This is a genomic window from Streptomyces sp. RPT161, from assembly GCF_027533845.1.
GTDB lineage: Bacteria > Actinomycetota > Actinomycetes > Streptomycetales > Streptomycetaceae > Streptantibioticus_A > Streptantibioticus_A silvisoli_A.
In genome coordinates, this window is the sequence record NZ_JAPZVN010000011.1 from 55,742 (window position 1) to 111,743 (window position 56,002).

General features: G+C 70.2%; 52 protein-coding genes and 3 pseudogenes (2 of these 55 cut by a window edge). 22 read left to right on the forward strand and 33 right to left on the reverse strand.

The genetic code is table 11. The annotated features are described in order from the left end of the window. Together pcaG and O5O46_RS21655 are read left to right on the forward strand one after the other, a co-directional pair. Positions 1–438: pseudogene (gene pcaG / locus O5O46_RS21650) on the forward strand (protocatechuate 3,4-dioxygenase subunit alpha) (it extends 122 nt beyond the left edge of the window). 249 nt (positions 439–687) lie between these two features. Continuing rightward, positions 688–1,755, forward strand: a complete 1,068-nt coding sequence (locus O5O46_RS21655; RefSeq protein ID WP_269857178.1) for a chitinase — start codon at positions 688–690, stop codon at positions 1,753–1,755. Between the two features lie 65 nt (positions 1,756–1,820). Here the strand turns inward: O5O46_RS21655 and O5O46_RS21660 are convergent, their stop codons facing one another. The 6 genes from O5O46_RS21660 to O5O46_RS21685 all read right to left on the reverse strand — a co-directional run bounded on the left by O5O46_RS21660 (position 1,821) and on the right by O5O46_RS21685 (position 11,310). Beyond that, positions 1,821–2,606 (reverse strand): VOC family protein, encoded by a 786-nt coding sequence (locus tag O5O46_RS21660; RefSeq protein ID WP_269857179.1) that lies wholly within the window; start codon positions 2,604–2,606, stop codon positions 1,821–1,823. Between the two features lie 104 nt (positions 2,607–2,710). Further along, positions 2,711–3,241 carry a universal stress protein gene (locus O5O46_RS21665; RefSeq protein WP_269857180.1) on the reverse strand — a complete coding sequence of 177 codons (531 nt, stop codon included), beginning with the start codon at positions 3,239–3,241 and terminating at the stop codon, positions 2,711–2,713. Positions 3,242–3,410: 169 nt separating this feature from the next. Next, positions 3,411–4,826 carry a M1 family metallopeptidase gene (locus tag O5O46_RS21670; RefSeq protein WP_269857181.1) on the reverse strand — a complete coding sequence of 472 codons (1,416 nt, stop codon included), beginning with the start codon at positions 4,824–4,826 and terminating at the stop codon, positions 3,411–3,413. 78 nt (positions 4,827–4,904) lie between these two features. Continuing rightward, positions 4,905–8,834, reverse strand: a complete 3,930-nt coding sequence (locus O5O46_RS21675) for a Pls/PosA family non-ribosomal peptide synthetase (protein ID WP_443072590.1) — start codon at positions 8,832–8,834, stop codon at positions 4,905–4,907. Between the two features lie 498 nt (positions 8,835–9,332). Further along, positions 9,333–10,046, reverse strand: a complete 714-nt coding sequence (locus tag O5O46_RS21680) for an HAD family hydrolase (protein ID WP_269857182.1) — start codon at positions 10,044–10,046, stop codon at positions 9,333–9,335. Beyond that, complete coding sequence (locus tag O5O46_RS21685) at positions 10,024–11,310, reverse strand: MFS transporter (RefSeq protein ID WP_269857183.1); 1,287 nt, start codon at positions 11,308–11,310, stop codon at positions 10,024–10,026. Before O5O46_RS21685 ends, O5O46_RS21680 begins: the two co-directional genes overlap by 23 nt. A gap of 70 nt (positions 11,311–11,380) precedes the next feature. Here O5O46_RS21685 and O5O46_RS21690 point away from each other — a divergent pair, with 70 nt between their 5' ends. Further along, the gene (locus O5O46_RS21690) at positions 11,381–12,295 is read left to right on the forward strand and encodes a PfkB family carbohydrate kinase (RefSeq protein WP_269857184.1); all 915 of its coding nucleotides are present in this window, start codon (positions 11,381–11,383) and stop codon (positions 12,293–12,295) included. Between the two features lie 6 nt (positions 12,296–12,301). On the opposite strand, the gene O5O46_RS21695 is transcribed toward O5O46_RS21690, so the two are convergent. The 10 genes from O5O46_RS21695 to O5O46_RS21740 all read right to left on the reverse strand — a co-directional run bounded on the left by O5O46_RS21695 (position 12,302) and on the right by O5O46_RS21740 (position 21,411). After that, positions 12,302–12,814 (reverse strand): NUDIX domain-containing protein, encoded by a 513-nt coding sequence (locus O5O46_RS21695; RefSeq protein ID WP_269857185.1) that lies wholly within the window; start codon positions 12,812–12,814, stop codon positions 12,302–12,304. Positions 12,815–12,854: 40 nt separating this feature from the next. After that, the gene (locus tag O5O46_RS21700) at positions 12,855–14,087 is read right to left on the reverse strand and encodes a UbiD family decarboxylase (protein WP_269857186.1); all 1,233 of its coding nucleotides are present in this window, start codon (positions 14,085–14,087) and stop codon (positions 12,855–12,857) included. Then, entirely contained in the window at positions 14,084–14,665 is a 582-nt protein-coding gene (locus O5O46_RS21705) for a phosphoribosyltransferase (RefSeq protein WP_269857187.1), read from the reverse strand. Before O5O46_RS21705 ends, O5O46_RS21700 begins: the two co-directional genes overlap by 4 nt. Beyond that, positions 14,662–15,819: an IMP dehydrogenase gene (gene guaB, locus O5O46_RS21710; protein WP_269857188.1), complete on the reverse strand. Its 1,158-nt coding sequence runs from the start codon at positions 15,817–15,819 to the stop codon at positions 14,662–14,664. Before guaB ends, O5O46_RS21705 begins: the two co-directional genes overlap by 4 nt. Before the next feature lie 52 nt (positions 15,820–15,871). Beyond that, positions 15,872–16,495: a GTP cyclohydrolase I gene (gene folE / locus O5O46_RS21715; RefSeq protein WP_269857189.1), complete on the reverse strand. Its 624-nt coding sequence runs from the start codon at positions 16,493–16,495 to the stop codon at positions 15,872–15,874. After that, complete coding sequence (locus tag O5O46_RS21720; protein ID WP_333482418.1) at positions 16,495–17,124, reverse strand: 7-carboxy-7-deazaguanine synthase QueE; 630 nt, start codon at positions 17,122–17,124, stop codon at positions 16,495–16,497. The genes folE and O5O46_RS21720 overlap by 1 nt, the downstream gene beginning before the upstream one ends. Before the next feature lie 137 nt (positions 17,125–17,261). Beyond that, on the reverse strand, positions 17,262–17,639 hold the full coding sequence (locus tag O5O46_RS21725; protein ID WP_269857190.1) for a 6-pyruvoyl trahydropterin synthase family protein: 378 nt from the start codon (positions 17,637–17,639) through the stop codon (positions 17,262–17,264). 39 nt (positions 17,640–17,678) lie between these two features. Then, positions 17,679–18,896: an MFS transporter gene (locus O5O46_RS21730; protein ID WP_269857191.1), complete on the reverse strand. Its 1,218-nt coding sequence runs from the start codon at positions 18,894–18,896 to the stop codon at positions 17,679–17,681. Between the two features lie 91 nt (positions 18,897–18,987). Continuing rightward, positions 18,988–19,899: a formyltransferase family protein gene (locus O5O46_RS21735; RefSeq protein WP_269857192.1), complete on the reverse strand. Its 912-nt coding sequence runs from the start codon at positions 19,897–19,899 to the stop codon at positions 18,988–18,990. A 30-nt stretch (positions 19,900–19,929) separates the two neighbouring features. Continuing rightward, entirely contained in the window at positions 19,930–21,411 is a 1,482-nt protein-coding gene (locus O5O46_RS21740) for an FAD/NAD(P)-binding protein (protein ID WP_269857193.1), read from the reverse strand. A 257-nt stretch (positions 21,412–21,668) separates the two neighbouring features. Here O5O46_RS21740 and O5O46_RS21745 point away from each other — a divergent pair, with 257 nt between their 5' ends. From O5O46_RS21745 to O5O46_RS21760, 4 genes are read left to right on the forward strand one after another with little or no spacing between them, the layout of a single operon-like run. After that, the gene (locus tag O5O46_RS21745) at positions 21,669–22,181 is read left to right on the forward strand and encodes a hypothetical protein (protein ID WP_269857194.1); all 513 of its coding nucleotides are present in this window, start codon (positions 21,669–21,671) and stop codon (positions 22,179–22,181) included. A 32-nt stretch (positions 22,182–22,213) separates the two neighbouring features. Further along, positions 22,214–22,798: a hypothetical protein gene (locus O5O46_RS21750; protein ID WP_269857195.1), complete on the forward strand. Its 585-nt coding sequence runs from the start codon at positions 22,214–22,216 to the stop codon at positions 22,796–22,798. An 8-nt stretch (positions 22,799–22,806) separates the two neighbouring features. Next, positions 22,807–24,030 carry an MAB_1171c family putative transporter gene (locus O5O46_RS21755; protein WP_269857196.1) on the forward strand — a complete coding sequence of 408 codons (1,224 nt, stop codon included), beginning with the start codon at positions 22,807–22,809 and terminating at the stop codon, positions 24,028–24,030. Continuing rightward, positions 24,020–24,853 carry an isocitrate lyase/phosphoenolpyruvate mutase family protein gene (locus O5O46_RS21760; RefSeq protein ID WP_269857197.1) on the forward strand — a complete coding sequence of 278 codons (834 nt, stop codon included), beginning with the start codon at positions 24,020–24,022 and terminating at the stop codon, positions 24,851–24,853. The genes O5O46_RS21755 and O5O46_RS21760 overlap by 11 nt, the downstream gene beginning before the upstream one ends. 10 nt (positions 24,854–24,863) lie before the next feature. Here O5O46_RS21760 and O5O46_RS21765 read toward each other — a convergent pair whose 3' ends face one another. The 4 genes from O5O46_RS21765 to O5O46_RS21780 all read right to left on the reverse strand — a co-directional run bounded on the left by O5O46_RS21765 (position 24,864) and on the right by O5O46_RS21780 (position 28,435). Continuing rightward, a complete protein-coding gene (locus O5O46_RS21765; RefSeq protein ID WP_269857198.1) occupies positions 24,864–25,661 on the reverse strand; it encodes a class I SAM-dependent methyltransferase in 798 nt (265 codons plus the stop codon). Beyond that, positions 25,658–26,911 carry an MAB_1171c family putative transporter gene (locus tag O5O46_RS21770; protein WP_269857199.1) on the reverse strand — a complete coding sequence of 418 codons (1,254 nt, stop codon included), beginning with the start codon at positions 26,909–26,911 and terminating at the stop codon, positions 25,658–25,660. The genes O5O46_RS21765 and O5O46_RS21770 overlap by 4 nt, the downstream gene beginning before the upstream one ends. Before the next feature lie 5 nt (positions 26,912–26,916). Then, a complete protein-coding gene (locus tag O5O46_RS21775) occupies positions 26,917–27,417 on the reverse strand; it encodes a hypothetical protein (protein ID WP_269857200.1) in 501 nt (166 codons plus the stop codon). A 229-nt stretch (positions 27,418–27,646) separates the two neighbouring features. Further along, positions 27,647–28,435 (reverse strand): methyltransferase domain-containing protein, encoded by a 789-nt coding sequence (locus O5O46_RS21780; RefSeq protein ID WP_269857201.1) that lies wholly within the window; start codon positions 28,433–28,435, stop codon positions 27,647–27,649. Positions 28,436–28,660: 225 nt separating this feature from the next. Here O5O46_RS21780 and O5O46_RS21785 point away from each other — a divergent pair, with 225 nt between their 5' ends. Continuing rightward, entirely contained in the window at positions 28,661–30,763 is a 2,103-nt protein-coding gene (locus O5O46_RS21785; RefSeq protein WP_269857202.1) for a SpoIIE family protein phosphatase, read from the forward strand. Positions 30,764–30,972: 209 nt separating this feature from the next. Here O5O46_RS21785 and O5O46_RS21790 read toward each other — a convergent pair whose 3' ends face one another. Both O5O46_RS21790 and O5O46_RS21795 read right to left on the reverse strand, forming a co-directional pair. Beyond that, positions 30,973–31,539: a TetR/AcrR family transcriptional regulator gene (locus O5O46_RS21790; RefSeq protein ID WP_269857203.1), complete on the reverse strand. Its 567-nt coding sequence runs from the start codon at positions 31,537–31,539 to the stop codon at positions 30,973–30,975. Between the two features lie 5 nt (positions 31,540–31,544). Continuing rightward, complete coding sequence (locus O5O46_RS21795) at positions 31,545–32,969, reverse strand: amidase (RefSeq protein ID WP_269857204.1); 1,425 nt, start codon at positions 32,967–32,969, stop codon at positions 31,545–31,547. Between the two features lie 57 nt (positions 32,970–33,026). Here O5O46_RS21795 and O5O46_RS21800 point away from each other — a divergent pair, with 57 nt between their 5' ends. After that, positions 33,027–33,818 (forward strand): SDR family NAD(P)-dependent oxidoreductase, encoded by a 792-nt coding sequence (locus O5O46_RS21800; protein WP_269857205.1) that lies wholly within the window; start codon positions 33,027–33,029, stop codon positions 33,816–33,818. Between the two features lie 261 nt (positions 33,819–34,079). Here the strand turns inward: O5O46_RS21800 and O5O46_RS21805 are convergent, their stop codons facing one another. Then, complete coding sequence (locus O5O46_RS21805) at positions 34,080–35,063, reverse strand: NAD-dependent epimerase/dehydratase family protein (protein ID WP_269857206.1); 984 nt, start codon at positions 35,061–35,063, stop codon at positions 34,080–34,082. A 147-nt stretch (positions 35,064–35,210) separates the two neighbouring features. On the opposite strand from O5O46_RS21805, the gene O5O46_RS21810 reads away from it, so the two are divergent. Together O5O46_RS21810 and O5O46_RS21815 are read left to right on the forward strand one after the other, a co-directional pair. After that, complete coding sequence (locus O5O46_RS21810; protein ID WP_269857207.1) at positions 35,211–35,360, forward strand: hypothetical protein; 150 nt, start codon at positions 35,211–35,213, stop codon at positions 35,358–35,360. A 108-nt stretch (positions 35,361–35,468) separates the two neighbouring features. Further along, on the forward strand, positions 35,469–35,861 hold the full coding sequence (locus O5O46_RS21815; RefSeq protein WP_269857208.1) for a hypothetical protein: 393 nt from the start codon (positions 35,469–35,471) through the stop codon (positions 35,859–35,861). A gap of 59 nt (positions 35,862–35,920) precedes the next feature. On the opposite strand, the gene O5O46_RS21820 is transcribed toward O5O46_RS21815, so the two are convergent. Then, positions 35,921–36,877: a Ppx/GppA phosphatase family protein gene (locus O5O46_RS21820; RefSeq protein WP_269857209.1), complete on the reverse strand. Its 957-nt coding sequence runs from the start codon at positions 36,875–36,877 to the stop codon at positions 35,921–35,923. A 298-nt stretch (positions 36,878–37,175) separates the two neighbouring features. Continuing rightward, entirely contained in the window at positions 37,176–37,703 is a 528-nt protein-coding gene (locus tag O5O46_RS21825) for a TIGR00725 family protein (protein WP_269857210.1), read from the reverse strand. Positions 37,704–38,005: 302 nt separating this feature from the next. On the opposite strand from O5O46_RS21825, the gene O5O46_RS21830 reads away from it, so the two are divergent. Beyond that, positions 38,006–40,192: a beta-glucosidase family protein gene (locus O5O46_RS21830; RefSeq protein ID WP_269857211.1), complete on the forward strand. Its 2,187-nt coding sequence runs from the start codon at positions 38,006–38,008 to the stop codon at positions 40,190–40,192. A 129-nt stretch (positions 40,193–40,321) separates the two neighbouring features. Here the strand turns inward: O5O46_RS21830 and O5O46_RS21835 are convergent, their stop codons facing one another. Then, positions 40,322–40,450 carry a hypothetical protein gene (locus O5O46_RS21835; protein WP_269857212.1) on the reverse strand — a complete coding sequence of 43 codons (129 nt, stop codon included), beginning with the start codon at positions 40,448–40,450 and terminating at the stop codon, positions 40,322–40,324. A gap of 113 nt (positions 40,451–40,563) precedes the next feature. Here O5O46_RS21835 and O5O46_RS21840 point away from each other — a divergent pair, with 113 nt between their 5' ends. Then, the gene (locus O5O46_RS21840) at positions 40,564–40,842 is read left to right on the forward strand and encodes a hypothetical protein (RefSeq protein ID WP_269857213.1); all 279 of its coding nucleotides are present in this window, start codon (positions 40,564–40,566) and stop codon (positions 40,840–40,842) included. Here the strand turns inward: O5O46_RS21840 and O5O46_RS21845 are convergent. Continuing rightward, on the reverse strand, positions 40,815–41,828 hold the full coding sequence (locus O5O46_RS21845; protein ID WP_269857214.1) for a sialidase family protein: 1,014 nt from the start codon (positions 41,826–41,828) through the stop codon (positions 40,815–40,817). The genes O5O46_RS21840 and O5O46_RS21845 overlap by 28 nt on opposite strands. Before the next feature lie 693 nt (positions 41,829–42,521). Between O5O46_RS21845 and O5O46_RS21850 the strand changes: the two genes are divergently transcribed. Then, positions 42,522–42,797 carry an isoamylase early set domain-containing protein gene (locus tag O5O46_RS21850; protein WP_269857215.1) on the forward strand — a complete coding sequence of 92 codons (276 nt, stop codon included), beginning with the start codon at positions 42,522–42,524 and terminating at the stop codon, positions 42,795–42,797. 192 nt (positions 42,798–42,989) lie between these two features. After that, positions 42,990–43,739 carry a PrsW family glutamic-type intramembrane protease gene (locus O5O46_RS21855; protein ID WP_269857216.1) on the forward strand — a complete coding sequence of 250 codons (750 nt, stop codon included), beginning with the start codon at positions 42,990–42,992 and terminating at the stop codon, positions 43,737–43,739. A gap of 34 nt (positions 43,740–43,773) precedes the next feature. On the opposite strand, the gene O5O46_RS21860 is transcribed toward O5O46_RS21855, so the two are convergent. From O5O46_RS21860 to O5O46_RS21880, 5 genes are all read right to left on the reverse strand, one after another. After that, positions 43,774–44,016, reverse strand: coding sequence for an acyl carrier protein (locus O5O46_RS21860; RefSeq protein WP_269857217.1), 243 nt, complete (start codon positions 44,014–44,016; stop codon positions 43,774–43,776). A 429-nt stretch (positions 44,017–44,445) separates the two neighbouring features. Further along, positions 44,446–45,003 (reverse strand): hypothetical protein, encoded by a 558-nt coding sequence (locus tag O5O46_RS21865; RefSeq protein ID WP_269857218.1) that lies wholly within the window; start codon positions 45,001–45,003, stop codon positions 44,446–44,448. A 16-nt stretch (positions 45,004–45,019) separates the two neighbouring features. After that, positions 45,020–46,075, reverse strand: a complete 1,056-nt coding sequence (locus O5O46_RS21870; protein WP_269857219.1) for an RICIN domain-containing protein — start codon at positions 46,073–46,075, stop codon at positions 45,020–45,022. A gap of 368 nt (positions 46,076–46,443) precedes the next feature. After that, complete coding sequence (locus O5O46_RS21875) at positions 46,444–46,827, reverse strand: ArsR/SmtB family transcription factor (RefSeq protein ID WP_269857220.1); 384 nt, start codon at positions 46,825–46,827, stop codon at positions 46,444–46,446. 92 nt (positions 46,828–46,919) lie between these two features. Then, the gene (locus O5O46_RS21880) at positions 46,920–48,407 is read right to left on the reverse strand and encodes an LCP family protein (protein WP_443072591.1); all 1,488 of its coding nucleotides are present in this window, start codon (positions 48,405–48,407) and stop codon (positions 46,920–46,922) included. A gap of 685 nt (positions 48,408–49,092) precedes the next feature. On the opposite strand from O5O46_RS21880, the pseudogene O5O46_RS21885 reads away from it, so the two are divergent. From O5O46_RS21885 to O5O46_RS35620, 3 genes and pseudogenes are all read left to right on the forward strand, one after another. Then, a pseudogene (locus O5O46_RS21885) lies at positions 49,093–49,591 on the forward strand (ATP-binding cassette domain-containing protein); the annotation flags it as partial. Between the two features lie 149 nt (positions 49,592–49,740). After that, positions 49,741–50,154: pseudogene (locus tag O5O46_RS35615) on the forward strand (chorismate-binding protein); the annotation flags it as partial. 106 nt (positions 50,155–50,260) lie between these two features. Continuing rightward, positions 50,261–50,575, forward strand: coding sequence for a chorismate-binding protein (locus O5O46_RS35620; protein ID WP_443072599.1), 315 nt, complete (start codon positions 50,261–50,263; stop codon positions 50,573–50,575). A gap of 9 nt (positions 50,576–50,584) precedes the next feature. On the opposite strand, the gene O5O46_RS21895 is transcribed toward O5O46_RS35620, so the two are convergent. Next, positions 50,585–51,478 (reverse strand): NADP-dependent oxidoreductase, encoded by an 894-nt coding sequence (locus O5O46_RS21895; RefSeq protein WP_269857223.1) that lies wholly within the window; start codon positions 51,476–51,478, stop codon positions 50,585–50,587. Positions 51,479–51,549: 71 nt separating this feature from the next. On the opposite strand from O5O46_RS21895, the gene O5O46_RS21900 reads away from it, so the two are divergent. From O5O46_RS21900 to O5O46_RS21915, 4 genes are all read left to right on the forward strand, one after another. Continuing rightward, the gene (locus tag O5O46_RS21900) at positions 51,550–52,137 is read left to right on the forward strand and encodes a TetR/AcrR family transcriptional regulator (RefSeq protein ID WP_269857224.1); all 588 of its coding nucleotides are present in this window, start codon (positions 51,550–51,552) and stop codon (positions 52,135–52,137) included. A gap of 266 nt (positions 52,138–52,403) precedes the next feature. Beyond that, positions 52,404–53,114 carry a hypothetical protein gene (locus O5O46_RS21905; protein ID WP_269857225.1) on the forward strand — a complete coding sequence of 237 codons (711 nt, stop codon included), beginning with the start codon at positions 52,404–52,406 and terminating at the stop codon, positions 53,112–53,114. Between the two features lie 254 nt (positions 53,115–53,368). Continuing rightward, on the forward strand, positions 53,369–53,893 hold the full coding sequence (locus O5O46_RS21910) for an AAA family ATPase (RefSeq protein WP_269857226.1): 525 nt from the start codon (positions 53,369–53,371) through the stop codon (positions 53,891–53,893). Between the two features lie 331 nt (positions 53,894–54,224). Further along, a protein-coding gene (locus O5O46_RS21915) for an FHA domain-containing protein (RefSeq protein WP_269857227.1) crosses the window boundary here: on the forward strand, positions 54,225–56,002 show its 5' portion. Its footprint extends 562 nt past the window's final position; 1,778 of the gene's 2,340 nt are visible here — the first part of the coding sequence; its start codon is at positions 54,225–54,227; the stop codon falls past the right edge of the window.

Below are 56,002 nucleotides of genomic sequence, written 5' to 3' on the forward strand. Positions count from 1 at the left end.
GGTGCTCGACGGCCAGGGCGAACCGGTGGACGACGCCCTGCTGGAGTTCTGGCAGCCGGCCCCCGACGGCTCGCGCACCGGAGCGCCCGGCTCGCTGCGCCGGGAGGCGGTGGGCGGTGCGGCCGTCGGCCGGGACGGTGTGGCCTTCACCGGGTTCGGCCGGGTCGCCACCGGCGCGGACGGCGGCTACGTACTGCGCACCCTGCGGCCCGGCGGGGTGCCGTATCTGTCGGTGTGCGTTCTCGCCCGGGGACTGCTGCAACACCCTTCACCCGGGCGTACTTGACGCAGGCCGTCGATCCGCTGCTGTCCTCGCTGGACGCGGGGCGCCGCGCCACACTGATCGCGGTGCCGGAGCGCACCGGGGTCTACCGCTTCGACGTACGGCTGCGCGGCGACGGGGAGCACGAGGAGACGGTCTTCCTCTCCTTCGGGTAACCGGCCGAAGGGACAGGGGCGTTGGCGATTTTCTCGGTGTCGGCGTCTTGACGCGGGACATTGGTCCAGGCCAATTTATTGAGCGTGCGGTGACCGCGGTGTCCCACGGGGCACCCGCGCCGTATGCGCCCCCACGCACGCCAGGACGCCGCCCTCCCCATGGCCGCGGCGCCGCCATCACCCGCGCCGGGACGGTGTGCCCGACCACGCCGCCCGGCGCGGGCTCCACCCCCACATCCGGAGTCCGCCATGCCGCAACGCTCCTCCGCCCTGCCCATCAGGCCCCCAAGAGACAAGGGCAGGCGCCGCACCGCGGTGCTCGCCGCGGCCACCGCGCTCCTCGCGGGGTCCATGGCGCTCACCGCCAACACCGGCAGCGCCGCGGCGGCCACCACGCACCCGCGCCCGGCGGCCAGCGGTTTCGGCGGCTTCTCCCCGTACGCGGACCTGTCGCTCTACCCCCAGTACGACCTGGCGAACGGCGCCTCGACCGAGGGCACCAAGTACTTCAACCTCGCCTTCGTCACCGACGGCGGAAGCTGCGACCCCAAGTGGGGCGGCGTCACCGACCTGTCCGACCAGACCACCACCGCCAACATCGCCGCCCTGCGGTCCGCCGGAGGCGACGTTCGGGTGTCCTTCGGCGGCGCCAACGGCACCGAGCTGGCGACCAGTTGCTCCTCGGCCACCGACCTGGCCGCCGCGTACCAGAAGGTCATCGACCAGTACTCGCTCACCGACATCGACTTCGACGTCGAGGGCGCCTCGGTGGCTGACACCACGTCAGTGGACCGGCGCAACCAGGCGATCGCCATCCTGGAGCAGAACAACCCCGTCCTCCAGGTCTCCTACACCCTGCCGGTGCTGCCGAACGGACTGACCTCGGACGGTGTCAACATCCTCAACAGCGCCAAGAACAACGGCGCGACCATCGCCGCGGTGAACGTGATGGCCATGGACTACGGCTCGTCGTTCCCGACGGACATGGGGCAGAACGCCATCGACGCGGCAACCGCGACCCAGGCGCAGATCAAGTCCGTCTGGCCGGACCTCAGCGACGACCAGGCGTGGAACAAGGTGGCGGTCACCCCGATGATCGGACTCAACGACCTCACCAGCGAGACGTTCACCCTCGACAACGCCGCCAGCCTGGTCTCGTTCGCCCAGAGCAAGTACCTGGCCTGGCTGTCGTTCTGGTCCGCCACCCGCGACCAGCCCTGCCCGGGTGGCTCCACCGGCTACGCCCAGCCGACCTGCTCCTCCGTCGACCAGAGCCCCGGCGCGTACGGCCAGGCCATGAGCGGCTACACCGGCTGACCGCCCGGCACCGGCGCGAGGGGGCCGCGGCCCCCTCGCGCCGTAGACCGTGAAGCCGTGCGGCGTCAGGCCGAGGGCGGCATGGCGATCACACCGAACACCCCGCCCTGCGGATCGCGCACCACGGCCATCCGGCCCGCGGGGATCTCGTAGGGCTTCTGCAGCACCGCTCCACCGGCTTTGGTCAGCTGCTCGACCGTGGCATCGGTGTCGTTCACCGAGAAGTACGAAAGCCAGTGCGAGGGCGTGCCTTCAGGGAACTGGTCAAGTCCCTGCGCCCCGGCGACGGTTCGTCCTCCGGCGTGCATCGTGAAGTAGCCGGGCATCTCCTTGTACGGGGTGAACCTGACGCCGAGCATCCGCGAGTAGAAGTCCGAAGCGGCCTGCGGATCCTGCGAGTTGAGTTCGTTCCAGCACAGTGTGTTCGGCTCGTTGACGAGTTGGGCACCGAAGAAGTCCAGGGGCTGCCACAACCCGAACACACCACCGGTCGGGTCGACGCCGACCGCCAGTCGGCCGATGTTCGGCGGCACGTCCATCGGCCCCATGAAGACCTGCCCGCCGTTGGTCCCGGCCGCCGCTGCCGCCGCGTCGATGTCGTCCACCGACAGGTACGTGGTCCAGGCGGTCGGCGGTGCGGGCTGACCCTCCATCGCCATCGCCTTGCCGATCCCCGCCACGGCCCTGCCGCGCAAAGTACAGACCGTGTAGCCGCCCACCTCCTCCGGGCCGACCTCCCCTGACCAGCCGAAAAGCTCGCCGTAGAAGTCCAGCGCGGCCTGCTGGTCGCCCACCATCAGATCCACCCAGCACGGGCTCCCCACCGGGTACGGAGCTGTGACCTCGGACATGCCCTCGCCTCCACGTCTCGGCGGTCCGCCGTTCGGCACGGCGGACGATGTCCATCCCCTCGGCTCCACCCTTGCCGAGCCCCGCGTCGGCCGCCACTCGGGGGTCAACGCGCGGCGGTGGCCTGCCCCGCGCGGGCCAGCATGGTCATCGGGTCGCCGACGCGCAGCGCCCGCTCCAGGGTGTCGAGCAGTTCCGACGGCGGCACGGCCAGCACGCTGCACTTGGCGTGCGCCAGGCAGTAGCGGCTCACCGCACCGTGGAACAGCCGGCGCAGCCGACCGCGCCTACCGGTCCCCACCACCAGCAGGTCATCCGGCCGGTCGGCGAAGTGCACCAGTGCCTGACCGGCGTCGCCGCGCACCACCCGGCCGTGGATCCGCATCCCCTCCGGGTAGCCACCGAAGGCCTGCGCGAAGGCGGTGTCCAGCCGCTTGCACGCCGCGTTCTCCCACTCCCTCAGCAGCGGCGGGCAGGGACTGCGGCGGTACGCGACCTCGCCGCCCACCGGGGTCCAGGCGAGCACCGGCACCAGGAGGGCGTCCCGGCGGCGCGCCTCGTCCACCGCGCGGTGCAGCGCCGCCAGACTGCTCAGCGATCCACTCACCCCGACGATGACCCGCATGCCCTCGGCCATGACCGTTCGCTTCCCTTTTCCCGCTCCGTCCCAGGGGTCCCTGCTGCCCCGGGCGATCCGCCCCTCCAGTGGACGTCCGGCGCAACTGCGGCAATGACCGCCTTGACGAGCTCCGTACGGCCGCCGCGCACTCCTTGACGAGCCCTTGACGTCATCGAACCTGGTCTGGTCAGACGCGCTGCGGCAGGGGCGGCAGCCGCTTCTCGTACAGCCATGGCCGGAACAGGTCGTCCAGCTTCCGGTGACCGTGCCGCTCCGCCAGGGCGATGAACTCGCCGGTCGCGGCGTTGCCGTGGCGGTACTCGGCCGCCCAGGCCCGCAGTGTGGCGAAGAACGCCTCGTCGCCGATCGTGGTGCGCAGCGCGTGCAGGGTACAGGCGCCGCGGGAGTACACCCGGTCGTCGAAGATCCGGTCGGGTCCCGGGTCGCCGATCCGCAGCCGCTGGCCGTCGTCGGCGAGGTCGGCCCAGTTGCGCGCCGCGAGCCGGTCGGCGCTGGCGCCCCCCGAGTGCTCGGACCACAACCACTCGCAGTACGTGGCGAATCCCTCGTTGAGCCAGATGTGCCGCCACTCGACGAGGCTGACGCTGTTGCCGAACCAGTGGTGGGCCAGCTCGTGCGCGACCAGGTGTTCACTGCCGCGCCTGCCGTCCACGTGGTTCACGCCGAACAGCGAGAACGTCTGGTTCTCCACCGGCTCGTCGAGTTCGGCGTCGACCACCACCGACCCGTACACCTCGAACGGATACGGCCCGAACAGGTCCTGGAACAGCCGCATCATCTGCGGCTGCCGCCCGAAGTCATGGTCGAAGGCGGCGGCCAGCCGCATGGGGTACGCGTTGCGGATCGGTACCGGGCCGCCCTCCTGCGTGGTGAAGACGAAGCGGCCGATGTTGAGCGTGGCCAGGTAGCTGGCCATCGGCCCGGCGTGCTGGTACGTCCAGGTCGTCCCGGCCCCCGGCACCGCCGTACGGTCGGTCAACTCCCCGTTGGCGACGACCTGGTAGCTCTCGGGCACCGTCACCGCGATGCGGTACGCGGCCTTGTCGCCCGGCTGGTCGTTGCACGGGAACCACGAGGGCGCGCCCAGCGGCTGGCTGGCCACCAGCACACCGGTGGGCGAGCCGGTGGTGTAGTCCCAGCCGATCTCTCCGAACGGGGTGCGCAGTGGCTTGGGCCTGCCCGAGTAGCGCACCTCGCAGACGAAGCGCCGCCCCGCGGACAGCGGGCTGACCGGAGTGACGCGCAACTTGCCGCGGCGGTGCCGGAACTGGGCGGTGGCCCCGTCCACGCTCACCGCGGACACGGTGAGCGTGGACGACAGGTCGAGGCCGAAACCCTCGCCCGCCGCGTCCGCGGTCGCGGTCACCCGTGCGACGCCGTCCAACGTGCGGGTCGCCGGGCGGTACGTCAACCGCAGGTCGTACTCGGCGACATGGAAGCCCGGGTCGCCGTGGTTGGGGAAGTAGCGGCCCGGGGCCGCCGCACGCGCGTCATCCGGCCCCTCGTAGGCGTCCGCCGCGGCGCACGACACGGGAAGCGAGAGCGCACCGGCCACGAACGCCCGGCGAGTCCACGGACACACGGTTCAATCTCCTTGGGAATCCGGGGGGTTCCGGGCCCGCCGCGTCACGTCGACACGGCGGGCCCGGAACGAGGCGGTTCACGCCGAGGCGACCGGCTCGGCGTCCGACGTCCACGAGGACACCGGGTTGCCCAGCCAGCGGGTGCCCGAGGGCACCTGCTCACCGCGCATCACCAGGGACGACGGGCCGATCACGGTACCGTCGCCGACCGCGGAACCGGGCAGCACGATGGAGTGCGGACCCAGTGTCGCGCCTCGACCGAGCCGCACGCCGTCGACACGCATCAGCCGGTCGTGGAACAGGTGCGTCTGCAGCACACAGCCGCGGTTCACGCTCGCCCCATCACCCAGCCGCACCAGGTCCGTCTCCGGCAGCCAGTGGCTCTCGCACCACACTCCGCGCCCGATCCGCGCGCCCAGCGAACGCAGCCACATGTTCAGCAGCGGGGTGCCGACCAGGGAACCGGCCAGCCACGGCATCGCCAACTCCTCGACGAACACGTCGTACAGCTCGTTGCGCCACACGAACGAGGACCACAGCGGGTGCTCACCCTGCCGGAACCGGCCCACCAGCAGCCACTTGGCCGCCGTGGTGGTCACACACGCCACCGTGCCCGCCGCCAGCAGCAGCACCCCGGCCAGCGCCAGTGCCGCCGCCCAGCCGTCGAGGTCGACCAACTCCTGCAACGCGACGAACGACACGTCGCCCAGCACCGCGGTGCACAACAGCGGGATGAACCGGCACAGTTCCACCGCCGCCCGGGCCACCACCAGCCGCGTGGGCGGCGCGAAGGTGCGGCTGGGATCGGCGCCGTCCGCGTTGCGGGCGACGGTGAACCCGGGCCTGCCCAGCCAGGACGAGCCGGGCTCGGCATGTGCGGGCGCGTCGGAGAGCACCCCGACCAGCGACTCGTCGGGCAGTGACCGACCCGGACCGACGATGCCCGAGTTGCCGACGAACGAGCGCCGGCCCACGCTGGACGGCCCCAACCGCAGCCAGCCGCCGCGCACTTCGTACGGCGCCACCAGCGTGTCGTCCGCCAGGAACGCGCCGTCCTCGACCGTCATCAGCCCCGGCAGCGCCAGCACCGTGGACAGCTCGGCCCGGCGGCCCACCCGGGCGCCCAGCAGCCGCATCCACACCGGAGTGAACAAGCTGGCGTAGAGCGGGAAGAGGGAGCCGCGCGCCTGGTCCATCAGCCCCGAGGTGATCCAGGCGCACCAGGCAGCCTTGCCGTGCGCCGGATGGAAGCCGGGCTTCAGCGCCCGGCTCGCCAGCCGGACCAGCACGACTATCAGCCCCGCGTAGAAGGTCATCGTCATCGCGGTCAACACCGGTGCGGTCCACAGCAGATGGCCCAGCAGGGTGCCCAGCGACGCATCGCGCCCGGCGATCCAGTACAGCACCGCGAGCGCGGGAATCGTGGACACCAACGGCAGCACGTTGAAGCCCAACAACGCCGCGGCGTACGCCGGATACCACCGCTTGGAGTGCCCACCGCGCGGCTCGGGCCACTCGGCGCCCACCGGATCCGCGTCCCGCGCGGGCCTGGCCGGGCTGCCGACCCAGCGCTGCCGCGCCGGCACCACACCGTTCACCAGCGAACCGGGTGCGATCTCCGCGCCCTCGCCGACCGACGCCCCGGGCAGCAGCGTCGAGCGGACCGCCACCCGGGCGCCCGCGCCGACCTTCACCCCGCCGAGGTGCAGCACATCGCCGTCCAGCCACCAACCGGCCAGGTCGACCTCGGGCTCAACGGCGCAGCCGTCGCCGAGTTCGGCCATGCCGGTCACCGGCGGCATGGTGTGCAGATACACATCACGGCCGACCGTGCAGCCCAGCGCACGTGCGTACCGTGCGGCCCACGGCGTACCGATCAGCCCCGGCACACCGAACGTGGCCACCACGCGCTCGGCCGCCCACAGCCGCAGGTGTACGGCGCCGCCGCGCGGATGCGCGCCGGGCCGCAGACCACGGGTGAGCAGCCGGGCCGTTCCGGCGCCGATCGCCAGCCGGGCGGGCGCGCTGTACAACACCAGCCAGCCGCCGAGCACCACCCACCACGAGGTGTGCGGCGCCCACGGCAGCGGCCCCACCAGGTTGTCCAGCGTGGCCAACGCCAGCAGCCAGCGCATTCCGGTGATGGTGTACAGCACGGCCAGCACCAGGCACTGCACCACTCCGGCGCGCTTCGGTGTCGGCCGCACCTCGCGCTGGGCCCCGGACGACTCGCCGAACGAGTCCAGCCGCTCGGCCAGCGCCAGCAGCCCGGAGCAGTGGTAGACGTCCGCCACCGACACGTCCGGATACCGCTCGCGCAGCGTGGAGACCAGCTTCGCGGCGGCCAGGCTGGTGCCGCCGAGCGCGAAGAAGTCCGACTCCGCCGTGACCGGCAGGCCCAGCAGGTCCTGCCAGCGCGCCGCCAGCCAGCCCGCGGTGCCGTCGAGTTCCTCGTCCGCCCGCGGCTGCGTGTTCGGCAGCGGCCAGGGCAGCGCGTTGCGGTCCACCTTGCCCGAGGTACGGGTGGGCAGATCGTCCACCACGGCGAGCACCGGAACGAGTGACTGCGGTAGCTGGTCGAGGAGTTGACGCCGGGCGGCCGTGGTGTCAAGGCCGTCCCCGGCCGGCACCAGATAGCCCACCAGCACCTGGCCGCCGCCCGAGGTGCTCCGCACCGCCGCGGCGGCGGCCCTTACCCCGGGCAGCGACTGCAACGCGGCGTCGATCTCGCCGAGTTCGACCCGGCGTCCGGCGAGCTTGACCTGTTCGTCGGCGCGTCCGACGAACACCAGTCCTTCTGGCTCCGCCCGTACCAGGTCACCGCTTCGGTAGACGCGGCGGCCGGGCAGCGCGGGGTGGGCGCTGAACTTCTCGGCGTCCTTGGCCGCGTCGAGGTAGCGGGCGGTGCCGACGCCGGCGATCACCAACTCACCGGGCTCGCCCCAGGACACCGGTCGGCCCTCGGCGTCCACCACGGCGATCTCCCAGCCGTCCAGCGGCTTGCCGATGCGCACCGGCTCGCCCGGCACCATCCGGGTGGCGCAGGCGACGACCGTGGTCTCGGTCGGGCCGTAGGTGTTCCACATCTCGCGCTCGCCGCCGAGCCGGTCCACCAGTTCGGCCGGGCAGGCCTCGCCGCCCACGATCAACAACCGCACCCGGTCCAGTGATTCGACCGGCCACAGGGCGACCAGGGTCGGCACCGTCGACACGACGGTGATCGCCCGGTCCACCAGCCACGGCCCCAGATCGGTGCCCGCCCGGACCAGTGAACGCGGGGCGGGCACCAGGCAGGCGCCGTGCCGCCAGGCCAGCCACATCTCCTCGCAGGAGGCGTCGAACGCCACCGACAGTCCGGCCAGTACGCGGTCGCCGGGTCCCAGCGGCGCCCGCTGGAGGAACAGTCGGGCCTCGGCGTCCACGAAGGCCGCCGCCGACCGGTGGGTGACGGCAACTCCCTTGGGCTTTCCTGTGGTTCCGGAGGTGAAGATGATCCAGGCGTCATCCTCCGGCGACGGTCTGCGCCGCCTGCCGTACGGCGGCGCCTCGGGGCGGGCGAGCACGGAGAGTCCGGCACCGATGACGGCGGACACCGCCGCCTCGGACCAGATCATCTCGGCCCGCTCGTCGGGGTCGTCGGCGTCCACCGGTACGTAGGCCGCCCCCGCGTACAGCACGCCCAGCACGGCCACGTACAGGTCCGCGGTGCCCGAGGGCACGCGTATGCCGACCCGGTCACCCGCGCCGATGCCCTCCGCGCCCAACTTGTCGGCGAAGGCGGTGACTTCGGCCAGCAGCGTGCCGTAGTCGAGGACAACGCCCCCGGCGTCCAGGGCCGGAGCCGTGGGATGTGTCCGCGCGGACGACTCCAGGACGTCGATGAGCGTACGGGCCGGTGCGGGCGGTACCGCTGGCCAGAGCGCCCCCGAGGCGGGGGAGTTGGTCAGTAAGTCCTGTTGGGACGGAATCCGGCGCGCCGGGGTGGCGTACTGCGGTTGCAGTGTCAAGGAGAGTCCTTCTGGATCACGCCCTGAGCGGGCGAGCTTGTTTGCACATATACAGACGCGCGACGGGATGCCGTAGTTGGCGACAAAGGCGCAAACAGTGGACCAAGAGTCAGTAGCCCTCCATAAAATCTGTTCGAAAAAACGTCAAGGAGCGCCGGGCGCCCCGATGAGACGTTGGTAAGCCAAGCATGAGAAGAACATAAGAGAAAACTGAGCGGGCGTCGGGGTCGCGCAACGATGCGTATTTCGAACGGCTTTACCAGCCGCTTGCGGGGGCGTAACCGGCGATTTCGAAACCCCACCCGGTGAACAGTCGGCCGAGCGCGGCCGGTCGCGGGCGTACTCGGGCATTCCACGGGCGTGCTAGAATCCGTGGCCCGGTTGCGCTGCCGCTGCGACGGCAATCACATTCCGCCGCAACGGCCGGCAACCGCAATGGCGCGGCAGGGCGGTGAGGAACTCACCGCGCTCCGCGACGTCCCGGAGCCGCCAGAACGCCTACGCGTTGTTCCACGCGTCGATCAGCTCCGGCAGTTCCTGGAGGGAAACCACCGTCGCGTCCGGTTCCGCCGTGCCGGAGCCGAGTTCCTCCTCGGGGATGACGCTGTGCGGCACCCAGATCGCCGGCATCCCGGCCTCCCGCGCGCCGTAGATGTCCTCGAACAGACGGTCCCCGACGAACGCGCACAGCGCGGGGTCGCTGATGCCCATCGCGGAGGTCATGTTCGCGAAGATCCGCGGATGCGGCTTGGTCCACGGCACCTCGCTGGAGTACACGGCGGCGTCGATGAGTTCGAGCGCACCGTCCCGTTCGAAGATCTCCCGGTGCCAGTCCGCGGGCCACAGCGTGTTGGACAGTACGCCGATGGTCAACCCGCGCTCCCGCAGCGCCCGCAACACCCGTACCCCCGCCGGGTCGAGAAAGGTGTGCTCCTCCCACGCCAGCCGGTAGGCGTCGAGCACCTCGGGGCCGCTGGCGACTCCCGCCGCCTGGAAGACCTGGTCGAGCGTGGCCGAGACATGCTCCTCGCGGCAACGCGTCAGCAACTCCCGCTCGGCGCACAGCAGCCGGTCCGCGATCGCCGGTGCGTCGTCGCCGTCGATGACCCGTGCCACCTGGAGCCAGGTGTCGGGTACGTCGATGGTGTGCCAGGGGGTCAGTGTGCCCGCCCAGTCGAAGGCGATGCCTTCAATTCGCTTGCTGTTCCTCATGGTTGCCATCCTCGCCAGAACCGCCGCGCACCGCGTAGCGAATTAGACCGACGCCGCTCGCGCAGCCCACGAGCAGCACCGCGCCCACCGCCCACCAGCCTCCCGCCACCCCGACCGCCAGTCCGACCAGCGGCGGTCCGGCGAGCGAACCGGCACTGCCCAGCTGTGCGACCAGCCCGTTGGCGGTGCCGATGTCCGAGGCGGCTTCCACCACCAGCGGGAGGGCCGCGAACACCGCGGCGACCACCAGCTCGTTGCTTACCGCGATCACGGCGGCCCCCACGGCGGCGGTCCCGACACCGCCCACTCCGGCGAACGCCACGAACGCGCCGAGCGGCATCAGCAGGCCCGCGAAGAACACCGTGGCGATGTTCGCGCCCCGGCGCAGCAGCCAACCCGACGCGAACCCGCCCGCCACGCCGACGAACGACACCGCACCCGTCAAGGTCCCCGCCTGGGCCACCGGCAACCCGAGCCGCTCGTGCAGATAGGTGGGGAACATCGCGACGAAGGAGACGATCGCCCCGCTGATCGTCGCGAACCCGAGCGCCAACGCGGTGGGCCGCAGCAACCTGCGCAACCCGCCGCCGGTTCGCCCTTCCGGGCCGGGTCCGGCCACGCCCGATCCCGCGTCGCGCAGCAGCACCGCGCCCGCCACGGCCACGGCGAGGGTGGCGCCCGCCGCGATGGTCAGCCAGGCCCGCCAGCCGTACCACGAGGACAGCGCTCCGCCCGCGAACGAACCCAGTGCCAGCCCGACCGGCATGAAGGTGCCCCAGACCGCCAGCGCCGTGGTCGTCCGGCGCGCCGAACCGCCGAGGCCCATCAGCAGAACCGGCGCGGCGATGACCACCACGACATATCCCAGGCTCTCCGCCAACCGCGCCGCGATAAGCATCGGAAAACCCTGTGAGCGCGCTCCGAGAACCCCGCAGACCGCCATTCCCAGCAGTCCGCACACCAGCACCCGCCGCGGTTTCAACGGCCGTAGCAGAAAGCTGACCAACAACCCCAGAACCGCCGCCACGGAGGTCACCGACGAGGCCACCAGGCCGATCTGCCCCAGGGAAAGCCGTAGATCCGATCGCAACGCCACGGAAATTGGCGCGATCTTTCCGATGCCTATGGCAGCCATCACCCCGGAGAGGTAGATTGGGGTGAACTTCCGCCAATAGGCTCGCCCGGAGCCGTCCAGCGGTTCCGCATTGTCGCTGTGCTGGACGCCGTCGCCCTGGATGGCCGTACTCTCGCCTTCTCTTCGCACGGTGGCCAATTCCTCCTGATGCGTGGTCCGTTGGGAACGTGCGGTGTGGATCCTGGGGGGATTTACCGGCATGGTGACAACGCACCCAGCCATTGTGGTCATCGGTTCTCTGGCCGTTGACCGAAAGTCCTTCGCCAGCGGTACGTACCGCTGCGGCAGCGGTTCCGGCGGCAGCGGAACGGTTTGGGGCAGGGAACGGCACCACGGCGGAGTGGGCCGTAATGCGGCGGTCAATCTGGCCCGCCTCGGCTGTCGGGTCAGCTTTTGCGGACTGACCGGACCCGGTGCCGACGCGGCGGCGCTGGAAGCGGAACTCACCGAACTCGGGGTGTTATTGCTGCTGCGGCGGATCGCCAACGGTGTGGGACGGTTCGAGGTGTTCCTTGGGCCGGGGGGTGCTCTGCTGTCCTCCGGTATTCGGCTGCCCGACCCCGCGGAGACCCGGCACCTGTGCGACCCGGCGCTGGCCGAGCGGATCGCCGGGGCCGACGCGGTGGTGGTGGAGGGCGGGCTCGATCCGAGGCTGCTGCGCTGGGTGTCCGGGCAGGCCCGGCGGCACGGGGCCACGGTGTGCTGCCTGCCCACCCGCTTGCGGGACCTGGGTGCGCGGAGGGAGTTGCTGCCCGCCTTCGACGTGCTGGTGCTCAACGAGGCGGAGGCGACCGCCATCCTGGGCGCACCGCGCCCTGACGCGACGGAACTCGCCGCCGCGCTGACGGATCTGGGCCCCGGCACCGTGGTGGTCACTCGCGGGGCGCGCGGCGCCGTACTGGTCGGGCCCGAGGTGGTACGGCTGCCCGCCCAGCCGGGGCCGTGCGTCGACGACACCGGTGCCGGGGACGCGCTCGCCTCCGCGTTCATCGCCGCCGCGGTGCGCGGCCAGAACCCCGTCGACGCGCTGCGCGAGGGGCTGCGCGCGGCTCGGGTGACCATCAACTGCCGGAACACCACGTGCCGTTCCCTCTCCCCGGCCGCCGTGCGGTAGCCACGTTCAGCCGCGGTCGGCGGCGCACCGTACGGTGCCGTGCACCCGGTGCGCCGCCATGGTGATGCCGTCCGCCGCGAGCGCCTTGGCGATCACCTTTTCGTCGAAGCCTGCCAGCCCGGCATCGGTGAGGATCTGCAGATCCGTGGAATGCAGCGGTAGTTCACCGATGCGGGCCTGGCGGATACCGCCCACGTTGTGTCCGGTGAAACCGCCGGGCAGTGCGTAGGCCCGATCGGCGAGAAACCCGAACATCAGCAGATGGTAGGAACCCTGCGCCCACCGTCCCGTGAACTCGTACACCGCGAACAGGGAACATGAGTCCACCACGCATCCGGTTTCCTCTGCCGCCTCCCGGCGCGCCGCCGCCTCCGCAGCCTCACCCGGCTCGATTCCCCCACCGGGTAGCAGCCAGTTCCCCGCATACGGCCCCTTGATCTGCCGGACGAAGGTCACCGTGCCCCCCGGTCCCGGCAGTACCAGCAATGCGGCGGGCAGCACCCGGTCAAAACGGTTCATGGCAGCGTGAGTTCCTCACTCGTGGCATGACGGGGACGGATCAGTACTCGACGGGCCGTCCCACCGGAGGGATGACAAGAGCGAGTCCGACGCGCTCTCCCTCCACTTTTCCCTTGCGGTAGTACGGTTCGGTCAGCGTGTCGAAGCCGTATGTCGCCAGTGCCTGGCCGACGTTCGACAGATCGGGGCCGCAGATGATGACTTTCGACCGCACATCGAACTTCATCGCCTCCCGTACCAACTCCCGGCTCGGCTCGTCCGATTCGATCAGCGCCACGAACTCGCCGCGGGCCCTGAGCGAATAGCGTACTGACCGCACCGAGTACCCATGGCCGGTCAGATACGCGTACATCAGGTACTCGTTCTGGAAGCTCATCAGCGTGAGCCCGGATTCCCCGCCCGCCACGATCGACGGGAACGGCGCGCCCGGCACCGCGCTGACCCCGGTGACCCTCAGCACCGAACTGCGCCGCGCCTCCGCGTAGTACCCCTTGAACTCGCCGAACGGCCCCTCCACCTCGTCCCGGTCCAGCACCAGACCGCTGATGACATGCGTGGCGTCATCCGGTACCGGCGGTGAACCGCCCACTCCCAGCGGCCGGTCGGCCAGCCGGGAGGCGATCTGGTAGTCGTCCCCGTCGGCGGGCAGCCGCGACGCGGCCACCACCGTGAAGCACGGGTCCGCGCCGAGGAAGACGGAGATCGGCATGGGCTGCCCGGTGGCGTGCCACGCCTGGAGGTTGCGATGGCCGTCGGTGCGCGGATCGAGGAAGATCCGCGCCTCGTCGGAGCCGACCACCTGGATGCGGTAGAAGCCCAGGTTGGCCCCGCTGCCGTCGGGACGGGTGGTCACCCCGACCCCCGCGGTGATGTACGGGCCGGCGTCACCCGGCCGGTGCTGCAGCACCGGCAAGGCTTCCAGCCCGCCCACCTCCTGGCGGCGCACCGCACCCGGCCTTACCGGGTGCGGTGCGGCGGCGAGCCTTGCCGCCATCAGCGGCAGCCGGGCCTGCTCGGTGGTGCCCAGCGCGGCGAGCAGCACCGCCCGCGGATAGGGGTGCCCCAGCACCCGGGTGCCCGGCCGCTCGGTGATCCTGGTGAACACCGTCGTCGGCCGACTGCCGCGTTCCCGCTCCAACTCGGCGAGCGTACGGGCCACTTCGATCCGGCTGCTGAGCGGCTGGTCGTACACGTACAGCGGTACCGCGTCGTAGCACGCGGGCAGTCCGACCTCGGCCGCGCCGGCCACCGGCACCAGTCGCCCCACCGTCATGACGGCCCCTGGGCGGCGAACGGGCGGCAGTCGGCCGTGTCCTGCCAACCGGCCTCCCAGGGGAAGACGATCCAGTCGTCGATCACCGCCGGGCAGTAGTCGGGCAGGTACTGCGACTGGTGGTTGCGCACCACGGCGGCCAGCCGCACCCCGTCGTCCGCCACTCCGGCGGACCGCAGATGCTCCCGTACCGCCTCCGCGGTGGCCCCGGTGCCGACGATGTCGTCCACGACCAGCACCCTGTCTCCGGGACCGACGCGCAGCGGGCCGTCGGTGTCGATGACCGGCCGCTGCTTGGCCGCGTACCGCTCGTCACCCCGGGTCCTGCGCACCCGGATGGTGTGCATCACCGGCACGTCCAGTGCGCAGCACAGATACCCCGCGGCGGTGAGCCCGCCGCGGGCCACCGCGAGCACCGCGTCCGGCCGGAAGTCGTCCACGCGGACCTGCTCGGCGATCTCGCCGAGCAGCGCGCCGAACGACGCCCAGTCCAGCAGGTACGGCCCCTGCCGGGTCCACATTCCGGAGCCCTCCCCTGGCGCGGCGGGTGCGCCGTCGGTCTGGTCGAGCCGGCTCATTCGCCCACCGCCCGCGCCACATGGTCGATGGCGATCTGCTCGGTACGGCCCTGCGCGTGCGGGCCGTTCTCCGCCCGACCCGCCGCGGTGACCCGGACGAACTCGGCGCGCTCCCGGAACTCCGGTACGGTCCGGGCCCCCGAGTAGCTCATCGCGGACTGCACACCGCCGACGAGCTGCCGAAGCGTGCGACTGAGCGGACCCGAAGCGGCGAAGGTGGCCTCCACGCCCTCCGGCACGTAGTCGTCCACCTCCTCACGGGTCACCGTGCCGCCCTCCGCCCTGCGCAGCGTCAGCTGCATGCCGAGGGAGACGAAGCCGTTGCTGGCCTTGTACCTCTGCCCGTCGCGCTCCACCGCGCTGGCCGCGCTCTCGTCGGCGCCCGCGAGCAGGGTGCCGAGCATGACCGCGTCGGCGCCCGCGGCAAGGGACTTGGCGATGTCACCGGCCTGCCGGATGCCGCCGTCGGCGATGGTCCGCACACCCTGCCGGGCCGCCTCCGCCGCGCAGTCCAGCACCGCGGTCAGCTGCGGCACCCCGGTACCGGCGACCAACCGCGTGGTGCACACCCCGCCGGGGCCGATGCCGACCTTCACCACATCGGCACCGGCGCGGGCCAGATCGCGCACCCCCTGAGCGGTGGCGACGTTCCCCGCCACCAACGGCACCCGGTAGGCGGCGCGCAGTTCGGCCACCGCCTCCATCACCTGGTCGCTGTGGCCGTGCGCCACATCCACCAGCAGCAGATCCGCGCCGTGGTCCACCAACCGCGCGGCGCGCTCCCGCCAGTCGCCGGTGACCCCGACCGCGGCGCCCACCAGGAGCCGTCCGTCGGTGTCCACGGTGGCCTGTTCCTTCTCCTCCGCGGTGGCCGGCCGTGCCGCCTTGACCGCGTCAAGCTGTGCCACCTGCTGGTCCACCGTCTGCATCCGGTGCAGGAAGCCGAGGCCACCGGCGAGCGCCATGGCGATGGCCATCCGATCGCCGGTGCACCACTGGGTGTTGGCGGAGATGACCGGAACCCGCAGTGTCACCCCGGGCAGCAGCTCGCTGGACGTGTCGGCCTGCCGCCGACTGCGCAGCGTGGTGCGCTGCGGTACGAGCAGTACGTCGTCGAAGCTCAGACCGGTTCGCAGCGGTTCTGTGATGCGCATCTGTTCCCCTCCTTCGGCTCCGTCCGGTGGACTCGTCGGTCGTGGCGCCCGCTCATCGGGCGGGCCCGTGCGACGGATCCCCGGTCAGGGCGATCAACTCCGTGCGCAGCGCCGGATCGCGCAGCGCGCCGCGCCACGTCGCGGTGGTCATCGTGGCGGGGGTTCGGATGCCGCGCATCGCCATGCACAGATGCTCGCCGCGGCCGACCACGGCCACGTCGGGTGAGCCGGCCAGCTTCTCGATGTCGTCGGCGATGTCCTGGGTCAGTCGCTCCTGCGACTGCAGCCGGTGGGCGTGCAGATGCGCGATCCGGGCGAACTTGCTGAGTCCCAGCACCCGTTCGCGCGGTAGGTATCCGATCGTCATCCGGCAGGAGAACGGCAGCAGATGGTGCTCGCACAGTGACCAGACCTGTATTCCGGACACCGCCACCAGTTCACCGCTGACGCTGGACTCGAACAGCGTGTCCACCGTTCCCGGCGCGTACTGGGTGAACTCCCGCCACCAGCGGGCGTATCGGGCGGGAGTCTCGCGTAACCCCTCGCGCTCGGGATCCTCTCCGATCTCCACCAGCAGCGCACGGGCCAGGGCCTCCAACGGATCGCCGTGCGCCGGGTCGGCCGGGTCCGCGTTGAAAGCCTCTTCCTCCAGCAGGTCTTCGATTCCGTTGCTCATCAAACCCCCCGCTTGCTTCCCCATAGAGTCACGTGCAGCCTTCCCGAGATGTTCCACTTCCGCGCGATGACGGCGTCGGTCAGTTTGCGCAACCCCTCGTTGATCTCCTCGGGGTGCTGTCCGCGCGGCATGATCCAGATGTTGCGCAGTGCGAACCGTTCGACGAGCGCGTCGACCTCGTCCAGGTCGGACACCTCACCGCAGACGAACTTGAAGGCAGTGCCCGGAACTTGGGCCAGCGAGCGCAGCGCATCGGGCACGACCCGGCGGCGTTCGCTCACCCCCGAGTGCCCGAGCTTCGGCGACACGTTGAACCGCACTCCCGCCGCGACCAGATCGCGGCTCGGAGCCAGGGTGCCGTTGGTCTCGACCTCCACGTCGACGCCGCGCCGCCGCAACTCCCTCACCACCGGCAGCAGCCGCACCTGCTGGCTGAGCGGCTCGCCGCCGGAGACCACCACCATGCCGGTACCGAACGCGAGCAGTCGCGCGGTGACCGTGTCGGTGGCCAGGGTGTGCAGCTCATCGGCCGGGCGGTAGGCGACGCCGGTGTCCGACGTCCCCTTCCAGTCCCAGGTGTAGGGCGTGTCGCACCAGCGACAGGTCAGATTGCAACCGCCCAGCCGCAGGAAGCAGCACGACCTTCCGGTGGACGGCCCTTCGCCCTGAACGGCCCTAGGTAGGGCCGAAGATCTCGTTCACCACGAGTTGCTCCGGTCCCGCCATAACGCACCACCCCCTTCAGTGATCTCACTCGACGGCAGTGTCATCGGGCAACGGCAGGCGCGCGGAATTCCGCCCAGGTCTTGGGGGTCTCCGAGACCCGGACCGCGGTGAGTTCCGGGAACTCCGTCGACCATTTCTCGTGGATCCACATGGCGATGTTCTCCGCCGACGGATTGCGCCCCTCCATCACCTCGTTGAGATGCCGATGGTCCAGCACCTCGTCGACCCACTTCTTGAACGAACCCAGTTCGCCGTAGTCCCTGACGAAGCCGGGACGGGTGAGTTCCTCGGGCCTCGCGGAGAGTTCGAGGACCACGATGTAGTTGTGACCGTGCATCCGTCCGCACGGATGGTCCGGGGCGAGATGGTCCAGCCGGTGGCTCGCGGAGAAGTGGAACTCCTTGCTGATCGATAACATGGTGCACTCCCGTCTGCTGTGGAATGAGGCTCGGAGTGGCTAGTTACGGGCCGCCGTCTTCCGTGCGGCCCCGCGTGACGCCTCCGGTACGGGACGGTTGTCGCGGGTGGTGAACAGGATTGGTGCGGCCAGCAGCAGCGCGGCGACCCCCGCGGTGCCGACGGCGTACCATCCGCCCGCGTCCCACAGTTGGGAACCCAGCAGTGAACCGCTGGCGATTCCCAGGAACCGGAAGGTGAAGTACAGGGTGTTCAGGCGGCTGTGTTTCTCGTCCGCCAGCGTGAAGAGCATGGCCTGGTTCACGACCTGGTTTCCCCAGACCCCTACGTCGAGGAGAATAACGCCGAGTACCAGTAGGGCCAGCCAGTTCTTGCCACCCAGCAGGGCGACCCAGCCGAGCAGCGAAACCGCCAGCAGAATCGTCTGGGTGCGCCTGCCACCGACCCGGTCCGCCATCCTTCCGGCCCGTGGCGAGGCCAGCGCGCTGGCCGCCGCGACCAGCCCGAACAGCCCGGCGATCCCGGGACCGTAACCGTAGGAGTCCTGCAGGACGAAGGCCAGCGTCGTCCAGAACGCGCCGAAGGACACGCCCACCAGCGCCCCCGACACGCACACCCGGCGCACCAGCGTCGACTGGGCGAACGTGTGTGGCAGCGACCGCAGCAACTCGCGGTAGCCGAGCGGGGCGCCGCCCGCCACCCCCCTGGGCAGCGTCAGGAAGAGGATCACCTCCAGGGCGATCATCAACCCCACCGAGCACCCGTAGACCCAGCGCCATCCGACCAGATCGGCCAGCGCCCCCGCATAGGCCCGGGAGGCCAGCAGTCCGACCAGCAGTCCGCCCTGGAGGATGCCGACGATCCGCCCCCTGCCCTCGCCCGGGGCGAGGGCGACGGCCAGCGGGATCACGATCTGCGGCACCGGGGTGAGCACGCCCAGCAGCAGGCTGCAGACGGTCAGTACGGCCAGGTTGGGCGCGAGCGCGGTGGCGGCGAGCGCGACGGTGGCCGCCGCCGAAAGGCCAAGGATGAGCTTCCTGCGGTCCCGGGTGTCGCCGAGCGGCACCAGCAGCAGGATGCCCAGCGCGTAGCCGAACTGGGTGGCGGTGGGCACCGCGCCCATGGCTCCGTCGGACACCCCCAGCGATCTCGCCATCTCGGTGAGCACCGGCTGGTTTATGTAGATGTTCGAGGAGGTGATCGCGCAGGCGAGCGCGAGGGTGACCGTCAGGGCACGGCCGAGACCGCTGCCTTTCATGAAGCTCCCGGTACTTGTCGACTGCTGGAAGGGCCTTTCCCCGGCGAGTTGCCGCCGGGGCGATGCCTTGTACGGAAAGGGATTCGGGGAATCAGACCGCTAGGCGGTCCGCGTCGGTCGCGGCGGCGGTGAGAACTTTGCGGATGTCATCGGCGTGCACCCCCTCGGAGCCGCCGAAGGACCGGCTCAGAATGTCGACGACGGCGTCCGCGCGGTACAGCTCTATGCCTTTCTGCCGGGTCTGCCGCAGTTCCTCCGGCGTCAGATGCGTGTAGTAGCGGGCCGCGTTCTCGTTCTGCGGTACGGAGGGCACGGGCATACCGGACTTCACCTGGCTGACCGCCTCATGTACGAGGGCCGCGCCGAGCCGGTGGTGACCCAGCATGTTCTCCAGTACCGAACGGTCGTACAACAGCGGTTGTACCGCGCCGGAGACGATGTCACCCGCGTCCCACGCGGTGTTGATGTGGTGCAGGGTGAATCCGGAGTACTCCTCGTTGTTCGCCATCGCCCTGGCGTAGGTGAGGACCCCTCGATAACCCGGCAGCACACCCGGATGAAGATTCAGCAGGCACGAGGTGTCCGAGGCCGTCGCGAAGTGTCCGATGATCCCCTCGCCGAACTTCTGGTAGCAGCGCACCGAGAACCCCACGGTGATTCCCCGTCGACGCAACTCGGCAATGGTCTCAGCGGAGTTGACGCTCCCCAGCCGGTCCACCCGTACCACGTCCGGATAACGCCGGGCCAGCCCCTCGGGTGAGAGGTATTCGCCCCCGGTGGCGTCCGCGGCGTCGAGGAGGGGATAGAGCACCGAATTGCTCAGCTCGTGCTCGACGAAGAACAGTCTGCGGCGGTCCGGTGGCGCTTCGCTGTTGGCCTTCTGGTAGGTGTAGAAGAGGTGGATCCGCACGTCCGCCTCCCGGGAGAGCGAGCGCACGGCCGCGTTGACGACCATGTGGGAGGTGATGTCGCTTCCCACGAAGAAGGCTGTCTCCAGCGCCATCCGTCCGGGACCTTTCTCTGGTACGTGTGATCACAGGTCGCGCAGCAGTGACGCCGCGGTGGCCGACGCGTTCGCCAGCAGGGTCTCTATCGAGTTGGTGTAGAAGTGCACTCCCCGGGTGAGCGGACCGACGAAGTACAGCGGCGCCCGCGCCACGCCGTCGGCGGCGATCGCCCGGCCGGTGCCGAACTGCACGTCGACACCGCCGTGCCGGTGCGGTCGCAGATGCCCGGCGCGCACCAGGTTGCGCAGCAGCGGATCGTCCAGCTGTGTGATGTCGGGCGACGCTCCGGTGGCGTTGATGACGTACGCGGCGGACAGTTCGCCGTGGCGTTCGTCCGTGCCGCAGCTGACCCGGAAGCCGCCGCGCCCACCATCCGGCCGGGAGACGGAACGGAAGCCGGTGTGCACCTGGAGCCGTCCGTCCGCGGCCAGCCGTTGGATCCTGCGGGCGTTGGGCAGTGGCATGCTGTGCCGGTACATCGCCCACAGCGATGCGTACCGGGCGAGGAAGGTGTCCTTGGCCGTGGTATCGAGCCGGTGCCACAGGTAGGGCGCCAGGTGGCCGGTGGCGTCGAGCGCCGGATACCAGCGGTTGCGCCCCTCGGCGGCCTGCGCGATGTCCGCCGAGAGCGCGTCCGCCAGCGGGAGTTGGGGAGCGGCCAGCAGTCCCGGAACGTTCAGCGGGGCTCCCGTGGCGTGTTCGATCTCGCGCCGGTAGAGGTCGAACACCTCGGCCAGGGCCAGCGGGCGGGCGCCGCCCTTGGCCATCCGGTCGATGGCTTCCCGGGTGACGAAGCGCGACGGCGCCGGGGTGGTCGGGCCGCCCTGCACCTTCGGCAGGGATCGAACCCGGGAGACGCAGTGCACCCGGCCCCGATGGCCCAGGGCGTCCAGCAGCAGAACGGCGTCCACCGCCGTCAGGCTGGACCCCAGCACGACGACCGGGGCGTGCTCCGGTATTCGCTCGAAGGCGTCGTAGTGCCACGCCGATGGTAAGTAGCCGTCGTGCCCGGTCAGTTGGGGGAAGCGGTTTCCGGGGATGTCGCCGGAGCACAGCACCGCCGCGTCACAGGCGAGGGTGCGGTCTCCGCACTGCAGCAGTGCCTTGCCGTCGCCCGGCAGGCAGTCGGTGACCTCCAACGGCAGGAACTCCACGGCCACCCCGTGCCGTTCGGCCCGGTCCGCTGCGCGGGCCAGCCGCTCCGTGAGGTACCGCCCGTACAGGCGGCGCGGGACGTACGCGTCCCGCTGGGTTCGCCGACCGCCGCCCTCGTCCCGGGCGGCCAGCCAGTCGCAGAAGTCGTCGGGGCGGCCGTCGATGACGCTCATCGTAGCGGCGCGCATGTTGAGGATGTGGCAGTCGTACGGGGTGCCGTACGCGGGGCCGCTGGTGAACCTGCCGCTTTTGTCGAAGAGTTGGATGCGTAAGCCATCCCCCAGATCCTGGGCCAGAGCCTGCTCGATGAGCTGGACCACGGTGAGGATGCCGCTGGCTCCGGCGCCGACCACCGCGACCGTTCTGGTCCGCCGATGGCTGTCAGGGATGGCGCCGTCTAACTCGGGTCGTATCCGATCGGAATTCACGCGAGCCGTACTCCCTCCATGACGACGGCATCCGCTATAGCGGATGCCGTCGTCATGGAGCATACGCTGACGATGGGACGGCCTGTCAACGTGGGCTGATGAACTTCCCTGCCCACGGGTAGGATTGACCCACCACAGCGGATGGCGGGGCCGGTACTGGGCCTGCGGTGAGGACGGCCCCCATGACCCACGACGAGCCGCCGGCGAGATCCGGCGGCACACCGGACAAGGCCGTACGCCCGCTACTGCGCAAGTTCGACCAGCGGCTCAACGAACTGATCGCCGCCCTCTACCCCGACGAACGCAAGCGCCCCGGATACGCCCGGCTCGCCGCCGAGATACGGCAGACCACCGGCGGCGCCATATCCGGTACGTATCTGTGGGAACTGGCCACCGGCAAGAAGCGCAACGTCACGCTCGAACAGCTCGATGTGCTGGCCGAGTTCTTCGGCGTACCACCCGAGTACTTCCTGAACGAGGAAGTGGCCGCCCGCGTCAACTCCCAGCTGAAGCTGGCCACCGCGCTGCGCGACGCCCGGGTGCGCAACCTCGCGCTGCGCGCCGACGGGCTGTCCATGGAGAGCCTGGACGCGCTGCTCGCCATGGTGAACGAAGCCCGCAAGCTGCAACGGCTCGCCCCGATCGAAGACACCGGAAACGACGCCGGAAACACGGCCCCGGCCACCGACGTCTGACCGGCCGGACAGCTACGACCGGGAGAGGCGACATGCCGTACACGGGGAAGTCCACCGACCGCACGCCTTTGGAAAGGCACCGGGAGCGCGAGCGCGAACGGGAGTTATGCCGCAGATGCCGGACCGTACTGGACGGGATCCGGCTGCCCAGGCCGTTCTCCGTGGCGGCGCTGTGCCGCCAACTGTCCGAGCGGCGCGGCCGTCCACTGCATCTGCACATGCTGCCCGCCGAGATGGCCACGGCCGGTGCCTGCGGACTGTGGCTGGCCACCGAGACCGACGACCACATCTTCTTCGAACGCCGCACCACACGCCCGCACCAGGACCACATCATCCTGCACGAGATAGCGCATCTGCTCTTCGACCACCACTCGGCGGGCGCGCGGGACGGCGGAGCGCTGGGCGGCCTGCTGCCCGACCTGGACCTGCGACTGGTACGTCGGCTGCTCGCCCGCACCAGCTACACCACCGACCAGGAGCGGGAGGCCGAGATGCTGGCCAGCCTCATCCGCACCGAGGCCGACCGGCTGGCCGCGCCCGCGGCCAGCGGAGTGCTCGGGGGGCTGGAGGCCGCGCTCGGTGTGGACGGCACCGGCGAGATCCCGGCAGCGGGTTGACGGCGCGCATGTCAGCCGCCCTGACCCGGCTCACCGACGCCGGAACGCTGCTGGAGAACGTCGGCGTGGTCTGCATGGTGGCGGCCGTGCTGCTGCGCGCCCCGGCCGCCCTCCGGTCGCCGCCGCAGCGCGGCATCTGGCTGGCGGTGGCGGCCGCCGCCGCGGCCATGGCGCTCAACCGAGGCATCGTCTGCCGCTTCGTCAACCACGCCTTCGGCCAGCCGCACCTCACCGCGGCGGTGACCAGTCTGTGCGGGGTGCTGTCCTCCGCGGCGGTACTGGACTTCGTCATCGCGACCACCGGCAACCGCCAACGCAGAGCCGGAGGACGCCTCGCCGCCGCGGCGGTGATGGCCGCGATGGTGCTGCTCGACCTCACGGCGCCGTGGAACGCCCAGCACACCGTGCTCGACGTGTCCTCCCCGCAACCCTCACTGGCCTACTGGCTGATCGTCATCGGTGCCCACCTCACCGCCAACGCCGCCTGCGTCCGGGTGTGCTGGCGCTACGGCCGCTACGGGCCCAACCGGGCGTTACGGATCGGACTGGCCCTCTTCGGGCTCGGCACCGCGTTCGCCGGGACGTACTGGCTGCTCTACCTGCTGTACATACCGCTGCGGGCGAACTGGATCCCGGCGCTGCTGCCGCTGCTGATGGGGCTGCACAGCCTGCTGCGCACGGCCGCCCTCACCCTGCCCCTGCTGGCCAACCTCCGGCGCACCGCCGCCGAGTTGCGCACCCTGCACCAACTGTGGCCGCTGTGGCGGGACCTGGTGGACGCGGTGCCGCAGGTGGCGCTGGCCGATCCACGGCCCCGACTGCTGGAGATGCTCCAGCCGCGCGGCGCTTGGAACTACCTGGTCTACCGCAAGGTGATGGAGATCCGCGACGCCATCCTCGTGCTGCGTGACTACGCACCGCCGGCGCCCGCCACGTCGCGAACCGCTGATCCGGTGGCCCTGGCCGCGCTGCTGCGGCAGGCCCGTGGCGCAAAGCTCGGCGGGCGTCCACCGCGTGCCTCGGCCGGCACCGTCGCCGAGATGGGCGGCCACGACCTGGCCACCGAGACCCGGTTCCTGGTCGAGGTGGCACGCGCCTACGCCGCCACGGCCGCGAATGGCGCAGTTCCCCGGCCGCCGATTGGATCTTCTCCCCGCACTGCCTCCGGCGTACCGTCGCGACTGAACACCACCCCGCACGGACCCGACAACGAGGAGAATCATGGCTGTTGACGCCCGCACCACGGAGAAGGCCCGGCGCTTCCGGGCGTTGACGCAGGAGTCGGTGCTGGTGCTGCCCAACGCCTGGGATGCCGGAAGCGCCGCGGTGATCGCCGCCGCGGGCGCCCGGGCGATCGCCACCACCAGCGCCGGGATGGCCTGGTCGCTGGGGCGCGGCGACGGCCAGGCGATGAGCCGGGAGCAGATGGCCGAGGCCGCCGCCAGGATCGTGGCGGCCGTCGACCTGCCGGTGACCGTGGACGCCGAGGCGGGCTACGGCCCGACGGAGGAGGACGCCGCCGACACCGCCACGGCGGTGGTCGCGGCCGGTGCCATCGGCCTCAACCTGGAGGACTCCACGGCGGTGCGCGGACCGCTGTTCACCGTGGAGCGGCAGGCCGCCCGCATCCGTGCGGTCCGGGCGGCGGCGGCCGAGGCCGGACTGCCCGAGCTGGTGGTCAACGCCCGTACGGATGTGTACCTTTCCCAGGTCGGTGAGGCCGAGGGGCGGCTGGGGGAGACGCTGGACCGGGCGGCCGCCTACGCGGAGGCGGGCGCCGACAGCCTCTTCGTGCCCGCCCTGCTCGACCTGGAGACGCTGGGCAAGCTGGCCGACGCCTCCCCGCTGCCGCTCAACGTGCTGGCCATGCCCGGCGGCCCCGGCGTCGCCGAGCTGACGCGGGCGGGGGTGCGCAGGATCAGCCTTGGCGCGGGGGTGGCCCGGGCCGCGTACTCGGCGGCCCGTGAGGCCGCTCTTGAGTTGCTGAACGAAGGGACGTACCAGGCGGTCGAGGGCGCGGTCGAGTCCTCCTACCTCAACGGCCTGTTCGGGTAGCAGCGGTTGGTCACGGCAGCCGGCGGCCCCATGCCGAGATCGTGAACTGCGGGATGTCGACGAAGGCCGGGTCATCGAGCAGTTCGAAGAACCCCTTCAGATCCGCCTCGGTGATCAGGCCGTCGGCGACCAGGGCCGGGCCCGCCTGGTTGATCAGCGGACGCCAACGGTCCTTGCCGAGCAGACCCATGCAGCCAAGGTTCCCGGTGAAGCCGACGTCCCGCAGTCCGTTGCGGGCGAGGACCGCGGGCAGGCCGCGCGCCCACGTCAGATCGGCGCCGTGCTCGCCGTACTTGCGCTCGTACGCCGCCATCAGCCGCTGGACCAGCGGGAACGGCGAGGTGTGCGCGGGGAGTTGGTAGGGGTCCTCGACCACCAGCCACCCGCCGGGCGCCAGCCAGCGCGTGGCCCGCGCGATGACCTCGTCGCGCTCCGGCAGATGGCAGAGCAGATAGCGGGCGTGGATCAGGTCGAAGCCGCCCGGCGGATACTCCTCGCGCAGTACGTCGGCCCGCCGGATCACGAGGTTGTCCGCCCGGTCGGCGTCGAGGTACCCGGTGTCGATGTCGACCGCGACCACCTGTCCGTCCGGGCAGCGCTCGGCCAGCCAGTAGGCGATGGAACCGGCGCCCGCGCCCAGTTCGAGGCAGCGCCAGGAGGGTGCGACCTCAAGGTCCTCGATGACCGCGACCGTCCGGGCGTCCACGCTGCTTTGAATGGACTCCAGCCGGTTGCGTTCGTGGGGGGAGTTCCTGCCCAACATGCCGGTGCTGTAACGGTCGTTGGCGGCGGGATTGTCGGCGTTCATGGCTCTCGCTGGATTCCTGACTGCGGCTGGGGTTCGGGCTGGAGGGTTTGCGTCATCTCCTCGCCGTATCCGTCCGGAACGGGCGTGGAGTACTCGGGACGCGCGGAACCCAGCGGAAACGACGGCAGGATTCGGCGGGCCCGGTGCACTTCCAGGAGGAAGTCGATCTCGTCGCGCAGGTCGTGTCCCCGGAAACCCGCGGAGGCCGCGGGATTGGGCAGCGGCGGGGACCCGTTCGCCTTCGCCCGGCGCGCCTCCGCCAACCAGCAGGCGACGACGGCGGGTTCGATCCGGTTCTCCGGCAGATCGCGCGTGCGGACGTACTCGCGGGCGCGTTCCACGGTCTGCGGGGTCACATGGTCACGCAGGATCAAGATGGCGTCGCGGATCTCGATGACCTCACGGTACAGCCGGAGGTACACCGACCGCGGTCCGCCGAGGGTCTCCCGGAACCTGCCGCGCGGAGAGTCCAGGGCGACGTGGGGCACGGCCCCGACGAGTTCCCGCCACAGCGGCCGCAGCCGCCACAGCGCGAGCGCGTTGCGGCCCAGCCGGTGGGCGGCGAGCAGCAGCGGAAGCGCGGTCCCGGCGGTCATCAGCCACGCGGTGACGCCGATGTTGAGCGGGAACAGCGCACCCAGCCAGGCCGGACGGGCGAGCAGGAACGCCAGTACCACGGTCCAGAAGACCGAGGACGAGATGAAACCACCGGCGAGCAGCACCAGCCCGACGCGGAAGGCCCGGTCCCGCTTCGCCTGGCGGCTGTAGCGCACGCACATCACCGCGCAGGGAATGGTTCCGGTCAGATGCGCGGCGACCAGGATCCACCAGAACAGGCTGTACCACGGCACGTACTCCGAGGTGACACAGCCCGAGTTGGGCGCGATGGTGGCGTTGAGCGCCACCAGGGCGACGGTGGTGACGGCCATCGCGCTGTACACCAGCCAGGGGCGGCGGCGGGACATGGCGGCCAGCACGAAGTCGAGGATGAGCGCGGAGCTGAAGACACCCCAGACGTTCATGAACAGCCCGCAGCTCTGGGCGAACACGAAGGTCCGGTTGAGCGCCGCGGTGACCGGGTCCAGATAGACGGTGATCGACCCGGCCAGACCCGCCACGGCGAGCAGCAGCATCCGCTGCTGGTGCGAGCGGCGGGCCGTCGGCACCCGCAGGAACACCGCCAACCACAGGGCCAGTGCGCCGGAAAGCTCAACGGCGGAACCCATGTTGTACACCGAGGCGTCGTCCATGACTCCTACTCGCGTATTCCGAGGGATACTTCGAGCTTGCCGCGCACCCCGGTGGACGGCAGCGGCGCGAGCGTTCCGGCTTTGGCCCGGATCAGGCTCGCCACGAGTTCCGCCTCCTGCTCCTGCTCCGTGGTGTAACTGGTGCGGGCCAGTATGCGGCTGATCGCCTCGGGGCTGAGGTTCGGCAGCAGCGCGGACAGCGCACCGGGATCCTCCCGGCCGCCGTTGTCATGGTGCATCAGGATGTGGCCGATTTCGTGGAGGGCGATGTGATCCCGGTGGAACCGGGTCGTCTTCTCCTCGACGTAGATCTCGTCGGCCGTGTCGGTGGAGATCACCAGTCCGCACGCATGGGCTCCGAAGCCAGTGGGCAGGCTGCGCAGCCGGATGGCACGGCCGCGCTGTAAGGAGAGGTCGTGGATGAGGCTCTCCACGGAGAACGGTCGGGGGAGGGCGAGCGTACTGACCAACGCCTGGCACTTCTTCCTGACGCGCCGTGTGGTCATGGTGCGACTATCCCCTCCAATCACCCTTTCGCCCACGGTCGGTCCGGGCCGTGGGGCACCCTCCTCTAGCCAATCAACGTCGTACGGAGGTCGTCAACAACGCTTGTCGTCGACATGCGGTCGGGCGGCGAAGCGGAACGGCGGCGCGGCGCTGTCCGAAATCCAGTGGACAGCGCGCGCCCTGATGCCCGTTCCGGTGCGGTCGATCGGTGAGTCAGGGGACGGCGGCCTAGGCGTGCCGTGCCGCGACCGCGAAGAGGCGGCGGAACGGGAAGACCGTGCCGTGCGGCCCGGCGGGGTAGGCCTCGCGCAGCAGCGCGCCGTACTCGGCGAGGAAGGCGGCCTGGTCGCCCGGGTCGGTGAGCTTGCTGAGTACGGGACGCAGCGCGGTGCCCTTGGTCCAGTCGAGGACCGGGTCGGGGCCGGTCAGCACCGTGTAGTAGGTGGTCTCCCACACATCAGCGGCGCAGCCCTCGGCCAGCAGGACCTCCAGGTATTCGGCCGGGTCGTGGACACCGGCGCGCTTGGGGTCCAGATCCAGTCTCGCGCTCCACCGCGGGCCGCTGATCAGCTCGCGGAGCAGGGTGTGGCTGGGGGCGTCGAAGTTGCCGGGGGCCTGGAAGGCGAGTACTCCGCCGGGACGCAGCGCCCGCGCCCAGCGGGGGAGCAGCTTGAGGTGGCCGGGCAGCCACTGGATCAGCGCGTTGCTGACGATCAGGTCGGGGCGGGCGGGGGCCGGATCGTACGCGGCGGCGTCGGCGAGCACGTACTGGGCGGTCGGTTCGCCGGTGGTGCGGGCGGTCTGCAGCATCTCGGCGGAGTTGTCGACGCCGGTGATGGTGGCCTGCGGCCAGTGCTCGCGCACCACGGCGGTGGAGTTGCCGGGGCCGCAGCCGAGGTCCAGGACGACGGGTTGGAAGGGCAGTTCAGGCACCCGGGCCAGCAGTTCGTGTAGCGGCCTGGTGCGCTCCTCCGCGAAGCGCAGGTACTGCTGCGGGTCCCAGTGGGGCGTGGGCATGGGCACCTCGGCTAAGTGTCTTGGCGTCAAGGTATCTCCTGTAAAGCCTCCTCGGGATTTCTCTCGAAGTCAAGATACTCGATATCGTGATACCTGACCAAGGGGTGTGTGATCGCCCCGCCCAGGAGACCATGGAATCCGAAGGCCAGAGATGGACGCGGAAGAAGGCCGTGGGTTGAAGACGGGGGACGGCCCGGATATATGCGGGCGGAGGGAGTGCCTGCGATGAGCGCAGTCGGCGGGCGGCCGGGGGACGCGGGCCGAGTGGACACGGGGTCGTCGCACCCGAGCGGGCTGATGGACCTGCTCGGCGTCGCGGCGGTGCTGCTGGACGCCGAAGGCCGCATCGTCCTGTGGAGCCCGCAGGCGCAGGCGCTGTTCGGATACACCGCGCAGGAGGCGCTCGGGCAGTACGCGGCCCCGCTGCTCGTCCACCAACAGCACCAGGACCTGGTGATCAAGCTGTTCGCCGACGTCATGGAGACCGGCGAGAGCTGGGCCGGAGCCTTTCCGGTACGGCACAGCGACGGCAGCACCCGCCTGTTGGAGTTCCGCAACATGCGGCTGCTGGACGACCTCGGCGACTTCTACGCCCTCGGGCTGGCCACCGACTCGCCGACGCTGCGCCAGGTGGAACGGGACGTCGCGCTGTCCACCCGGCTGGTCGCCCAGTCACCGATCGGGCTGGCGATCCTCGACACCGATCTGCGGTACGTGGCCGTAAACCCGGCACTGGAGCGGATACACGACCTTCCCGAGAAGGACCACCTCGGTCGGCACTACCGCGAGATCCTGCCCGCCGAGCAGTTCGATGTTCCCGAGGCCGCGATGCGGCAGGTGCTGGAAACCGGAATTCCCAGCATCGACCAGTACACCGTGGTCGCCCGCCCCCGGCCCGACTCGGGGCAGGACCACGCGTGGTCGCTCTCCTTCTACCGGCTGGAAGACCACCATGGACGCGTACTGGGCGTGGTCGACTCGGTGGTGGACGTCACCGACCGGCACCGGGCGGCCGCCGAGGCCGCCCAGGCCCGGCGCCGCCTGGCACTGATAGCCGACGGAACCGCCCGCATCGGCACCACCCTGGAAGTCGAACGCACCGCCCACGAGCTGGCCGAAGTGACCGTTCCGGAACTCGCCGACGTGGCCGCCGTCGATGTGCTCGACTCCGTACTGGACGAGCGCCGCCCGCCCAGCCGCGACGGAAAGGTGCGCTTCCGCGCCCTGGCGGTGCAGGCCGCACACCCCAGTGAGGCCGCCCAGGCCGCCGACCCACCCGGCCGCATCGCCGCCTACGCCGCCGACCGCCTGGCCACCCAGTGCGTACGCACCGGCCGACCGATCCTGGTCTCCCACGCGGACGACGGCGACCTGGCGCGCATCGCCCGCGACGGGCAGGCCGCCACGCTCCTGTCGCGCGCCGGAGTCCACTCCTACATGGCGGTTCCACTCACCGCCCGCGGCAAGGTCCTCGGCTTCCTCGGGCTGACCCGCACCCGCAACCCCCTGGCGTTCGACGAGGACGATCTCGCACTCGCCGGAGAGCTGGCCTCCCGGGCCGCCGTGTGCATCGACAACGCCCGCGCGCACCAGAGCGTGCGCATCACCGCCGAAACGTTGCAGCGCAGCCTGCTTCCGGAACTCCCACCGCACCATCCCGGTCTGGAGGTCGCCTCCCGCTACCGTCCCGCCCAGTCCACCAACGCCGTCGGCGGTGACTGGTACGACGTCGTCCCACTCGACGGCGACCGGACCGCACTCGTGGTGGGAGACGTCATGGGCAGCGGCATCGACGCCGCCACCACCATGGGGCGGCTGCGCACCGCCACCTCCACCCTCGCCGACCTCGGCCTCGACCCGGCCGAAGTGCTACGCCACCTCGACAAGATCACCCGGCGTCTCGAACACTACATCGCCACCTGCGTCTACGCCGTCTACGACCCCTTGCGTGCCGAGTGCCGCATCGCGACCGCCGGTCACCTGCCGCCCGTCCTGGTACGCCGCGGAGAGCACCCGCGGCTGCTCGACCTGCCGACCGGCACCCCGCTGGGAGTCGGCGGCGTGCCCTTCCAGACCACCACCTTCGACATCGTCGCAGGGGACCAACTCGTCCTGTACACCGACGGGTTGGTGGAAACCCGGCACGACCCCATCGATCAACGCCTCGACGCCCTGCGCCACTTGCTGGACGCGGCGGACCGTCCCCTGGAGGAGACCTGCGACCGGCTCCTCCACGCACTGCGCTCTCCCGACGACCCCGACGACGTCGCCCTGCTCATCGCCCGCACACAGCCGTACACACCCGACGCCGTGAAGGCCAGGTTCTGACATCGGCCGTGTCCGGAGCCGTCACAAGACGAACGCCAGCTGTTCGCCGCCCACTTGCCGAACCATTCACACGACCCCCGGGCCGACAGCGCGCAGAACGTGCCGATTCCCGCCGCACACGCGGCGCGGCGGGGCCTCGTCCATGCCCACTGACACCTTTCGAAAGGGCACTTCGGGTCGCTTCGCTGGAACAGCCGTGTCCCGGGGGATCAGCTGTGCTGCGCCCCGCGCGCCAGCAGCAGTAGCGCGTCGACGAGTTCCTCCGCGGGCGATCCCGTGGCCAGACTGCGCAGTTGCAGCCCGAAGACCAGGGCGACGGTACTGCTCGCCAACCGTTCGGCGTCGGGCACGCCGAGGCCGGTCAGGATCCGGGTGGCCAACCGGTCGTACGCGGCGAAGCACTGCGCAGCCGCGGCGCGCAGCCGCTCGTCGCGCCCTGCCTGGACGTAGAGCTCGAATGGTGCGATGTGCCTGCTGTCGAACTCCGTGCCCCGCGCCACCTGGCCGACCGCCGCGGCGGCCCTATCGAGGTCCATCACGTCGGTCTGGCACTGGTCGGCGAGTTCGGTGAAGCGCCGGGTCTCCTCCGCGACGAAGTGCAGCAGGCTCTCGCGCAGCAACTCGTGCTGGGTGGCGAAGTGGTAGGTGACCGAACCGAGGGAAACCCCCGCCTCCTTGGCGATGCGGCGGTTGGTGACCCCGGCGACGCCGTCCTCACCGATGATGCGCAGGACCGCATCGATGATGGACTGCCGGGTTCCGGGGGGCTTGGACATGGCGATCATTGTTCCACCGGCGTCCTGCCGGTGCTGCCGAGGGCCGGGTGCAGCCGCGACCAGCGCAGTTCGGCCTCGAGTTGGGCGGCGAGGGAGATCAGCAGTTCCTCGCCGGAGTCCGGTCCGAGCAACTGGGCGCCGACCGGTAACCCGTCCGGCGTGAGGCCCGCCGGTACGTTCACCGCGGGCCAGCCGAGTGCGTTCCAAGGCCAGGCGTAGGGGCAGGCCGCCACCATCGCAGTGTCGGTCCGCCATGCGCTCAGCCCGTCGAAGTCGCCCACGCGCGGCGGCGGAACGGCTGTGGTCGGGGTGAGCACCACGTCGTACGTGTCGTAGATGCCGCCGATCCTGCGGTGCTGGCGCGGCTCACGGCCCCTGGCGATGCCCAGCACGCGCCCGCCGAGCCTTCTACCGGTGCGCACGGTGCTGCGGGTGCGCGGGTCGAGCAGGTGGGGTACGGCGTGCCGGGCGGCGGCATCCGTCACGCCCGCCGCGGCACGGGGCACGAAGCTCAGTCCGATCAGCCCGTAGCGCGGCCTCGCCTCCTCGACGTGGTGGCCGAGGCGGGCGAGCGTCTCCGCGATGCCGGCGACGGCGCGGCGCACATCGCGGTGGACGCGCGTGCCGGTGAGGGTGAGCGGGGGCCGCCAGGCCACGGCGATGCGCAGTCGGCCCGGCTCTCGACGGCATGCCGCCGAGGCGTCGATCGGCGCGGGTCGGCTTACGTCGGTGGGGTGCGCTCCCGCCAGCACGTCCAGCAGCAGGGCCGCGTCCGCCACGGTGCGGGCCAGCGGGCCGTTGACCGTCAGGCCGTGGAAGGCATCGGTGTAGGGGTGCAGGGAGACCCGGCCGCGCTGGGGCTTGATGCCCACCAGATGCGTCCAGGCCGCGGGGATTCGGATGGAACCGCCGCCGTCGGAGCCGACCGCGGCCGGGACGAGTCCGGCGGCGACCGCCGCGGCCGAGCCGCCGGAGGAACCGCCGGGGGAGTGGGCGGTGTTCCAGGGGTTGCGGGTGGCACCGAAGGCGCCCTCGGTGAAGGGCCACTGGCCGAGTTCGCAGGCGTTGGTCTTGCCGACGATCACCGCTCCGGCCGCACGCAGCCGTCGCACCAACTCGCCGTCCGCGGACTTCGGTTGGTCCTCGCCGTCGCAGCCGAACCGTGTCGGCAGACCCGCCACGTCGGTGTCGTCCTTGACCGCGATCGGCACACCGAGCAGCGGTAACCGCTCGCCCGCGGCGAGTCTGCGGTCCGCCTCCTCCGCCTCCCGTAGCGCGGCCTCCGCGCGTACGCAGCGGAACGCGTTGATGGTGTCCTGGGTCGCCGCGATGCGTTCGAGCGAGGCCCGCACGAGGGACACGGAGGTGTCCCGGCCATCCGTCAGGGATCGGGTGCATTCGACGAGCCCGGCGAAATCGGCTGTGGACATTGCCGTTCCCCTTCCCTAACGTTCGTTCGAACGAACAGCTCTCGGGAGGCTACTCGTATGCGCATCGCAGGATCAACCGTTCTGCTGACCGGGGCCACGGGCGGCCTCGGCCAGACCATCGCCCGCGAACTCGCCGTGAGAGGTGCCAAGTTGGTGCTGACCGGACGCCGCGCGGACGCCCTGGAACCGATCGCCGCCGAGTTCGGCGCCCGCACCGTCACCGCCGATCTCGCCGACCCGGACCAGGTTGACGACCTCGCCAAGGCCTGTGCCGACACGGACATCCTGATCGCCAACGCCGCCCTCCCCTCCAGCGGCGACCTCCTTGAGTACACGCCCGCGCAGATCGACCGGGCGCTCGCCGTGAACCTCCGCACCCCCGTCATGCTGGCCCGCGCGCTCGCTCCCCGCATGGTCGACGCGGGGCGCGGGCACATCGCCATCGTCGGCTCGATCTCCGGCAAGACCGCCACCAAGTCCTCTTCGCTCTACAACGCGACCAAGTTCGGCCTGCGCGGCTTCACGCTCGGCTTCCGCCAGGACCTGCACGGTACGGGGGTCGGCGTCTCCCTCATCCAACCCGGCTTCGTCCGCGACGCGGGCATGTTCGCGGCGACGGGCGCCACGCCACCCGCCGGCATACGCACGGTTTCCCCGAGCCAGGTGGCGACGGCGGTCGTCCGAGCCGTCGAACGTGACCTGTGCGAAGTCAACGTGGCACCGGTGGAGTTGCGGTTGCTGAGCGCGTTCGCCGGACAGTTCCCCGCAATCGCGGAGCGGTTCCAGCGCGGTTCCGCCGCCGAACGGACGGTCAGCCAGATAGCGGCGGCACAGCGGGATCGGCGCTGACTGCCGGGCGTCGCCCGGAGGCTCGTGGGCGCCGCGGACGGGCGTTCCACGGCGCTGACTTGTCGCGTCTTCGGCATCGACTCGATGCCGCCCGGTACGCCCCACCCGCGGCCGACCAGCCCGGCATCTCGACGGGCTGGACGGCCTCCTGGCAGTGGTCCTCGACGAGATTCGGCCACCTGCCTTGTCACTACGCGAGCCGCGAACCGCCGTACCTCGCAGAAGGGTTCGAGCGCGGTCCTCGTCCCAGCGCCGTACGCGTCATCCCTTCAGGACCCTCGCTTCAGCTTCCGGGTCCAGTCCAACCGCTGGGCGGTCGGGGCGCTGCGGTGGTTCGCCGCCGATGCTCTGGAGCCACGCCCAGGTGTCGGCGACGGTCTCCCCGATGGGGCGGCACCGCAGGCCCGCGGCAACGGCCTTGGACACGTCGCCCTGGTGCAGGTGGTCGTGCAGTTCGCCCGGCGGCAGCCAGATCGGAAGCTGGGTCCACGGCTCGATGCCCGCCGCCGCGATGCGTTCGGGCTCCACCCACCGGAGGTCGGCATCGGCGCCGGTGACCCGGACGCAGGCCTCCAGCAGTTCACCCATCGTCGTGTGCCCGGCCGGGCTGACGAGGTTGTACGGGCCACCGAGGCCGCGTTCGACGGCGTCGAGCGTCCACGCCGCGAGATCGCGGGCGTCGATGTACTGGAGGGCCAACTCACGTGGCCCGGGCGCCAGTACGGGGCCGCCACGCGCCACCCGCCGCAGCCACCAGGGCAGTCGGCCGATGTTCTCCCATGGGCCGAGGATGAGACCGGCCCGCACCAGCAGCGCCCGGTCACCGAAGACGGCGGTCGCGGCCAACTCGCCGCCGCGCTTGGCCTGTGCGTACTCGACCTCACCGGCATCGGGCGAGCCTTCGACGAGCGGTCCGTCCTCGTCGAGCCGGGCGGCGGAGGGATAGCGGTAGACGGAGCGGCTGGACACGTACACGTACCGCTGGGCCCGGGTTGCCAGCAGCCGCGCCGCATCCCGTACGGCGGACGGCGCGCCGGTCCAGGTGTCCACGACGACGTCCCACTCGCCCCGGCCGAGCGCCGCCAGCCCGTCGGCCGCCGTACGGTCACCGCGCAACACGGCAACGCCGGGCGGTGGCTCATGGCGCCCGCGGTGGAACACCGTCACCTGGCATCCGCGTGTCAGTGCCGCGTCCACGATGGCGCGACCGACGAATTCCGTTCCACCCAGCATCAGCAGTCTCATGCGTCTGACTGTGCCCATCGGCGCCCCCGGTGTTAACCGGCCACGCTGTCAGCGAAATCGCCAAGAGCTGAAGCGGAGCCTCGCCGTCTGTCCGCCCCAGCTGGCTCGCGGGCACCGACGAGGTGTGTCTGGGAGCATTGAACGTCTATGGGTGCCTCCTTCCGCTATCCCGTCCTGGAGCCAATGCCGGATGCCGCGTCCGCCTTGGCCCGGGCCCGCGAGCTGCTGCGTGACCATGGCTCCCGGGAGCCCGACGACCCCTGGGTGGAACTCGGGGAAGTGGTCAGCGCCGAGTAACTCCGCTATGCCGTCCAGCGTTTCCGCACGGCTCGGATCGCCGGGTTCTCGACTTCGGATGTCGCGGCGGTCCGGGCGGAGCTGAATCGCCACGGAATTCCCCATGCTGTGCCCTCCCAATTCGGCGACACGATCGATGCCGAACTGCGCGCGGGGCTGGTGGACTTGTGGCCGCTGCTCGCCTCGCGGAGGATCATGCTCGGCGTGACGGGGGTGTTCCGGTTCGAGGAGTGCACAGAGGCGGACGTGGACGCCATGGTGGCGGACCTGGGACCGCTGACCTTGGACGTGCAGTGGGAGTGCCCGCTGCGGGGGCTGCCGCACGGCAAGCTGTGCGGGGTGCAACTCTGCCTCAACGGCGCCTGGAAGTGGCAGTACTCCGAGCCCCAGCCGGGAGCGTTCTGCGTCTACGTGTCGATCGGTACGCGTAACCACCACGTCGAGGACGAGTGGGTGCGCGCCTCGGGGCTGCGCCTCGGGGAGCCACTCGGCGGGTGGTGAGGGCCGACGCTCCCCGCGGCCAGCGGTGGGCCACGGCAAGGCGTTCCGGGGGCCCGTGCTCAGCTGAGCGGATCGTGGCCGCGAGGGGAGTCGCCTGTCACGCCGAGGCGTTCGAGCAGCAGTCCCTCGCGGGTGGACCAGGGGCAGATCTCGACGTACCCCACCCCGCACGCTTCCATCAGGCTCTCGGCCACCAGCGCGCCCGCCAGTGACTGCCCGGCGCGGTGCCGTGAGATACCGGGCAGCATGGCACGGCGGTCAAAGCCCATCGAGGCCAACAGTGAGATTGCGGAACGCAGTTGTTGCGCCGTCAGGTGACGGGCCCGGCGCGACGGCCTGCCCCGCCGGGCGTTGGCGAGCCGCGCTAGCTGCTCGAAGGTTTTGGAGCAGGCGAGAACACGGTCGCCTGCCACGGCCCGCGGCAGGTCGGGCGCCTCACTGAGGGACTGACGCAGGTAGTGCTTGACCTCGGCCAGGCGCCGTGTGGACGGGAGGGCGGCGCCGGTCAGCCAGTCCCGGGTGATCGTGCGGGCTCCCAACGGCAGCGAGCACACGAAGTCGGGACGGTCGCCGGTCCCTGAGGCCAGCTCCACGGTGCCGCCGCCGATGTCCAGGACCAGCATGGGCCCTGCCATGCCGCCCGCCCACCTGCGGGCGGCCACATAGGCCAGCCGCGCCTCCTCCTCGCCGGGCAGCACGCGTAGCCATGTACCTGTCTGGCGGGCCACCCGGGCGATGACCTCGTCCCGGTTGGGAGCGTCCCGGATCACGGATGTCGCGAACGCGAAGAGGTCCGGCGGGCGAAGACGCGGGTTCGCGGTCACCGCCTCGACCACCGCCCGCTGCACACTCTCAACTCCGGCCCTGCCCAGGCAGCCCCTCCGGTCGAGCGCCTCGTGCAGTCGCAGACGCACCTTGTGCGAGAAGACGGGTTCCAGCACCGCGCCCGGCCGCCAGCGCACCACAGTGAGCAGAGCGCTGTGGCACCCCACATCGAGCACCGCCGCTTGCGGCATTCCGCCACCTCCCCGGCACAGCACGATTCCGCCACCCGGACCGAGTCGACCGAGTCCCCGGAGCGTCCCGCCGCGAGCGGCCAGAATGGGGACCTGAACAGTAAGGCCCTTCCATGACCATGGTGTCACCGTTCGCGCCTACGGTGGTGAGATCACCGCGCTTCCCTGACGGAAAACAGGCGCACGGACCGGCGCGTGAACCCGGTGACGCCGGGGGAGGACAGGGCCGGGCGATGACCACCTCGGCGACGGTGGTGCGGTGCCGCTCGGCGACGGGGCGTGGGGCGTCGGCCAGCCGTCACCCGGCCGCGCCCTGCCCAGAGCCTCCATCGGCCATCCGCAGGGCCAGATCCACCGCCTCCTCGGCCGAGTCGGCCGCCGTCGGCATACCGACGGCGGCCGGTCGTGCGGGCCTGAGGTCCCAACTGTCCAACACCACTGTCGGTTTCCCCGTCCTCATCGCCAGCGAGATCTCGCTGAGCGTGCCCCAGCTTCCGCCCACCGCGATGACCGCGTCGCAGACCGCCACCACCAGACCGTTGCGCAGTTCGCCCATTCCGGTCGGCAGTGCGACGGTCAGATAGGAGTTGCCGACGGCCCGGTCCCGACCCGGCAGTAATCCGACGGCGGTTCCGCCACGGCTCTGGGCGCCCCGGCACGCGGCCTCCATGACCCCGCCGAGACCGCCGCAGACCACCACCACGCCGCGTTCCCCCAGCAGGGCGCCGATGCGCTCGGCCGCCTCCTTCTCGGCGGCCGACGCGTTCCCCGCGCCGATGACGGCCACGTAGGTTCTCTCTCGTCCCGCCGGTGAGTCTTCGGCCATCGTCGCTCCACGTTTGCGCTGCGGGATCAACCGCCTTCCAGGCCGAGTGTGACATAGCGTCAGGAGCCGCCCCGGGCCACATCGCGTTACCCCCGGCCCACTGACCGCCAAGGCGGCTCCCGCGGACGGCCGATGGGGTCGTGGCGGGATGGTCGATGAGTGGCGCTCTTGACGTCCTCGCAGTGTCGTCTTAGGTTCCCGAAACCGAAAGGTCGGATGTCCGGGTGCCGCGTGGAGGACGCCTCGCACCCGGACGACACCGAAACGACTGATCATGCGTCGCATGAGGAGAAGTAGGTGACATGTCCAGACCGAAATCCGGTGCGAGCGTCCTCGGACGCCTGGGGATGGTCGTCGCGGCGGCGCTCCCGCTGGCCATGGCGATGGTGGTGACACCGGCGGTCCCCGTATCGGCATCGTCGGGTCAGCCCTGGCGGAACGCGGGCCAGCCCCCGCAACGGCGTGCGGACGAACTGCTGGCGGCGATGACCCTGGCCGACAAGGTGAACATGCTGCACGGCGTCGCCCAGAGCCTCTCTCCGGTGCCAACCGTTGGATACCTCCCGCCGATCCCCCGACTTGGCGTGCCCGGGGTCACGATGACCGACGGCCCGGCCGGCGTACGCAACGGGCAGAAGGCGACCGAGATGCCGGCACCGATCTCCGAGGCCGCGAGTTTCGACCCCTCGGTGGCGCGGGACTACGGCGGCGTCGTCGGCACGGAGGCGCGCGACCTCGGGCAGGACCAACTCTTCGGACCGGGCATGAACATCGCGCGGGTACCCACCAACGGGCGCAACTTCGAGTACTTCAGCGAGGATCCACTGCTCTCCGGCACGATTGCGGGCTCATACGTCCGAGGTGTGCAGAGCAAGGGCGTCATCGCCACGGTCAAGCACTACGTCGCCAACAACCAGGAAACCAGCCGCCAGACGATCTCCGCGAACATCGACGACCGCACCCTGCACGAGATCTACGAGAAGAACTTCGGTATCGCCATCGCCGACGGCCACCCCGGTTCGGTGATGTGCTCCTACAACCGGGTCAACACCGTCTACTCGTGCTCGAACTCCGCGACGCTGACCACCGCGCTGCGCGGTGCGCTCGGCTTCGACGGTTACGTGGTCTCCGACTACCCGGCCACCCACGACACCACCGACGTGGCCGCCGGACTCAACGTCGAGTTGCCCACGGGCTTCCACGAGACACTGCCCGCCGTACAGGCCGCACTCGCGGCCGGGAAGATCACGCGCGCCCAGATCGACGACCGGGTACGTGAGACGCTCACCGTGCTCTTCCGCTTCGGGCTCTTCGACCGCGACACCACGGCGACCTCACCCATCGACCAGAACGCGGACAACGCCGTCGCCCAACGCGTCGAGGAGCGCAGCGCGGTCCTGCTCAAGAACGACGACGTCCTGCCGCTGTCCGGCGGGGCGGGCAGCGTCGCCGTCATCGGAGCCACAGCGAAGAACTCCGCGCAGGGCGGCGGCAGCAGTCAGGTCACCCCGCTCTCCGTCGACAACGCCTACGACGCCATCACCACTCGCGCCGCCAGCGGTGTGAAGGTGACCTACGCCGACGGATCCGACCTGAGCCAGGCCGCGAACACGGCGAAGGCGGCGAAAACCGCGCTTGTCTTCGTACGCGACCGCTCCTCCGAAGGCTCCGATCGCACCAGCCTCACGCTGCCCGACAACCAGGACGCGCTCATCTCCGCTGTCGCCGCCGCCAACGCACGCACCGTGGTGGTCCTGGAGACCGGAGCACCGGCGCTGATGCCGTGGCTGCCGAAGGTCGCGGGCGTGCTGGAGGCGTGGTATCCCGGCGCCCGCGGCGGCGCCGCCATCGCCCGCCTGCTGTTCGGCGACGTCAGTCCCTCGGGCAGACTGCCGCAGACCTGGCCCGCCCGCGAACGCGATGTCCCGGCCAACACCGCGCGGCAGTACCCCGGGGTCAACGGCGAGGAGAGCTACTCCGAAGGCGTCGACGTCGGGTACCGCTGGTACGACGCGCGGGGCGTCACACCGCTGTTCCCCTTTGGATACGGCCTGTCGTACACCTCGTTCGCCTACTCCCACCTCGCCCTCGGCCACCGCAGCGGCACCTCCGGCGACCCGGTGACGGTCTCGTTCGACATCACCAACACCGGCACCCGCACCGGCGCCGAGGCGCCGCAGGTCTACGTGAGCAAGCCGCACACCTTCGTGCCCTCGCCGCCGAGAGAACTCGGCGCCTTCGGCAAGGTCACCCTGCGGCCCGGTGAGACCCGGCGCGTCACGTTGAAGGTGAGCCCGCGCGAACTGTCGTACTGGGACTCCGGCGCGCAGGCGTTCACCGTGCAGGACGGAACCTATGAAGTCGCCGTTGGCGGCTCGTCCCGCTCACTGCCGCTCATCGCGCACTACACCGTCAACCGCACGGCCGAAGGGCTGGACGGTCACCCCAGCGTGGACCACACGGTTCGCCCCGAGTACCGGGCGCCCTGAGCCTCGTTCGCTGGTGAGGCCGACACCGTCGGCCTCAGCAACAACACCAATCCCGCACTTGCTGACGCTTCTTCCACGCACAGGCGCTCGCCGCCGAGGGTTCCAAGCCGGTGGCGGCGCAGCAGGCCGTCACCTGGGGGTGAGTTCGGCCATTTCGGACCACTCGGTGCCGGTCGTCTCGACGTGGATGATGTCCGGCTTCTCCGCGATCACCTCGGGCATCCACGCCATGGCGGTCCTGAAGTGCTCGGAGTTCACGTGCGCTTCGCCCGCTGAGGGGGAGGCGAACGCCTCTCACCACGCTGACCGGTCTGCGTGAGTTCGCACTCTTCCAGGAGTACCTGCGGGCCTGCCGGCAAAGCAGCGGCATCGTGCTCGCCCTCAACAACGACGTGGTGATGATGAACGACCACGCCCGCCAGGTCCTCTCCGCCCCGGATCAGGCAGCGCTGCTCGCCGCCGCCGCCGAGGCGATGATGGGCAGCAAACGCGCCGCCATCGCGAGTACGGCATCGACCTCGCGCAGTAGCCGTGCGAACCACCGGTCACCGCCGCTCGGACACTGCGGCATGACGAGCGTCATCGCCCGTGCGACGCTTGTGCAGCGGGCTGCGGGCGCGGTCTATCGGCTGGATGCCCCTGTGCCGTAGTAGGCCCTGCAAATCCCGGCCTCATCACGCGTGGTGATCTCCAGGACCTGATTCCCGTTGTTGCCGACCGGGAGCAGCGCAGGGCTGTAGTTGGTGCACGGGCCCACCTTCCGGTTGTTTTCGGGAGCCGAAACGGGAGCTGGGATCACCGACCATGAACCCGCACCTGCCGAGCCGTTGACCAGCAGTACCGCACCGTTGCCGGGGGCCGGCGAACCGTCGGGGTTGTCATAGGCCAGGCTGGCCAGCAGGATCCGTCCGTCCGGGGTGACCGTGAATTTCGGCGTGTGCTCCGGAATCCGGCCATTCGGTCCGACGACCTCGGCGCCGGGCGTGGCCGGGTTTCCCCAGTCGCTACCGTCGGCGGAGACCCGGTAACGCACCGGACAGTCTGGGCCCTGGGTGCTGCACAGTTCGTAGGTCATGAAGTACTGGCCGCTGGGAAGCCGATGAACCACCGCCATTCCAGGGCGGGCAGAGTGATCAGGCAGTGCCACCACCTGCTGTTTCGGTCCCCAGTGGACACCGTCCGTGGAAACGGTCCGTGCCAGCAACTGGCTGTGGGCGGTGTCGGATTCGTCTGAGAAGTAGCAGATCAGCTGTCCGGAGGCGTCGACGGAGAACGACGGTTCCCACACGCCCCCCTGGTTCGGCGACGTGTAGGCAGTGGACAGCAAGGTCCAGCTGTGGCCGTGGTCCTCGCTACGCCAAACCGGAAGCGACATGGGACGTGCGTTGGCGTTCTTGGCACCCGCCCACAGCAGGGTGCCGGCGGGCAACGCTCCGATTTGGCGGGGCAGTTCGAACAGACTGGTGCAGCACAGGTTCTTCGACGTCGCCCCGGGGGCGAGCGTCGCGATGCGGGAGAAGGTCCTGCCTTCGTTGGTGCTCGCGAAGACCGGGTCCTCAGCGCGGTGGTCGACATAGCTGGTGTAGGTGGCGATGATCGTTCCGTTGGCATTTCCGGAATGCTGCAGCCGGATCATCCACGGGTACTGTGCGCCCTGCTTTCCCAACGGCTCGACGGACTGCTGTGATTGGGCCACCGCCGCTTTGTCGGAAGCCAGTGGCCCCGACGATCTGCCCGCGCCGTGCACGGCACCGTGAATTCCTGTGAACACCCCGGCGACAACAGCTACCAGTACCGTCACTCCGGCGGCCAGGAGAAGCGATCTCCGCATTGATTCCCCTTACAGGTGGTCAAACACCAGGCTACTGATCACAGCGGTCGCCTCGCAGCGGACCGCACGAACGGGTACAGCTTCCGCGCAGAACCTCCATTTGCTCTGCGGTCCCGCGCGGCCGTGGACGCACTGGGCACAGCGAACATGGCCATCGGGCTGACGGTGCTGGGCAAGCGTCGCAAACTGGTCCGGGCGATGCTGAGGAACTCCCGCTGAGGAACTCCCGTACCCGCCTGATCGCGCTGGCGCTGGCCGGGGCCCGCCTCGGTGCGCATAACGGTGCCAGCTCCGCCGCAGTCGTGGGGCGGTGAGCGATGGGCTGAGACGGCTGATCGAGGTAGGGCTCGCCGCGTAGTGGCGGCGACCCGCAGGGGGAGTGATGCGGCCGGACGGTTGACAGCGGGACCCGTGTGGTCGAGTGCCACGCGCGTTGGACGCCCGCGCGGGCGAGGATCGGCTGGCATGCCCCACCCGAACGCCCAAGGAGTGATCCCGATGTTGGAGCGCACCCGGAACAAGAAGCACACCGAGGTCACCTTCGTCCTTCCCGCCGACCATCCGGCGGGAGAGGTCAGTGTGGTCGGTGACTTCAACGACTGGCGGCCCGGCACCCACGCGCTGATGCCGCGACCGGACGGTAGCCGCGCGGTCAAGGTCACCTTGCCGGTCGGCCAGCAGGTGGGCTTCCGCTACCTCGCGCACGGCGACTACTGGTTCGACGAGGACGACGCCGACAGCCACGACGGCCGCAACAGCATCCTGCACACCTGACGCCCGGTGCGCCGGGCATGGTGACCGGAGCGTGCCAGGCACTCATGTTCCCGCGGACCAGCCCGGTCGGCCGGTGCCGCATGTCCCGCAGTCGCCGCCGCTCACCCGCTACGACGCGTCGCACCCCCGCTTCGGGGTAGAAGCGCTGAGTGGCGGGCCCGGCTGGGCGGTGGCGGACGGGAGGTGGCGCGGATGACTGTTGCACGCCTGGGTTGGCTGGGCGCCCTGGTGATCGGGACGGTGCTGTTCATCGCGGACGAACGGGCCATGGTGGACACGGCGAACCCCAACTTCGTGCCCTCGGTGATCCTGCTCGGCGCCGCAGTGGTGCCGACGGCGTTCGTGCTCTTCGTGGCGGAGCGGCGGTTGCCCTACGACGTACCGCCGACCGTGGTGTTCGTTACCGCCCTGCTGGGCGGGGTGGTCGGCACGGTGGTGGCAGGCTTCTTGGAGTACCACACGCTGCTGCGGCTGGGCGTGCTGCCGATGCTTGCGGTCGCGGTGATCGAGGAGGCCGCGAAGCTGCTGGTGCCGCTCGCCGTGCTGCTGCTCACCCGCTACCGCCAGCCCGCGGACGGGGTGCTGATCGGCGTCGCCTCGGGAGCCGGCTTCGCGGCGCTGGAGACCATGGGCTACGCCTTCGTCGCGCTGGTGCGCAGCCACGGCAGCGTCACGGCGCTGGAGGACATCCTGGTGCTGCGGGGGCTGCTGGCGCCAGCCGGGCATATGGCCTGGACGGGGGCGACTGCCGCCGCATTGTGGACGGCCCGGCTCACCGGCCGCTGGCTGCGCTTCCTGCTGGTCTTCGTGGTTGCCGTGCTGCTGCACACGGCCTGGGACAGCATCGGCACGCTGACCGGCTATGTGGTGATCGCGGCGGTGAGCTTGGTGATGCTGGGCGTCCTCACCCACCGCACGGCCGCCGCCCCACGCGTGCCGTAGCGGGGGCGGACCGCACGGGCGGCCGGCCTCGGGCTCAGGTCGTGGCCGGTCCACCCTCCGCGGTGCCGGACAGTGCCTTCAGGTAGCGGTGGCAGGTCGCCGCTCGCTGAGAGTCCTCCTGCATCACCTGGCGGAAGAAGTCCGCGATCTCCTTCTTGCCGGCGTTCTCGGCATCCCGCACGTACTGTCCGTAGTCGTGCCCCGCTTTCAGCGAGTGGTACTGCACGGACACCAGGTCGTAGAAGAGGTCACCGAAACCCGTCTCACCAGTCGCCATGACCGATCCTCTCGCTCTCGTGTGTGCCTATCTACTGCGCGGGTTCCCCGCGCGGTCACCGGAAAACCGCCGACGCTGACCACACCCTCGGCCTCGTCAGTCCTCGTCGCGCGACGAAAACGGCGCGACCCCGGCTCGCCTCCCGCCCTCCGTCCCGTCCGCGGGGCACTGTCCTCGGCGGACCAGCGGCGCTGAAGTGCGGGGCCGTCGGATGTCAGGAGGCGTGGCATGGGCGGCTTCGATCCTGTGACCGACCACGCGAGGTGCCGCGCGGCGCTACGGGTCACGGTCGCCATGGCGGACGCCAAAAGCCAAAGGCAAGGGTCGGGCGGTGCGGGGGAGTTACCCCCCGGCCCACCCGACCCCGTTGTCGGCCTTTCCCTCTCTTCCCCCGCGAGCACGCTGCTGGGAAAGGACATCACCTGGCGGCTAGGGGTGTAGCCCGCACTTGCCGAACCCGAGCATCAGTCCGCCGAACGCGCCCAACGCCGCGCCTTCCCCTCCCGTCTCAATGGTGGCGACACCTCCCAGGAGCGCTCCCTCGATCACCTGCTGATTCATGCATTTGCGCCACTTCGCCTTCGGATCGTCATCGTTGGCAGCGCGCGGAAGCAGCGACGCCGGAGCGGCGAGGGAGGTGGTCCCCGGGCTCATCGTCCCCTCGATACTGCCCCCTGGCGGCGCACCCTGAATCGTCTGCACGACCGTGTTGCCGGTGACGGACCAGGTGATGAGGTGGATGTTGCCGCTGGTGTCCTCCACCTCTCCCGGCACTACGGTGCCGAGGGTGCGTCCCGCGTCATCGGTGACCTTCGCCCCGTAGCCGTAGGGCGCGACGTGGGTACCGGGCGGCGGGGCGAACGTACGGGTGACAGTGACCGCCCATTTGTCGGCGCCCTGGGAGTCCGCGTGGGCGGTCGTGGTGAGGGACGCGGATGCGGCGAGGGCGCAGACGACAGCGGACAGGGCACGCAGACGCGGCGTCATCAGAGTCCTCCCTCTTTCATGCGCTGGGCGGGGTCGGGCCGGTGTGGGCGATGTACATCGTCGACCCGGCCGGGGAGTTGACGACCGGAACCGTAACGGTGCCGTCCGCCTTCCACGGGAAGTTGCCGAGGTCGAAGGTCCACGTTCCGGTCACCTTCTTCGCCACCGTCGCGAAGTCGACCCAGCCGTACTGCTTGGGCGGGACCGTGACCATCACGCCGTTGATCGTGGTGTCGTCGGACTGGTAGACGGTGGTCGACTGCAACTGCGAGGAGATCATGGCCTGCACCGGAGCGGAGACACCCACGGAGGTGGAGACGCCGGCGGAAATGCTCTGCGACCATCCGCTGTGGTAGATCGTGGTGAAGACCTGGTGCACGGTGTCGGAGGTGTCGTTGTACCACACCGATGACGCCTTCTCCCTTGGCAGCGCCTCCGGGGCGCCTTCCGACGTCTCCGTCCAGGTGCAGGTGGAGGTGTTGGTGGAGCACAGGTTCTGGTAGTACTCGATGGCGAGTTTCATCGCTTCCGGCGTCTTCGATGCCGGGACGGACCACTCCTGCGCCGAGGTGCCGTTACAGCCGTATGGCTGCGTCCAGGCGTCCGAGTAGGAGGCACCGAGGATGATGTCGAGGCAGTAGTTGTTGTCGGTACGCACCAGCGTGAACGTGTTCGCCTTGCCGGTCACCGGGCGGAAGTGCCACTCCTCGCCCGGCTTCCCGCACGCCTGCTGGCGCAGGGGAACGGTGGAGTACAAGCACTTGCCGGTGGTGTTGTTGGCGACCTGGAACTCGCCGTGCCCCAGGGAGATGAGGCGCCAACTCTGGGCGTAACCGGGTGTGTTGTTCGCGACGATGATGGCGCCGTCGTCCCGGGTCCCGTTCTGCACGTCCAGCATCCGGCCGTTGGCGGTGGCGAACGTCCACGCGTCATCGTCGGCCGCGGGCGCCGCGTGAGCAGTCGCGCCGCCCGCTTGGGCCGCGTAGCTTGCGCCAGCGCCGGTGACGAGCACTAACAGGGCGATGAACAGTGCCGCTATGAGGTGGCGGGCACGTCTGTGATGTCTTGGCATCTCGACCTTCTGTGATTGGCCTGTGAACGTCCTGTCGCGGGCAGCGATCCTTCGTGGATCCGGGGTACGCCTCCCGCTTCCTGATGAGCTTTGACGTGGAAATCGCCGCAGGATGGTTGCGGTCCCCGTTCCACGAGCCTAGGAGGTTCCATGAAATCGCCATGAAAACAAGGCCGTTCCTGGGCAATCGCCGCATCACCTCGCCCTGTGCGGTTGCCTGCCGCACCGTCGGCCACGGCTGGGTCTGTCTGTACTGGCCGCCCACGCAAACAGGCCGCGCGTCCTGATGGTCCCCTGTCCAAGAGAAGGGACAGACAACGGCTCTGGCGCGTGGTGTTTTGGGCACTGTCGGACGGGTCGTTAGGAGGTCAACCCGTGCGTCGGCCCAGGGATTTCACGAGCGGGGCCGTCCAAGGCGGCCCGGCCGGTTCCGCTGCCGGGTGGGGGGAGAACCGTTCGATCATCAGGACCGCCATCGCGTCGATGGAGCGATCGCTGAGTGCGTAGACGTGGTTGCGGCCTTCGCGGCGCACCCGCACGATCCCGGCGAGCTTGAGTTTCGCCAGGTGCTGGCTGACCGCCTGTGGGGTGCAGCCCACTCGGCGGGTCAGCTCGGACACACCGCACTCTCGCTGGGTGAGCGCCCACACGATGTGCAGCCGCACGGCGGAGCTCAGCATGGCGAAGGCGGCAGCGGCCATCTCCAAGGCCTGAGTCGGCGGATCCTCGCCTCTCCCACCGGCTGCTGTCATCTGTCCCGGTTTCCTTCCACCGTGGTCTTGTGCGCTGTACGTGCGCTCAGCCCTGCCGGACGGCACCTGGCGGGCGTCGTTGTCAGAGCTGGTCAGGGTGCCGAGTCACGGACGTTGGGGCTGTCGGCGTAGGCCTGGGTCGGTGTCATGGCGACGCCGTTGACTTCCACCGTGGCGTAGGTGCTGACCTGTGCGCACTCCTTCTGATCGCCGGTCTGGGCGTTGGCTCCGGCGACGGCGGCCTTGGTGTCGGCCGGGGCCGGTTTCGACGAGCCGCCTCCTCCGGCTGCGAAGGTGGTGCCGCTGCTCCAGTCGCTGCCGACGACGACGGTGACGTTGCTGACGCTGCTGTCCTCCCGCAGGCGGCTGCTGGGTATCCGCAGCGCGCGGGCGACGGCCTGGGCCTCGGCCTGCTGGCCGGACGCGTAGTGGATCGAGGTGGTCGCGGCCGGGGCGGGGGCGTTGCGGGATCCGCTGTCGGAACTGAAGCCCTGGTTGATGAGGTACTGAGCGATGTCGGATGCCCGGCCGGTGATGCCGCTGGCGTTGTTCACCCGGACGGTGATCTGGGAGTCGGGGATGGCGGCCTGCGTGGGGCTGGGAGTGGCGGTGGCCGTCGAGGTCGCCTGGGCGTCCGCGGCCGACTTGCCGCCGCTGCTCGTCGTCAGGGACTGGTCGTTGCTGATCGCGTTCAGCAGGTTGTGCGCGGCAGGGGACATCACCACCCGGTTCTTGTCGGTCGGGTCCTGCATGGTCTGCATGGTGGCGAAGGTGATCCGGTTGGACGGCACCTTGTTCAAGTCGTTGGCCAGACCGAGGAGTTTGGTGATGCTGTTCAACCCGTCGTCGACGGTCAGCGCCTTGGTCGCCGCGTCCGCCAGCCCGTACAGGGCCGAGGGGTCGGTCAGCGTGCCCGCGCTCTTGAGGGTACGGACCATGGACGACAGGTACATGTGCTGGGCGACGGTACGCCCGAGGTCGCTGCCGTCGCCGAAGCCGTGCCGGGAGCGCAGGAACTCCAGCGCGGAGACGCCCTTGAGCGTGTGCGTGCCCTTGGCCAGCTTCAGGTGCGAGTAGGTGTCGTAGACGTTGTTGTCGACGCAGATCGGAACGCCGCCGATGGCGTCCGACATGCTCACCACACCCCCGAAGTCGATCATCATGAAGTGGTCGATCGGGATCCCGGTGAGCTGGTGGACGGCCGCGACCTGGCAGGCAGGTCCGTACGCGAGCGCGCTGTTGACCATGCCGGTCTGGGCGGGCACCGCCTTGCCGGTGCTCGGGTCCTTGCATGCCGGCAGCTGGGTCACTGTGTCGCGGGGCACGCTCATCACCGTGGCGTTGGAGCGGTCGGCGGAGACGTGCATGACCATCTCGACGTCCGCATTGCTGGGACCGCCGCCACAATCGCCACCGAGCTGGCAGTCCTGCGCCGAGGAACGCGTGTCGGAACCGATCACCAGGACATTGATCGGCGTGCGCCCGAACGCATCCGCCTTCTCCGTCCCGGCGCCGGATATCGCCACGCTCTTGATGTTGCCGTTCAGGTGCTCGTAGAGCACCGCGCCCGTCGCGGCCACGATCAGCACGAGTGCGGACGCGGTGATCGCGATGGTCTTGCCTACTCTGCGCTTCCTGCGCCGCGACCGGTCGCGGCCACGGCCGGCCGCCCTGCGACCGGATGCCCGGCGTCCGGCTCGCGACGCATCCTGTGCTCGTGCGGCCCGTCGGCCCGGCCGTGTGCCGGCCGGGACGGCGTCGTCCACTTCCGAAGCCCCCCGGCTGTGCGATGCGGTCATCCCTCACCCTTATGCGGTTTGCGCCGGGCCGTTCCGGCGGGTGTCCGTGCGGACCGGGGCGCACGGACGGCGTGCGGCCCCGTGCAACCTCGGTCAACCAGACGAGCAGCCTTGCCCAAAGGTTGCAGGATTGCGCAAGCTAACAACTGTCTATGAGAAAAGCATGAATAGGGCCTGGCCCCGTCTGGCACAGCGCTCGGCCTCACGCCCGGGGCGCGGCGAGACGTCGGGGCGGCCTCGCGTGATGTCGGGCCGACACGGCCGGAGAATACGCCCAGGACATTGGCGATCCGGCCTCAGGGCCCGGTTAAGTGGGCTCACGTGCCCCGCACTTCTCGCGGTATGGGCGCGCCCGCGCGGACCGATCGCGATACGGCCGCTGGCGCGGTCCGCCATGCCAGGGCCATCGCCGCCTACGGTGTGCGGCCCGTCCGGTGCGGGCAGGACGGTGGCAATGCTGCTGGCCCGGCTCGGCAGTCCCGAGGCCACCGACGAACAACTGCGTCACGCGGCCGGTCTCGCAGGCCTCGACGGCGTGGTGGCCGAGCTGCCGGACGGCTGGGACACCCGTGTCGGCGAAAGCGCTCTCCGGTGGCCAGCGGCAACGTATCTCCGTGGCTCGCGCGATCCTGAAGGACGCACCGACCCTCGTACTCGACGAGGCCACTGCCGCGCTGGATCCGGAGAACGAGAGCGTCGTGGACGCGACCGTGCCCCGCCCTGGCCGGGCGGAAAGCGCTGCTGGTGATCGCGCACAGACCTCGTACCGTCCAGGCCGCCGACCAGATCCTCGTCCTGGAAGACGGCCGGATCACCGAGCGCGGCACGCATCCTGAACTGCTGGCGGCGGGCGGCAGGTACGCGAATTCTGGCGGCAGCGCACCCAGGCGGAAGGCTGGCGTCTGACGACTGCGAACCGGGCGAGCTGGTGCACTTGTTCGTGCCGAGCGTGGATGTGGCCCTGAGCGAGGGGAGAGCAACGGCCCAGGCGCACACGGCGAGTTGGCTGAGGAGGGCGACGGACCTCCTGACCGCACCGGTCTCAGCCCCGGCGGCCTGGGAGCGAACGGACGGCGACGTGACAGCCGCGGACCCGTACGACTACCGCAAGGCGGTGGCCGCGACGATCGCGGACATCAAGGCGGGACGCCTGGACAAGGCCGTCCTGCCCCGGCCCGTGATCCTCACCGGCGGGCCCGTGGGCCTACCCGCGACCTACCTGGCCGGCCGCAGGGTCAACACCCCGTCCGTTCCTTCCTTTTGGGCCTGGGTGGCTGGCTGGCAGGCAGCGGACTCCAGCCCGGAGACCGTCGTCGAGGCGGAGCGGGAAGGCAGGGTCGCCACCCAGCCACTGGCGGGCACGCGCGCCCTGGGCACGGACGCGGCGGAAAACGAGCGCCTGCGGCGGGAGTTGCTGGCCGACCCGAAGGAGGTGCACGAGCACGCCGTCTCCGTACGGCTGGCCTGCCAGGAAGTCACGGACGTCTGCCGTCCCGGCTCGGTGGTCGTGGAGGAATTCATGGACGCCAAGGAACGCGGATCCGTCCAGCACCTGGCCTCGCGCGTGAGCGGTCTGCTGCGGGAGGGCCAAGGCCCCCTGGGACGCGTTCAGGGTGCTGTTCCCCGCGGGTACGGTGACGGGCGCACCGAAGGGGGAGGCCCTGGCGGCGCTGTCCCGGTACGAGGAGGCGCCGCGAGGCTTGTACGGCGGCGCTGTGATCACGGCAGACACGGAAGGTGTCGTGGACGCGGCACTGGTCCTGCGGACGGTTTTCCACCACGATGGGCGAACGTGGCTCAGAGCGGGCCGCGGGAGTCATGGCAGGGTCGACTCCGAACAGGGGGTTCGAGGTAACTCGGGAGAAGCTCCGCAGCATCGCCCCCCACATCCGCCACCGGCGACAAGTCCGCCCGCCGCACGGGTGTGTCGGTCCCACGCCACACGCTGACCTGGAGTCCTAGACGACCACGACCCGGCGCCCGCGCGTGTGACCGGCGTGGCTGTCGATGTGCGCCGCCGTGGCCTCGGCGAGCGTGTACGACTTCTCGACCGGGATGTGGAGCTTTCCCCGCGAGATGAGGCCGGCGGCCTCAGCGAGCGCTTCCGGCATGCTCCCGGCCACGCCGGAGAATCGGACACCGAACTCCGGCGCGGCGAGATCGGCGATGGAGATCACCTTCTGCGGATCCCCGGTCAGCTCGACGAGCTCACGGATCACGCCCGAGCCGGCCAGATCGAGAGCCGCGTCGACGTGGCCGAGCTGCCGCACCCGCTCGACCCAGCCCTCGCCGTACGTCGTGGCGATGGCGCCCAGGCCCCGCAGATAGTCCTGGTTCGCGGCCCCAGCCGTGCCGATCACCGTGATGCCGCGGTCGCGGGCGATCTGCAGCACCGCCGATCCGACTCCGCCGGACGCACCGCTGACCAGCAGCGTCTGCCCGGACCGCACACCGACCTGGCGGATGACGCGCAGCGCGGTCTCCACCACGGAGGGGTACCCGGCCGCCTCTTCGAACGTCAACCCATCGGGCATACGGGCCCAGGCCGACAGCACGGCGAACTCGGCATAGGTGCTTGAGCCTTCGCCGAAGACGTGGTCGCCGACCTCGACCCCGTCGACGCCCTCGCCGACCTCGTCCACCACCCCGGCGGCATCCTGTCCGACCCCGGCGGGCAACTCGATGGGATGGACCTTCTGGAACTGGCCTTCACGGATCCTCCAGTCGACGGGGTTCACGCCCGCCGCCCGCACGGCGATGCGTACCTGGCCGGGGCCCGCGTGGGGCTCCTCGGCGTCTACGAGTTGCAGAACGTCCGGACCGCCGAACTCGGCGAAGCTCACCTTCTTCATGCGGCCGACCGTAGCACTAACGGTTAGTGTTTCGAAACAGTTCCGTCTTTGTGTCTGATAGCGTCAGGCCCATGAACGAGCCGTCCGGACGCCGTGAACGTAAGAAGGCCGCGACCCGCCAGAAGATCGCTGACGCCGCCCTGCGGCTCTTCCTGGAACGCGGGTACGACGCGGTGGGCATCCGAGACGTGGCCGCTGAGGCCGACGTGGCCGTCACCACGCTCTTCTCCCACTTCGCCTCGAAAGAGGCCCTGGTGTTCGAGCAGGACGAAGACTTCGAGCAACGCCTCACGCAGGCGGTCACCGGCCGGGCGCCGCACGAGCCGCTCATCCCTGCGCTGCGCCGCGAGATGCAGGCCCTGGTGCGACACTGCGCGGCGGACAGCGCCGCCCCGATCTGGCGCATGGTCGACGAATCACCTGCCCTGCGGGAGTACGAGGAGTCGATGAGGCTGCGCCACGCACAGTCGCTGGCCACGGCCATCGCCGCCGATCTCGACCTGTCGCACACCACAACGGCCTGCCGGACGATCGCGAGGTTCGTGATCGACGCCCATTCGCTGGCCCGTGAGGCGGCCGACCCCGAGGCCGCTGTGGACGAGATCTTCCGGATGATCGAGGCGGCCTGGGAGGTCACCTGCCGTTCTCAACGCGCGTGAGGAACAGTTCCTCCAGGTAGGACAGGGGCCAGTCGGGACGGTCTTGACGGTGCTGGGGCCGGGGTGGCCTGCGGGCAGCGGGCCGAGCCGCACATTCCGATCAATGCCTTGCTGTCGGGGCCGATGGCGGTGCCGATGGGGGCGGCGCCAACTCCGCCGCTCCAGGGGCGCAAGTCGTCACAGGAACGGGCCAACCCACATGATGCGGGCCTGCCGTCACTCGTATGGCGGATGGTTCGCCAGCGTCGCCCTTGTACCTGGTGAGGTTGCCGACAATCAACCTCATGACCTCTTCTGCGCCCTTGGGGCGACGCCACGTACTGCGTCAGGCAGCGGTTGCCGCCCTTGCCGGGGCAGGGCTGTTTGCGACGGCCGGGCCGGCGGCCCACGCAGCCTCGCGCCGGGCGGATGCGCTGCTGCCACCCATCGCACAGACCGTCAACCTCAGCCTGAACATCTTCGGGGCCTCTCTGGTCCTGCCACTGCCCAAGCCGCTTCCGCGGCTGAACTTCCTTGGCTCGCAGACCGTGAAGATCCTCATCGGCGGCACCGACTTCGTCCGTATGCAGATCCTGAGCCTGTCGCTGGAGGCAGACCATCCACTGCTGGGGAAGGTCACCTTGAGCGAGCCGGACATCGACACCTCACCGAGCAGCATCCTCAAGCTGGGCCCCGCCGGGCTCATCGAGACCTTGCTCATGTCACCGAAGATGACCATCGACCGGCTTGGTGACCTCGCCGGCCCTCTGACGTTCAGGATGACGACACCAGCGCAGGCAACCGGCACTCTCACGCACTTCCCGCCGCCGCCCCAGGGCACGAATCCCGACGGATCCCCCACCGGCGGCGCCTTCCTCCGCGCCGCGGGGCCGATGAACTTCACACTGGAGGGAGTTCTGCCTTCGGGCGGCACCCTCCCGGACCTGACCGCCGTCAAGCTGCAATGGGACGGTGTCAACGAGGGAGCCCTGGCCTGAGGCTGGCCCCACCGACGGGGGGATTGTCAGTGCCCGCCGTCACGACGTGCCTCAGGCCCGGCGTCGGTGACGGCGGGACTGCAAACCCGGAGCTGGTGGCAAGTACGCCGCCTTCGGTGCCGACTATCGCCCTCAGCGTGTGGCCATGCAGCAGGTCAAGCCGTCGTCGAGGTGTGCCCCTAAGAAGCGCCGAAGCCGTACCGGGTTGCTGCTGTGCCCGTTCCCCAGGCCCGCACAGCGGTAGCGTCGGTCGCATGATCGTATGGCTCAACGGCACCCACGGCGCAGGCAAGACGACGACCAGTGCGCTCGTGCAGCCACTGATCCCGGATTCACGGGTGTTCGACGCCGAGAAGGTCGGCGAGACACTCATGGACATCACGCCGGGGCTGCCCAGGACGGACAACTTCCAGCACTGGCCGCCGTGGCGGCAGCTCGTAGTCGAGACCGCCCGCCGCGTACTCGACTACACCGGCGGCACTCTGGTGATGCCCATGACCGTCCTGGTCGAGCAGTACTGGCGCGAGATCAGCGTGGGCCTCGCCCAACATGCCATTCCGATACGGCACTTCGTCCTCCACGCTGACCAGGACACCCTCCGCGGGCGCATCGCGGCCGACACCGTTGTTGGCCCCAACTCCCCGTTCCGTCTCAAATACCTTGAGCCGTACGCCGAGGCGGCCCGCACGTGGCTACACGACGAGGCCGAGGTAGTCGACACCACGCACCTCACGCCCGCCCAGGCCGCCGTGCGGATCGCAGAGGCCGTCAAGAGTTGAGGTCCAGTCGCCACGCGAAACAGCGGCGCGATGCGGTTCCACTTGGGATTCGGAGGTGAACACCACGACCTCGCCGGTGTCGACGGCGGTCGCGGTGCACCGGTAATGCGTCGGCCATGCCTGGCCGTCAAGGTCGGCGAGGTCGCCCTTCCGCCCGTCACTGCCCTCCTGGCAGCTAGCGCCAAGTGGGCGTTCACTGTCTAGGAATGTTCTGCGCCGCACCCGCTCCGGGAACAGGGTGTGCTCGTCTTGGCGGCCAGGTTGCGGATGACGGCCGAGACCCACGCTTCCGCCCAGGCGTGCCAAGCCTCCCGACGGTAAAATTCCGCTCATGGGAAGGCGATTGCTCCCATCCTTCGCGCCTGAACTGGTCCTTGGGACGAAAGGCGATTCCCAGGTCATCCTTCCGAGCCGCTCCTACCACTTCGGGCGCGACCCGATGGGGGAAGTTGTGTGCGCGGATCCCCGGGTCTCCTGGCACCATGCGGTGCTTCGTCCGGCCAGGGGCGGCTGGATACTGGCGGACGCAGGCAGTGCCAACGGAACGTACGCCGACGGCCGACGAGTGCGTCATGCTCAGGTCGGTCCGGGCAGCGTCATAAGGTTCGGGGACCCCGACGACGGTCCGTGGGTAACGCTCAGCAGCGTGCCGGGTGCCCCAGAGAGCCGGACCGCCCCGGCGGAGGTGCCGTCGGCGACGGGCGAGTTCCGCAGCCCGATCTTGATCCGGCCACTGCCGGTACGCACGATCAGGATCGGTCGTTCACCTGACAACGACCTCGTCGTCGACGATCTCCTGGTCTCACGCGACCACGCGGAACTCAGGGCACGGCCCGACGGCAGCTACGAGATCGTTGATCTGGGCAGCCACAACGGTACGTATCTCAATGGCCAGCCGGTCTTGCGGGCGGTGGTTCATCAGGGCGACATCATCGGCATCGGTCACGCGGACTTCCGCCTCGTCGGGAACGAGCTCCTGGAGTTCGTCGACATCGGTGAGGTCTCGCTGAGCGTCCAGGATCTGGAGGTGCGGGTCGACGACGGCCGCAAGACGCTCCTTGAGCGCCTGTCGTTTCCCGTCGGGGAAAAGTGCCTGCTCGCTGTCGTCGGTCCGAGCGGCTCAGGCAAGTCCACCCTTCTCAACGCGCTCACCGGCCTGCGCCCGGCGGACGGTGGCACGGTCCTGTACGACGGCCGCGATCTCTACCGGGACTACGCGGAGCTGCGCCAACGGATCGGCCTGGTGCCGCAGGAGGACATCCTGCACTCCCAGCTGTCCGTGCGCCGAGCTCTGAGCTACGCCGCCGAGCTGCGCTTCCCGGCAGACACCGACAAGACCGAGCGGCAGTCGCGGGTGGACGAGGTGATCAGCGACCTGGGCCTGGAGGCCCGAGCCGACCAGAGGATCCACAGCCTGTCGGGCGGCCAGCGCAAGAGGGTCAGTGTGGCCCTCGAACTGCTCACCAAGCCGTCACTCCTCTTCCTGGATGAGCCGACCTCGGGCCTAGACCCCGGTATGGACCGCTCGGTGATGAAGATGCTGCGCGGCCTCGCGGACGACGGACGCACCGTCATCGTCGTGACCCACAGCGTGCTCAACCTCGATGTGTGCGACCGTCTCCTCGTCCTCGCCCCCGGGGGCAGGCTCGCCTACTACGGGCCGCCGGACAAGACTTTGCCCACCCTCGGGTTCGACCACTGGCCCGAGGCGTTCGAAGCGTTCGAGCACGACAAGGAACGGGACTGGGCCGCCGAATACCGCGCTTCGCCCCTGCACGATGAGTACATCGTCGAGGCCATGGAACAGCCGCGCCCCAGGAGCTGCCCGGGGCATGCGACCGTCCAGCTGCCCAAGCCACAGAGCAGGACCGTCCAGCTCGGTACGCTGATTCGCCGCTATGCGGCCGTACTCGCGTCCGACCGGACCTTCTTGACGATCATGGTCGCGTTGCCGTTCGTCATGGGGGCGATGGCTCGTGCTCTCGCAGGGAGCCAGCTCAATCAGAACACGGCGCTCAACGCGCTCCTCATCCTGTGCGTCGGAGGGGTGCTCACCGGGGCGGCCAACGCCGTGCGGGAGCTGGCCAAGGAGCGGGCGATCTACCAGCG

What these genes read in the sequence shown, in the direction of transcription:
- O5O46_RS21655 (WP_269857178.1), top strand. Translation starts at nt 688, where the DNA reads ATGCCGCAACGCTCCTCCGCCCTGCCCATCAGGCCCCCAAGAGACAAG.
- O5O46_RS21660 (WP_269857179.1), bottom strand. Translation starts at nt 2,606, where the DNA reads ATGTCCGAGGTCACAGCTCCGTACCCGGTGGGGAGCCCGTGCTGGGTG.
- O5O46_RS21665 (WP_269857180.1), bottom strand. Translation starts at nt 3,241, where the DNA reads ATGGCCGAGGGCATGCGGGTCATCGTCGGGGTGAGTGGATCGCTGAGC.
- O5O46_RS21680 (WP_269857182.1), bottom strand. Translation starts at nt 10,046, where the DNA reads ATGAGGAACAGCAAGCGAATTGAAGGCATCGCCTTCGACTGGGCGGGC.
- O5O46_RS21690 (WP_269857184.1), top strand. Translation starts at nt 11,381, where the DNA reads ATGGTGACAACGCACCCAGCCATTGTGGTCATCGGTTCTCTGGCCGTT.
- O5O46_RS21695 (WP_269857185.1), bottom strand. Translation starts at nt 12,814, where the DNA reads ATGAACCGTTTTGACCGGGTGCTGCCCGCCGCATTGCTGGTACTGCCG.
- O5O46_RS21700 (WP_269857186.1), bottom strand. Translation starts at nt 14,087, where the DNA reads ATGACGGTGGGGCGACTGGTGCCGGTGGCCGGCGCGGCCGAGGTCGGA.
- O5O46_RS21705 (WP_269857187.1), bottom strand. Translation starts at nt 14,665, where the DNA reads ATGAGCCGGCTCGACCAGACCGACGGCGCACCCGCCGCGCCAGGGGAG.
- guaB (WP_269857188.1), bottom strand. Translation starts at nt 15,819, where the DNA reads ATGCGCATCACAGAACCGCTGCGAACCGGTCTGAGCTTCGACGACGTA.
- folE (WP_269857189.1), bottom strand. Translation starts at nt 16,495, where the DNA reads ATGAGCAACGGAATCGAAGACCTGCTGGAGGAAGAGGCTTTCAACGCG.
- O5O46_RS21725 (WP_269857190.1), bottom strand. Translation starts at nt 17,639, where the DNA reads ATGTTATCGATCAGCAAGGAGTTCCACTTCTCCGCGAGCCACCGGCTG.
- O5O46_RS21730 (WP_269857191.1), bottom strand. Translation starts at nt 18,896, where the DNA reads ATGAAAGGCAGCGGTCTCGGCCGTGCCCTGACGGTCACCCTCGCGCTC.
- O5O46_RS21735 (WP_269857192.1), bottom strand. Translation starts at nt 19,899, where the DNA reads ATGGCGCTGGAGACAGCCTTCTTCGTGGGAAGCGACATCACCTCCCAC.
- O5O46_RS21745 (WP_269857194.1), top strand. Translation starts at nt 21,669, where the DNA reads ATGACCCACGACGAGCCGCCGGCGAGATCCGGCGGCACACCGGACAAG.
- O5O46_RS21750 (WP_269857195.1), top strand. Translation starts at nt 22,214, where the DNA reads ATGCCGTACACGGGGAAGTCCACCGACCGCACGCCTTTGGAAAGGCAC.
- O5O46_RS21755 (WP_269857196.1), top strand. Translation starts at nt 22,807, where the DNA reads ATGTCAGCCGCCCTGACCCGGCTCACCGACGCCGGAACGCTGCTGGAG.
- O5O46_RS21760 (WP_269857197.1), top strand. Translation starts at nt 24,020, where the DNA reads ATGGCTGTTGACGCCCGCACCACGGAGAAGGCCCGGCGCTTCCGGGCG.
- O5O46_RS21765 (WP_269857198.1), bottom strand. Translation starts at nt 25,661, where the DNA reads ATGAACGCCGACAATCCCGCCGCCAACGACCGTTACAGCACCGGCATG.
- O5O46_RS21770 (WP_269857199.1), bottom strand. Translation starts at nt 26,911, where the DNA reads ATGGACGACGCCTCGGTGTACAACATGGGTTCCGCCGTTGAGCTTTCC.
- O5O46_RS21775 (WP_269857200.1), bottom strand. Translation starts at nt 27,417, where the DNA reads ATGACCACACGGCGCGTCAGGAAGAAGTGCCAGGCGTTGGTCAGTACG.
- O5O46_RS21780 (WP_269857201.1), bottom strand. Translation starts at nt 28,435, where the DNA reads ATGCCCACGCCCCACTGGGACCCGCAGCAGTACCTGCGCTTCGCGGAG.
- O5O46_RS21785 (WP_269857202.1), top strand. Translation starts at nt 28,661, where the DNA reads ATGAGCGCAGTCGGCGGGCGGCCGGGGGACGCGGGCCGAGTGGACACG.
- O5O46_RS21790 (WP_269857203.1), bottom strand. Translation starts at nt 31,539, where the DNA reads ATGTCCAAGCCCCCCGGAACCCGGCAGTCCATCATCGATGCGGTCCTG.
- O5O46_RS21795 (WP_269857204.1), bottom strand. Translation starts at nt 32,969, where the DNA reads ATGTCCACAGCCGATTTCGCCGGGCTCGTCGAATGCACCCGATCCCTG.
- O5O46_RS21800 (WP_269857205.1), top strand. Translation starts at nt 33,027, where the DNA reads ATGCGCATCGCAGGATCAACCGTTCTGCTGACCGGGGCCACGGGCGGC.
- O5O46_RS21805 (WP_269857206.1), bottom strand. Translation starts at nt 35,063, where the DNA reads ATGAGACTGCTGATGCTGGGTGGAACGGAATTCGTCGGTCGCGCCATC.
- O5O46_RS21810 (WP_269857207.1), top strand. Translation starts at nt 35,211, where the DNA reads ATGGGTGCCTCCTTCCGCTATCCCGTCCTGGAGCCAATGCCGGATGCC.
- O5O46_RS21820 (WP_269857209.1), bottom strand. Translation starts at nt 36,877, where the DNA reads ATGCCGCAAGCGGCGGTGCTCGATGTGGGGTGCCACAGCGCTCTGCTC.
- O5O46_RS21825 (WP_269857210.1), bottom strand. Translation starts at nt 37,703, where the DNA reads ATGGCCGAAGACTCACCGGCGGGACGAGAGAGAACCTACGTGGCCGTC.
- O5O46_RS21830 (WP_269857211.1), top strand. Translation starts at nt 38,006, where the DNA reads ATGTCCAGACCGAAATCCGGTGCGAGCGTCCTCGGACGCCTGGGGATG.
- O5O46_RS21845 (WP_269857214.1), bottom strand. Translation starts at nt 41,828, where the DNA reads ATGATCCGGCTGCAGCATTCCGGAAATGCCAACGGAACGATCATCGCC.
- O5O46_RS21850 (WP_269857215.1), top strand. Translation starts at nt 42,522, where the DNA reads ATGTTGGAGCGCACCCGGAACAAGAAGCACACCGAGGTCACCTTCGTC.
- O5O46_RS21855 (WP_269857216.1), top strand. Translation starts at nt 42,990, where the DNA reads ATGACTGTTGCACGCCTGGGTTGGCTGGGCGCCCTGGTGATCGGGACG.
- O5O46_RS21860 (WP_269857217.1), bottom strand. Translation starts at nt 44,016, where the DNA reads ATGGCGACTGGTGAGACGGGTTTCGGTGACCTCTTCTACGACCTGGTG.
- O5O46_RS21865 (WP_269857218.1), bottom strand. Translation starts at nt 45,003, where the DNA reads ATGACGCCGCGTCTGCGTGCCCTGTCCGCTGTCGTCTGCGCCCTCGCC.
- O5O46_RS21870 (WP_269857219.1), bottom strand. Translation starts at nt 46,075, where the DNA reads ATGCCAAGACATCACAGACGTGCCCGCCACCTCATAGCGGCACTGTTC.
- O5O46_RS21875 (WP_269857220.1), bottom strand. Translation starts at nt 46,827, where the DNA reads ATGACAGCAGCCGGTGGGAGAGGCGAGGATCCGCCGACTCAGGCCTTG.
- O5O46_RS21895 (WP_269857223.1), bottom strand. Translation starts at nt 51,478, where the DNA reads ATGAAGAAGGTGAGCTTCGCCGAGTTCGGCGGTCCGGACGTTCTGCAA.
- O5O46_RS21900 (WP_269857224.1), top strand. Translation starts at nt 51,550, where the DNA reads ATGAACGAGCCGTCCGGACGCCGTGAACGTAAGAAGGCCGCGACCCGC.
- O5O46_RS21910 (WP_269857226.1), top strand. Translation starts at nt 53,369, where the DNA reads ATGATCGTATGGCTCAACGGCACCCACGGCGCAGGCAAGACGACGACC.